The sequence below is a fragment of the Rhizobium sp. UBA1881 genome (assembly GCF_002338015.1).
In the GTDB taxonomy this organism is placed as follows: Bacteria; Pseudomonadota; Alphaproteobacteria; order Rhizobiales; family Rhizobiaceae; genus Rhizobium.
The window spans coordinates 1-51,380 of the sequence record NZ_DDHH01000121.1; the positions used below are offsets into that span (position 1 = coordinate 1).

Here is a 51,380-nt window from a genome sequence, read left to right on the forward strand (position 1 = left end):
ATATGGCGCGCATGGCGCGCCCAAAGGGTCCGGGATCCTTCATGCTGATGTCGAGCGCAATTGGCGGATTGCTTATGATGCTCGCGGACTGGATTGGCCGAAGCGTGGACTTTCCCTATGAAATCCCGGCGGGTGTTTTGGCGGCTTTTATCGGATGCCCTTATTTCATACTCCTGGTCTTCCGCCAGAAGGGCGAACAGGGATAGCCGAGCGTGTCACTCAAATGTCATGCGGCTTGGTATGTGAAGGTCAGATCCGTGTCGAAGGGTTGCGCTAGCTCACGAAGAGCTTGACGACGCGCGAAGTGATGGGCCGTGGTGCCAAGATGGCAGGTCCTGGATCTTGCTCCCGCTCGTCGTCTCCAGTGCGTGATACCCTGGCTGCGAGATGTGCCGAACGGGCGGACAATACGAGCTTGCCGCGGGTCATTAGAAGTAGAGACAATCTCCAGAAAGCATCAGCCCCCTACCGTGGACAAAAAATCGACGATAAGGGGCTGAGATATTTTACTGAGGGCAAGCCGCCACATATTGCTGACCGTTGCGATCACGATAATAGCATTTGCCAGGTTGACCGGCCACGTTGCCGATCACCGCACCGGCGACGCCACCAACCGCTGCGCCAACTGCCGCACCGCGGACGTTACCGGTCGCAACGCCGCCCACGACAGCACCTGTTGCTGCGCCGATACCGGCACCCTGTTGCGTTGGACTACATCCGGCCAAACCGGATGCAGCGAGGAGTAGAAGAGCTGGAATGCGTTTCATCTCGTTCCCTTTCCTATCGTCTTGCTGCCTCTGCGATCGTGTAACATAGCAGAATGGACGGCAAGATCTGCGAAAGCTCGGTGCCTCGTCAGGAAAGTCAAGGTTTGGTGGGGGGTGTCCAGTCCCCTTCGTCCTGTTTCCTCAAAACGCCGATCGCGCCTTGACTAAACAAACAAGTCGCGATTTATGGTAACTGTATAACATTACGATTCGATGTTCAATCGTTGCCGTCGACTGAATTGGAGGTCACAAAGACCGCTTCGGCAGCCGAGTTTTCACAGTTGGGAGACATTCATGTTCCGATCCAAAATCCCTCTACTTCTAGCCACAACCATTATCGCCGGGACCGTTGCGCCCCTGACGCTGCGTGCTGAGGAGGAGGGCCGCGCCACCTGGCGCCTTTTTATCGCCGACCACACGCAACCTACCGTGCGCGCCATCGATCTTGGTAGCGACAAGGAAATCGGTCGCTTCGAACTGGAGGGGTATGCGGCAATGTCGCTCAGCGATACCGGCCGTACCGTGTTCGCAATCCAGGGCGACCAGAATGTCGTCCACGCGATCGACACGGGCATTCACCTGTCCGACCATGGCGAACATCGCGACATCGAGATCAAGGGCCCGGAGCTGCTGGCGACGATTAAAGGCGAGAAGCCGGGCCACGTCGTCGCGCATGGAGACGACCTTGCCGTCTTTTTTGATCGCGGCGGCAGCTTCGACCTTCTCAAGGAAAGCGCGCTGCAGGAGGGCAAGGTCGATCCCAAGCCATACAACACCACGGCTCCTCATCACGGGGTTGCCGTTCCGATGGGCAAACATCTCCTCGTCTCCGTGCCAAACATGGATGCACCGGTCAGGGAGGGGGAATTGCCGCCACGCCTTGGTCTTCGCGTGCTCGACAGGGAGGGCAAGCAAGTCGGTGACGTGGAACAATGCACCGGCCTTCACGGTGAAGCGACCTCCGCCCGTCTTGTTGCCTTCGGTTGCGAGGAAGGTGTCCTTGTCGCGCGGCCTGGCGGCATGGATGGGCCGAAGTTCGAGATGCTGAACTACGGCGACACCTTGCCAAAGGGCAAGGTCTCGACGCTTCTTGGCGGGACCTCCATGCAGTTCTTTCTCGGCAATTACGGGGAGGACAAGGTGGTGCTGATCGACCCTGATGACAAGAAGCCCTATCGCCTTATCGACCTGCCGCTCCGCCGTATCGATTTTGCGCTGGACCCCGCCAGACCCCACACTGCCTATATCCTGACGGAGGACGGTAAGCTTCATCTGCTCGACGTTGTGGATGGCAGCATCAAGAGGTCGTTACCGGTTACCGAACCCTATAGCAAGGATGGCCATTGGCGCGACCCGCGGCCACGCCTTGCCGTTGCCGGCGACCATATCGCGGTGACCGACCCGCGCCGTGGTATGGTTCGCATGGTTGACGTCGAGACATTCAAGCAAGACCGAACCATTGATGTCGAAGGGCAGCCTTTCACGATTGTCGCGGTCGGAGGATCGGGCGCAGTGCACTAACTGCAAGGAAGCGCCGGCGCATGCCGGCGTGTCCTTCACATGTAGTGACCTTGGATCCAGGTTAGTCCGGTGGCAGCTGAGCGGACAACAAGTAACAAGGTTGCGCAGGAAGCGTCAGCCGCTGCTCCGTGTCACCTGGCGTGTCACCAGATCGAAGATGTCTCTCGCCCGTCACCGGTAAGTTTTGCGGCATGTTGGAGGCATAGGCATAAATCGTGGTGGCACCGACACCTCCGTTGGTTCTTGCAACTGAAAAGGAACCGATTTCAATGCGGCTATGAAACCAAGTTTAGTTTTTACCCTCGCCTTCACAGCAAACGCCGCGCCGCAGCTTCGAGCGGAGTTCAACTCACTGAAAATTCCGGCTCTTCACCTTCAGCGTGTCGATATGCAAATCGCGCACAAACATATCGCGCGCTTGAACGACCGGCTTCGGCGTATCGCGTAGATCCGGCCCTCCACCATGGGCAAACTCATCGCCCCTGCCCGTCGGTAACCTGAACTCGGTATCGCGATCGGCCAGCCCCGAAAGGTCGTTAGAAAGATCGAACAGCTGCTGCGCCACCAAGTGTACCACTTCCCCTTCCCTCTGGATCCGCCCATTGATCGCCATCATCGAGGATCCAAGCACGACGCGCCTGCGCTTTTCGAATAGCGTCGGCCAGACGACAATATTGGCCGGCCCGGTCTCGTCCTCGATGGTGATGAACATCACGCCTTTGGCCGACCCTGGTTTCTGGCGCACGAGGACGAGGCCAGCCGTATAGACCCACCGGCCATCGCGCGCGTTCATCGCTTCGCCGCAGGTGATGATGTTGCGCTGCTGCAGATCCTTGCGCAGGAAGGCAATTGGATGCTGGCGTAGTGTCAGGCCGGTATGGCTGTAGTCCTGGATAACGTTGTGGCCATCGGTCATCTGCCGAAGCTCCACGTCTGGCTCCTGCTGTTCGGCGATGGTTTGCATCTCGCGCTCAGCGGCCGCGGCAAACAGCGGCAGGGGTTCGTCGCGCAACGCTTTGACCGCCCAGAGCGCATCACGGCGCTCAAGCTTTAACGACGGCAGGAAGGCATCGGCCTGGGCGAGCTGAACGAGCGCTTCAGCGGGCACACCGGACCGGCGCCAGGTGTCATCGACCGACTGGAAATCCCGGTTCATACGACCGGCGACGATCCGAGCCGCATCTGCGACCGCCAAGCCCTTGACCCGCCGGAAACCCAGCCGGACGGCATGCCGATCGCTATTGCCGATCCTCTCCAAGGTACAATCCCACCGAGACCGGTTAATGCAGACGGGACGCACCTCGACGCCATGGGCTCGTGCGTCGCCGACTATCTGGGCCGGTGCGTAAAACCCCATGGGCTGACTGTTGATCAGCGCTGCGCAGAATGCTTCCGGGAAATGACGCTTGATATAGTTCGAGGCATAGGCAATCAGGGCGAAGGACGCCGCATGGCTTTCCGGAAAGCCGTAGGATCCGAAGCCTTCCAGCTGCGAGAATGTCTTCTCGGCGAACTCAGGGGTGTAGCCGTTCTTCACCATGCCGGACACGAGCTTGTCCTTGAAGCGCGACACCCCACCGGTGAACTTGAAGGTCGCCATTGATTTGCGCAGCTGGTCTGCCTCGCCGCCGGTGAACCCGGCGCAGACCATGGCGACCCGCATCGCAGATTCTTGAAACAGCGGCACACCAAGCGTCTTGCCAAGAACCGCCTCAAGCTCAGGCGTCGGGTACTCGACTGCCTCCTTGCCCTCGCGTCGACGCAGGTAGGGATGGACCATGTCACCCTGGATCGGGCCAGGCCGGACGATCGCGACCTGCACGACGAGATCATAGAAGGTCCGCGGCTTCAGTCGAGGCAGCATTGCCATCTGGGCACGGCTTTCGATCTGAAACGTTCCGAGGGTGTCTGCCTTGCGGATCATCGCATAGGTCGCAGGATCCTCCTGAGGGATCGTTGCGAGATCAATATCCTGATCCTTGTGCTCGCGAATGAGCTCGAAGGCCTTGGCCATGCAGGTGAGCATGCCGAGGGCCAGCACATCGACCTTCATGAACTTCAGCGCCTCGACATCATCCTTGTCCCATTCGATGATCTGTCGGTCTTTCATCGTCGCCGGCTCGATTGGCACCAGGTCGTCAAGCCGATCATGGGTCAGGACAAAGCCACCCGGGTGCTGGCCGAGATGGCGCGGCGCGCCCATCAGCTGCTGTGCCAGTTTCAGGGTCATGGCGAGACGCCGATCCTCCGGATTGAGATTGAGTTCGCGGACATTGCGATCGCAGACCTCTTCCGACCAGGACCACATGCCTGACGAAAGTGCTTTGATCACGTCTTCAGGCAGTCCGAGCGCCTTGCCGACATCGCGGATGGCGCCGCGGGCGCGGTAGCGCGTGACGGTAGCACAAAGTGCCGCCTTCTCCCGACCGTAGGTCCGGTAGATCCATTGAATGACCTCTTCACGGCGCTCGTGCTCGAAATCCACATCGATGTCAGGCGGCTCGTCGCGCTCCTGGCTAACGAAACGCTCGAACAGCAGGTCGTTGGTCGAAGGATCGATGCTGGTGATGCCGAGAATATAGCAGACCGCGCTGTTGGCGGCCGAACCGCGGCCCTGACACAAGATCCCCTGACTGCGGGCGTAACGGACGATAGAGAAGACGGTCAGGAAGTAGGGCGCATATTTCATGGTGCGGATGAGGTCGAGTTCGTGGCGCACGATCTTCAGGACATCCGGCGGCAGGCCTTCCGGGTAACGATCGGGCACGCATTCCCAGACATAGTGCTCGAGCGAAGACTGGGCATCCTTACCCGGCACGATTGCTTCCTCGGGATACTGATAGGTCAGCTCCTCCAGCGAGAACGTACAGCGCCGCACGATCTCCATCGTCCGCGCCAGCGCGTCCGGATAACGCGGAAACAGCCGCTGCATTTCCTCTGGTGGTTTCAGATAGCGATCGGCGTGGCGCTCGCGCTCGAAGCCGACGTCGTCGATCGTGGTCTTGTGACGGATGCAGGTGACGATATCCTGCAGCTGTCGCCGACCCGGTTCATGGAAAAGCACATCATTGGTGACGACGGTCTTCACCCTGAACCGCACGGCCATGTTGGAGATCTCATGGAGGCGCAGCTGGTCGTTCGGCCGCCGGCGCAGGCAGAGCGACACATAGGCACGATCGCCAAAGATCTCGGCCAGCTTGCGCAACTGCAGGGCACAGGTCTCGTCAGCGAGATCAGGCACCAGAATGCCGATCATCCCGTCGCAATAGGCGACGACGTCATCCCAATGAAGGATGCAATTGTTCTTGCCGCCCCGGCTCTTTCCAAGGGTGATCAGCCGCGTCAGCCGGGAATAGGCGGCGCGATCGGTCGGATAGACCAGCACAGACATGCCATCGCCAAGATCCAGCCGGCAGCCAACGACCAGTCGCAGGCCCGTGGCGCGAGACGCTTCGAGCGCACGAACGATACCGGCCAAGCTGTTGCGATCGACCACACCAATCGCTTCGATGCCCAGGTCCCTAGCGCGGGTGAAGAGCTCGTTGGCCGACGATGCTCCGCGCAGGAACGAGAAATGCGTCGTGACCTGGAGCTCGGCGTAGTTCATGCGAATATCCCGTGCATGAACCAGCGATGGTCACCGGTCTCAGGATCGACACCGTCACCTGCTCGAAACACCCAGAGGCGTTCGCCGGCTTCATCCTCGATGACGAAGTAGTCCCTGACCGCCTCCATCTCTGTGTCGCGCTGCCACCACTCTCCGAAGATGCGCTCCGGACCGTCGGCACGCTTGACCTTTCGCCGTCGGCCGCGCCAGACAATCGAGGCCGGCGGGTGATCAGGCATGAGGGCGATTGCCGTGATCAATTCCGGGCGCGGCAGAAGGCGGACTGGCCGGCGCCAATGACCGACCCATGCGACTTCGAACGGACCTGATGCGGCGGCAATGCGCTGAACCGAGCGTTCGGGGACATCGGAGGCAACCGGCGCCACACGATAGACCCGTTGTCCGCGATTGCCGTAAATGTCGATCAGCGGGGTGACATCCCTCACCTCGTCCTCGACCAGGGACGAGACCCTTTGCATGTCGTCAAGCGGTTCAGCCATGACGGCAACCAGCGTCAATTTCTCGATCCCGAAGCCGGGCTCGATCTTTTCCGTCCGGTCACGAAACAGCTTCGTGAGCCAGGCGACATCACGGGCGGGCTTGGCCGTTCCGGCGCGGATCGCCTGCCTGCTGCCGTCGACCTTCTCGACGATCAGGTCGGCGCGGCGCACGCCGAGACCGCGCTTCTGCAGCTCGCCAATCAGCTGTACGACCAGGCGGCCGACATATTTGTCGATGGTCTCGGCAGCCCCGATTGGCTCTGCGAAGGCTCTTGTGACCTCGATCAGCTCCGGCGTTCGGATCGGATCGATCGGCTCCGCGACGCGGCCGAACATCTGGTCGAGGCGCCTGGCGATTTCCGGTCCGAAACGCAGCGTCAGCGGCGCGCGTGGCGTATTGGCCAATTCGCCGACAGTCTGGAAGCCTAGTGTTCGGAGATCACCGAGGATCTTCTCCGGCAGGCGCAACAGCGTGATCGGCAGCTTTTCGACGGCAGCGACCGTCTTGCCAACAGGTACGATGACGGTCTCGCGGCTGATCGCCCGCGCGCAGGCGTGCGCCGCACCCCAGGTGTCGGCGATCGCCACGCGCGCTGTCAGCTTGCGCGCCAGGAACTGGTTGGAGATCTTCGTGACCATGGGCAGTTCACCACCCTGAAGATGATCGGCGCCTTCGGTGTCGAGCACGATACCATCCGTACCGTCGACGGCGACGATCGGGGAGTATTGGGTCAGTGCCCATAGCGTTATCCGTTCAAGTGCCGCCGCATCGACATCAGGCTCAGCATCAACAAGCATCAATCCTCGAAACAGCGCCTGTGCCTTGGCCGCCGGCATGCCAACGCGCAGGCCGGCTTTGCGCGCAGCCGCATCGACGGCCGATACCCAACGTTTCGAACCGCTCCTGGCGATCACCGCGATTGCCTGCTCAGCCGGAATGGACGGATCGTCGCGTCTGATCCGATCGGTCGGCAGATCCGGGAGATAGATCGATACGACCCTTGTCATCACATGCCCTTACGAGAAACTCAGCACATTCACCCGCTTTCACGCGCATCAATTCCAAAAACCACTGCGCCCGGCCGACACCAGGCACCGGAAGGTCTTGCGACGGCATGACGCTGACACGCCACCGCGTCGTCGAGGCGGTCGGCTGGCCGAAGTCGTTTGCCTCTGTCTGGCGTCGCCATCGCCGCACCGCGAGCGCCATCGTGCCCGTGCGTTCCGCGGCAAGCTGCAGCCGCCTGGAGCTGACCATCGGCAATCGGACGAGCTCGCCGACCACGGCGCCGAGGCCACCGAAGGCCAAGCCCTCCTCCATGTTGGCAAGCACGTCCTCTTCCTTGTCGGACTCGACGAAGATCACCCGGTCGGGATGAAGACCAACCTGCGCCAGGGCGGGGAAGAACAGGTCGGGCCGGGTCAGGCACCAAACGATCGGGCCCTTGGTTCGCGCGGCAATGCCGGCGACACACAATGCTGCTGCGGCGCCATCGACAGTCCCTGCCCCGCCGCCGGCGAACTCATGCAATGCGCCGTAGGCCAGCCCACCGCCCGGCAGGATCGCATCAACCTCGGGAACGCCGAAGGCAAGACAGCCGACCTTTTTGGCCGACACGCCTTCCATCGTCGCGATCCGCTCACGCAAGTCGGAGATCACATCCGACATCCCTTGGGCTCGGGCAGCAGTCATCGTTCACGGCTCCCTTCAAGGTCGTGTGGCTGATATTTTGGACCAGCATCATGCTGGACAAAATGCGGATGTTCTGTTTCTGTTCCTGCTGCGGCAAAGAGTCAAGCAACCGCAGGGGTGGGAATATTATCCTGATGATTGGAAATTCAGCGAATAGTTATCGGAATCAGGCAGCTAGCTACCTTGAGAATTTTTTCCGCTGTCGCCCGCTCAAATCACAATCTGCTTGGATAACGGGGATAAAGCTGAGATCGTCACAGTGTTCCTAAACTTTCCCTCCGCCACGCACATTCAGGGGGGGCCTGGGAACAACGGCATGGCGCTGAAGTTTTCCGATTCTACTGGAAAACGTGGCGCGGCGATCAGGTCGCTGTGGTCGCAAGTGGAAAAGATCGGCGACAAACACTCGCGGTCATGAACATGCGAGCGTCAACCTCTCGATATAGCTTCGTCTCTAAGTCATGCGGAGATAACACGACTTTACTCCGCATATTTGCGGAGAATAAGCTTGCTATTCTCCGCATCAAGCTCCAATCATAGAGTATGACATACATTTGGCAGTCTCCAAATTGGCCAGCTTTTGAATGGCAATCAGACGAGTTTACGACGTCTCTCGCGAACGTGCGCCTTGACCAAGGCCGCCTTATCGGGCGGGTAGAGAGCCTTGGCTTTCGAACCCGTGAAGCAACGTTCCTGCAAGCCCTGACGGACGACGTCGTAAAATCGTCGGCGATCGAGGGGGAACGGCTGGATGAGCAACAAGTCAGGTCCTCTTTGGCAAGACGACTTGGTATTGATATCGACGGCTTTGTGACGCCCAGCCGCTCGATTGAGGGGATCGTTCACATAACGCTCGATGCTACAATTGACTGTTTCAAACCTTTAACAGAGGAACGTCTTTTTCAGTGGCATGCCGCCCTATTTCCGACCGGTCGCAACGAATGGGGACATCGACTTCGGGTAGGCGACTGGCGTGACGATTCCGGCGGCCGCATGGAAATCGTGTCCGGAGCTTTTGGGCACGAGAAGGTGCATTATGTCGCACCGCCGGCCGAGCGCCTGGAGACCGAGATGGAGGCCTTCCTCGATTGGTTCAATGGATCACAGCAGATGGATCCGCTCCTCAAGGCAGCTATCGCTCATCTGTGGTTCGTCGCCATCCATCCGTTCGGCGATGGCAATGGCCGCATAACCCGTGCGATCGCCGACATGGTCCTTGCGCGCAGTGGCAGGGGCGCTCAACGGCTATATTCCATGTCCGCAGCTATCGAGAAATCGCGTGCCGGGTACTACGAGGCCCTGCAATCCGTAACAACCCACGAGGACCTCGACATCACGAAATGGATTCAATGGTTTCTCGATCGTCTAAGCAGTGCGGTGGGCGCCGCCTTGCTGACCCTCGACAATGTCATGCTGAAGACTGAGTTCTGGCAGAGCCATGTCGCTCGCGACCTCAATCCGCGACAGGCCAGGGTTCTCAATCGGTTGCTGGAGGGAAATTTCGAGGGGAAGCTCACATCGACCAAATGGGCGAAATTGACGAATGCATCCCAGGACACGGCATCGCGTGACATCGCGGACCTTTTGGCGAAAGGCATCCTTCGCAAAGGGGAAGCTGGCGGCCGCAGCACGGCCTACGAACTGGTTATAGGTGTCGCTTCAGACACTCAGTCGCAGTCTTGAGAACCGAAAAACCAAGGAGATATTACACCAGCTGTATTGTAGGCGGACCCGAAATCTTCCACCCCGGCTAAAGAATGCCGCGACGATCAATTGCCTGGTGCCGCAATCCGCACAAGTTCAGCCAGAATAGCGCGCAACTGCGGCCACGGCGCGTCTTGCAAACCCGAGCCAGGATCCTCCGTCTCCAACACGCAATGCAGCTTTGCTGCAATGCCGGCGAAAGACTTGGGTGCGGCCCTCCATAATGCCTCAGATAGCTCATCCTCTCAGTCAGCGTTTTCCGCTCCCGTCTCCTTGGCATTGGAATATCCGATGCGGACATCGACCGCGTCCCAATCGAGGTGCTGTGTCGCTAGTTCAGCCAATGCCAACCGTCGCTTATCCTCGCGCGGGTAGCGAACACCATCTTGGCCAGCAAATTAAATCTGCATCAACAGGCCGGACATCTGATTGCAAGCAATCGCGTTGTCCGTATACTCAGATCCTGACGAGGGAGGAGCCGTCCATCTGCAATCTATATCGCATGGAAGATAAGGACTGGGTCAGCAGATGGGCACAGGACATTGAGAGCCTGATCAATATAATGCCGGCCTACCAGATGAACCCGGACCAGACAGGGCCGATCGTTCGAAATTCCCCCGATGGTCGCAGGCAACTTGTCCATGCACGCTGGGGGCTGCCCTCGCCAATCTTCGTCCAGAAAAAGGCCGCGGAAACCCGTGCCGCAAAACTTAAAGCCAAGGGCCAGACCGTCGACATGGACGAGCTCATTCGCATGGAGCCAGACCGCGGCATCACCAATGTTCGCAAGCTCAATCTGCCCCATTGGAGGCGATGGTTCGGCGTCGAGCATCGATGCGTCGTGCCGGTCACCAGCTTCGCGGAGCCGGATCCTGCCAGCCAGGCAGATGGCGGCAAGGTGCCAAACGCCTGGTTTGCCCGCGATGAGGAAAAGTCGCTGATGTTTTTCGCCGGCATTCACGTGCCGGGCTGGAAGAGCGTCAGGAAGGTGAAGGACGGCTTGACCTTGGATGACCTCTACGGTTTCCTTACGACAGATCCGAACGCATTGGTGAAGCCGATCCACGACAAGGCCATGCCGGTGCTGCTGCTCACGCCGGAGGAGGCCGACGTTTGGATGCGGGCACCATGGGATGAGGCGATGCACCTGGCGCGGCCGCTGCCGGACGAGGTGCTGATTGTATCGTCTCGCGAGCCATACGGTTCATCGATCGTTGCAAAGGACGGCGAACCACTTCAGCAGGCGATGCTTTTGTGATCACAACAACCGTGGATGGCGCTCGAGTGCACCGGGTCGATTCTAGGGGTATCCATTCCCGGGAATGAGAGTACACTACTGATTATCGGCGTCAGGGATAACTGGTAGGCGCCGCTTGGGAGTTCATACTTGCTCTTGCCGATCGAACGGAGGAGCACGTGCATGTTGATTTCCCCCTTCCCTTTCCGACAACGAGATCGAAACAGTCACCTCCGCTGTGCGCGAGTGGTGCCATTTGAACCATTGCGACATCGATAGCTCAAAGGGTCGTCACGCGATCACGACCGCAGTCGAACTCGTTCAAGCTAAGCACCGCCAACCCTTTCTTGATTGCTTGGCCGAAGCACTCCGCTCGCCGTTCGAGAGCCAACTAAAGATTTCCGGCGAGGCGATCGATCACTCTGGAGTTGCGGCCCCACACCGATCTGAGGTTTGACTCTCCCACCAAATGTTCGTACTTTGTTCTTTTAAACAAAAAGGATATAGGTGTGAGCTGGCTCAAACTCGACCCTGCAAAATCGTCTATGCCGGAACATAAATTTTGTCTGGCGGCCCGAGATCATTTTCCGAGACTGTTTTGGCCCCACCGCGATAGTTTCGACTGGGACGTCGCCGCCTTCTACCGAAGCCGGGCCGGTCAGCCGATTAACTATTTTTTGCCCAGTACCCCCGATCTGCTGATGAGGTTCGGCGAATACCCCTACAAGCCATGCGATAGGCCGGAAGCTAGCGCTGTGAACTTGCAAGTCGGATCGTCGCTTGCCTGGGATGCCGCCCGAGTCGGACTGCCAGATGACACCCGCCCTTATCCAGGTGGTGACGAGGAGCTCGAGGACGTCGAGACGGGCTATTGGGCTGACCTTATAGGATCGGGCGGAACGGGCACGCCGACTGATGGCCATGACGCCTGAGAACGCACCGATGTATGTCATAGCCTCTGCGCCCATCAGAAAGATTATCCATGTCGACATGGACGCCTTCTATGCGTCGGTGGAACAGCGCGATAATCCAGAACTGCGCGGCAAGCCGCTGGCAGTCGGAGGCGCTGCAGCGCGTGGTGTGGTTGCGGCGGCCAGTTACGAGGCCAGAAAATTCGGGGTTCATTCGGCAATGCCTTCGGTCACGGCCGCTCGCAAATGCCCAGATCTGATCTTCGTGACGCCACGCTTTGATGTCTATCGCGCCGTCTCGCAGCAGATTCGCGAGATCTTTTCGGAATACACCCCTCTTATCGAGCCGCTGTCGCTCGACGAGGCCTATCTAGATGTCACAGAGAACATGAAGGATATGCCGATCGCCACCGAGATCGCGCTGGAGATCCGCACCAAGATCAAGGCAGTCACCGGACTGAATGCATCAGCCGGCATCTCATACAATAAGTTCCTCGCCAAAATGGCATCCGACCTCAACAAGCCCAACGGGCAGGCTGTCATCACGCCGAAGAACGGCCCCGCCTTTGTCGAAGCGCTGGCAGTGAAGAAATTCCACGGCGTGGGGCCGGCTACTGCCGAGAAAATGCACCGGCTCGGAATTCAGACCGGCGCCGATTTGAAGGCCCAGTCGCTGCAATTTTTGACGCAGCATTTTGGGAAAGCGGGTCCGTATTTTTATGGCATCGCGCGCGGTATCGACGAGCGCCGCGTCAAACCTGACAGGGTTCGCAAATCCGTTGGCGCCGAGGACACGTTCGCGCAGGACATTCACAGCTATGATCCGGCGCTCGAAGGCGTGCGGCCGCTGATTGCCAAGGTCTGGCGCTATTGCGAAGCCAATGCCATACGGGCGAAAACCGTCACTTTGAAAGTAAAGTACGCTGACTTCACGCAGATCACCCGAGCCCGGACGGGAGAGCGGCCATTCCTGTCGGCCGGCGAGATCGAGGAAACCATCGCCTCTTTACTCAAGCCTGTTTTCCCGCCGACGAAGGGCGTGCGCTTGTTAGGCGTTACCCTGTCCTCGCTCGAACAGGCAGATGTCATTCAGGCCGGCCAGCTGCAGTTGACGCTCTGACGTGCCGACGACTTTCTCAGTCCTTAGGGACGAGTGTGAGACCGCCACCTGGTGGCAGTGCGTCATTCTTCGCCAGCGATGCCACGTGTTCGCGAAAAAGCTGAGTTGCTCTGACCGCCTGTTCTGTAAGACCCGACATCGCTGTCGTAAGATCATGCATGCGCTCGGCCGCTTGCGCAGGATTGACGGTGCCGGCCTCCACCAAATGCTCGGTGATGGCGATAACGCCGAGCTGGGTCGCGACAAAGGTCGAGTGTATTTCCAAGACGAGCTGATGGGTCGCTTCGAGGGCCTTGGCGATTGATTCTGCGTCGTCATCGGTCATGCTGAAATGCTTTATGCCAGTCTTATCAACACTCGGGCTTGATCGTCGACTTCTGCCTCAAGCCGGCTGTCTCTGCAAACCACAGTTCTGTGTCAGCCTCAAAATCAGGCAGAAACTGTCGCAAAACTGAACACAAAAATCATCCATAAAAACTCGCGGATATTGGCAAGTGTAAGATCCGTGATACTTGGCGCTGAACAACACATCAAACTAAAAACTACATATATAAAGGTTACTATAAGTATAATGTACGTTGTATCGATCGATGACCAAGGGCAAGAACGCAACTTCTTGGCGACCCATATCAGTTTCTCAGGCCACCACTTCACCGCGACGATCAACGGTCGCTTGATGACGTTTAGCGTATCGGAAATAATCTCCGTGGCAGCAGTCGACGAGCCCGGCGAAGAAAATCAGCCGACGCTCTCGCCGAGCCAGCATTAAGCAAACGTTCTTCGTGCAGAGACATGCGCCGATCATACCGGATGGACATCTCTGCAAGATGCTCTCGTTTATCCCCCGCGTCCTTCCCTTCACAAATGTTGGGGTTGGCATCGAAACACATATTGCACTCTTGCCCTGAGACCGGAGCGCACCACTTCCCTGCCGGCCTACAGTCTTTCAGTGGAGATCTTCGAATGAAATGTTCTGTCCTGCTGGTAGCCGCAGCAAGCGCGCTCGGTTTCACGGCTCCAGTCTTGGCTCAAGATAGCGATTTCAATCTGACATATCATGTCGAGCGCACTCCGAAGGCAAAGTTGAGCATCGAAGCCTGCGGGAGCACAATCGAGAAATTGGCGAAAAACGCAGGATTTGCATTCGATTCACAGACCTTCCCCGGCCAACTTGTGGTCGTCCGAGGCGGGCTTGAAGGCCAAGGCGCCTTTATTGCGCAATGCATAGAGGTTGAAACTACGACGGTCAGCGTGGTTCAGGGGATCGACTATCAAGGACCAAAGGCAGCTCTCGGCCAGTTTGCGGACCAGGCCCACGCCGCGGTCAAATCGGCTGCGAACTAACTGACCGTAGACGATGCACACCAGTGTCGGTGGGTTGATTGGTCCTTATCGGGCCTGGACGTGGCAACAATTGGCTGCGAACAGTATCACGCGTTAGGACGCTGGCACGCCGCGTCAAGCCACGGAGCATCCGCAGACCAGATCTGCAATTCTTGGCAGCAGCAATGTCCCTCGACGTCAACGCAGCAATAGTACGAGGCTGAGCCCTCGCAGAGAGCGAGGCGGGAGTGTCGCAATGCCGACTAAAGCAAACCTAGTATCACGACATCCCGCAATTTTGCACTCGCCTAACATGCTTGGGCGACAATCGAGCTTGCTATTGCCTCTGCCTCGATGCCGATCTGCCTCAGCAATCCAGTCGTGGCGGGATTGAAGCCGCAGAAGTAAAGTTGATCGCCGTGCGGATGAAGATCACCCCTGTTAGGCCGAAGTGTTTCCGGGAACCTCCAAGTGATATCAGGAAGCAACGAACCAAGTGCCGGAGCATAGCCCGTCGCAAGCACGATCGTGTCGCAGTCAAACGACAGACCATTTTCAAACCGAACAGATGAACCGGCCAGGCTGGCAACGCCTGGGAACACTTTTATGTCACCTCTCCTGATTGCCGCAATGGTTCCGATGTCGATCAGCGGCGTGCGGCCACGCTCCACCATTGTGGTCAGCGGGCCCTTCGCGGCTCGTTGCAACCCGAATGAAGGCAGATCTCGGTATCGCAGCCAAAGCAGCGGTGCGTTCAATGCATCGACGATGCGTGGCGGCAGATGGCGTTCGGCAATTGCAATTGTCGCGCTTGGTATTCCTAATAAGTCCCGCGGGACGATGTTCACCGGACCACGCACGGATATGGCGACGTCGAGGCCGGCAGATGCACACTCCAAGGCGATCTCGCCGGCTGAATTCCCAAACCCGACGACCAGGACCTTACGCATGTTTAGCGCCGTCGCATTGCGGTAATCCGAGGAATGTATGATCGTTCCAGCGAACGACGTCTCCGTCGCCCAATCGCGAATGACTGGCTTGCGGGATAAACCAGTCGCGACAATGACAGCGCGAGCACCAAATTGTTCCCCCGTCCTCGGTGCCGATCACCCAGTTGCCCAGCCGCTGAATACGCGTGACCCTTTTGTGTTTGCGGATCTGAAGGCCCTGGGTGTGGGCATAGTTTTCCAGATATTCGATGATCTGTCGCCGAGACGGATACCGTGCGAAAGTGGCGGGCATTGGCTGCCCTGGCAAGGCGGAGTGGGCCTTTGAGGTATGGAGATGCAGCCTGTCGTAATGGCCATGCCATGACGCAGCAACATGATCAGTCGCCTCGAGAATAGTGGATTTGCGTCCACGAACCCGCAGCGCAGCTGCACAGGCAAGTCCCGCAGGCCCTGCTCCAACTATGACGATCTCGCCTGCCACCGCAGTCTCCTCATGCGCTTGCCAAGGTCATACCGAGCTACATTTTACACGAGATCGAGCGCGCAATCAGGAGCCCTCATGAAACCCGATCTATTTGCATTTCACGTCAGGATAACCGGAAGGGTTCAAGGTGTGAGCTATCGTGCCTGGACGCGCGATCGTGCAATCCAGCTGGGACTGAAAGGCTGGGTCAGGAACGAGAATGATGGATCCGTTTCCTCTCTTATCGTCGGAACATCCACATCGACGTCCGCAATGCTGGAGCTCTTCTGGGACGGGCCACCTGGCGCAAACGTCAGCGGTGTTGATCCGCAGGCGACCGCCGTGGATCGGACACCAAGTGCCTTCCTCATTGTCGCAACGCAATAGGAGGTTCGGCCGACCAGGGAGGCAGCACTGCTTGCTTGCAAGCTCCCTTCGGTCTATGACTTCGCCTTCAAAAGCTAAAATTGGGAGAAGTTCGTGGCGAACGGCACTGTAAAGTTTTTCAACCATGACAAGGGCTTCGGCTTCATCACACCGGATAACGGCGGCCCGGACGTCTTCGTCCACATCTCTGCAGTGCAGGGCGGATCGCTACGAGACGGCCAGAATGTCAGCTACGAGCTGGGTCAGGATCGTAAGACCGGAAAATCCAAGGCCGAAAACGTCCAGCCGGCCTGATCTCGATCGAGGACGCGGGCGATCCTTGAGATCCCCGCGCTCACATCGAAATGAAGATCGAGACCCCTGCATAGATATTTGCCAATTCGACGCACGCAACAGATGGTGCGTGGGATGCGCGCGAACGGTCGAGGAAATCAGAGGCTGGCGCAAGCTCACGGCATTCCGCCGAACTGCCCTTTGCAACGAGTTGAAGCACCGCATGAATCGGCTTCGCAGAAACGTTTGACCGCAACTCCGATTAGATCAGCATGGCTTGGCAACTCGCAACGGGCGGACGCGCACCGAGGCTCGGAGATGTCTGGTTTCTTTGAAGGTGCTAGTTGGTAGGCCGCAAGGCAAGAATGCCACTAACTCCTGCTCGTCAATGACTTTGAACCGGTGGCATTTCATTCGGCAATCGACAGCATCCCGATGGATCGAATGCCGCATCATCGTCCTGAGAACAGGCACTCGCGAAAACCAACCTAAAATCATGAAATCACCTGTCTGAGCGCAGAGGGTGGCAGTCATCTCTTCGCTCACTAGGAGCAAGCGGATCTGGCCATGGTAGGTTCGGTACAGGCTTCAACTTATGCTAGCGATGGATCTCAGCTCGCTGGCCGTTGTAGTCGGAAAGCCGAAGAATTCGAGATAGGCCGGAATTTGCTCGAACAGCATGTCGGTGCCGACCTGGAAGTCGCAGCCGCGGGCACGCGCCACTTCGAGAAACGGCGTGATCTCCTGCTTCATTACAACCTCGCCCACAAAGGTAGAAGACGAAAGCTGCGAGACATCGATCGGCAGCGGATCGTCGCTTTTCATGCCAAGCGGCGTTGCGTTCACCACAATGTCGAACCCTTGGGGATCGCGAGAACCGGCCGCCACCTCAACACCGGGGTAATACTGGCGAATTCGCGCCATCAGACCATGCATGGCCTCTGTGTTCGCATCGAAAACCGCGATCCTGCGGACGGCTGCTGCAGCAAGCGATGCAGCGATCGCCGAACCAACGCCGCCGGAACCGACGACGAGTACATTGGTGTCAGCAACCCGCCTGCCCTTGCGAAGTACGCCACGCACAAACCCTTCCCCATCGAACATGTCACCGATCAGCCGCCGATGTTCGTCAAGGCGGATGGCATTGCAGGCGCCGGCGACCTGGGCACGCGTCGACAGCTCATGAAGAAGGTCCATCGTGGTGACCTTGTGTGGCATGGTGATCAACGCACCATGGATGTTCGAAAGACGAAACACGAGCCTCAGGAAATCCGGAAAGTCCTCCGCTCGGCAGCCCATAGGCACGACGACGGCGTCGATGCCGTGTTTTTCGAAGTAAGGGTTGTAGATCAACGGCGACTTGAAGGTCTCCGTCGGATAGCCCAAATGGGCGATAATCCTGGTGGTGCCCGAAATCATGCTGATGAACTCTCAGTGACGCAGAATTTCACCAAGGAACTTGCGGGTGCGCTCATGCCTTGGATTGCTGAAAAATGTGGCGGGTGGTGCCTCTTCGACGATGGCGCCGCTCGCCATGAAGATGACGCGATCGGCGACCTGGCGGGCAAATCCCATCTCGTGAGTGACGCAGATCATCGTCATTCCCTCCTCCGCCAGTCCGATCATCGTATCGAGAACTTCCTTGACCATTTCTGGATCTAGCGCCGATGTCGGCTCGTCGAACAGCATCACCTTCGGCCGCATGCAAAGCGCCCGTGCAATTGCCACGCGCTGCTGCTGACCGCCAGAAAGCTGTGCCGGATATTTCTCGGCTTGTTCGAGGATCTTGACGCGGTCTAGCAGGGTGCGCGCGCGTTCTTCCGCTTCTGCCTTACCGAGGCCGAGTGCGCGCATCGGCGCCAGCATGCAGTTCTGCAGCACGGTCAGATGTGGAAAGAGATTGAACTGTTGAAACACCATGCCGACATCGCGTCTGATGGCGTCGATATCTCTGGAGCGATGCGCGAGCAACGTGCCGCCGACGCGGATCTCGCCTTTCTCATAGCTCTCCAGGTGATTGATGCAGCGGATCAGCGTAGATTTTCCGCTGCCCGATGGACCGCAGAGTACGATCCGCTCTCCCTGGCGGACATCCATGTTGATGTCGTGCAATGCCTGAAAGGCGCCGTACCATTTCTCGACCTGCGCCAGACGGATCATCGGCTCGGTGGTGGTGGACGTCGTCAACACATTGGTCATCGTTCAAATCTCCAGGACAAGCGTGTGTGCTCAGCGCCCCGACATCGCAAAGCGCCGCTCGAGGCGGGCACCGAGGATCGTCAGCGGGCAGCACATGATGAAGTAGAGGATGCCGACGATGCCAAAGACTGTCAGCGGTTCGAAGATCTGGTTAGAGATGATGTTGCCGGCGCGCGTCAGTTCGGTGAACCCGACAATGGCGGCGAGCGACGTTCCCTTGATAAGCTGCACCAGGAAGCCGATCGTCGCCGGCAGCGAGATGCGGATCGCCTGAGGCAGGATCACGTCCTTCATGCGCGAGACGTATTTGATGCTGAGCGCTTTGGCGGCCTCTGTCTGGCCACGCGGCACGGCCTCGATCGAGCCGCGCCAGATCTCGCCGAGATAGGCACTTGCATGCAATGTGAGACCGATTGCAACCGCGACCCACGCGTCGAGCTTCAGGCCCACTAGCGCCAATCCGTAGTATACGACGAAGAGCTGCATAAGGAGTGGCGTGCCCTGAAACAGGCCGATATAGGCGGCCGTTACCCGTTCCAGAGCCGGCAGACCGCAAGTCCGCAGCAGTGCGACGACGAGACCGCCGATCGAGCCGCAGATGAAGCCAACGACGGAAAGCACTACGGTCCATTTCAAGCCAATCAGCAGGAAGATGAATTCATCGCGACCCATGGGAGCCTCCTACTTGACCGGATAACTGAAATAGCGGGACGAAAAGAGCCCGAAAAGGCGCATCATCACCCAGGAGATCACGAGGTAGAAAACCGTGACGGTGAAATAGACCTCGAAGCTACGGAAGCTTTCAGATTCGATCCGTTGCGAGACAGAGGTCAGCTCGTAGGCCGAGATCGCCGAGGCGATGCTGGTCGACAGTGTCAAAAGTACGAACTGGCTGGTGAGCGATGGATAGATCGCGCGCAGCGCCGGCTTCAGCACGATGAAGCGGAAGACCTGCGCCTTGTGCAGGCCAAGCGCGAGGCCGGCCTCCTTCTGGCCTGCGGGGATGGACTGTACCCCGCCGCGAATGATCTCGATCGCGTAGGCGCCGCCGTTGATGCCGAGCGCGATGATAGCTGTCGGCGTCGGATCGAGCCTGACGCCGGCGAGCGGCAGGGCAAAATAGATGAAGAAGATCTGCACCAGGAACGGCGTATTGCGGATGATCTCGACGAAGCCGATCACCAGCCAGCGCACCGGTTTGAAGGGGGAATCGCGCAGCATGACGCCGCCGATGCCGATCACGATCGCAAGCAGCATGCCCGAGATTGCGAGCAGGAAGGTGCCGAGACAGGCAAGAAGGAGGCTTGGCAATCCATCGATGACGGGCGTGAAATCCAGCGTGTAGTTCATGGTCTTTTTTCTGGCCTTTCCTGTCAGGTCAGCGGCTGCGCGCGACCAGCTGCGTCATGGCCTGGATCGCAAGCTCGTAGCCATCCGCACCGAAACCGATCATGATCGACGTCGCGATCGGCGAGATCAGGGACTTGTGGTAGATACTCTCGCGGGCATGGACATTTGAGATATGCAGCTCGATCTTCGGCGGATCGAAGGTCTTCAGTGCATCGAGAAGCGCGATCGAGGTAAAGGTGAAGGCAGCCGGATTGATGATGATCCCACAAGCCTTCTCGCGCGCCTCATGAATGCTCTCGATCAGTGTTCCCTCGAAGTTCGTCTGGCGAAAATCCACCTCGAAGCCGAGGTCGCGCACCTTGGCCGCACAACGCTGCTCGATCTCAGCGAGCGTCGTCGAGCCATAGATGTGCGGCTCCCGTTGGCCGAGAAGATTGAGGTTCGGCCCGTTTAGTACAAAAATCGTCTTGCTCATCATCGCTCCCGCGTTCGGCGAGACACTCATCGCCGCGGCAAAAGCGGCGGCGGCCGTCTTCAAGACGCCGCCGTCGCACGTCAGGAAAGGCTTACTTTGCAGCGAAGGGAATGCCTTCAAGGCTTGCGGGGAACTCGGGCACGGGAACCTTCATCCACTTGTCGTAGACCTTCTTCAGCTCGCCATTTGCCTTGATCTTGTCGATAAAGGTATTGAGCGATGCGTTGATCTCCTTCTCGCCCAGGCGCGTGCAGGCGCCGTTGTAGAGTTTCTGGAACTCGAGCTTGTTCTCGAATTCGCCGGGACGCGCCTTCTCGACGCGATCCATGTAGAAGATGTTGCCGCCGAGCGCTTCGGCCTGCCCGGAAACCAAAGCCTGGACGCTCGCCGCATCGCCGTCGAAACGGCGAATGGTGGCCGAAGCGGGGGCATTCTTGGTCACCTGCGTATCTTGCGCGGCGCCCTTCGCCACGGAAATGGTCATATTGGCCATGTCGTCATTCGTCTTGATCGACTTATTTTTCGGGCCGATCAGCACGATGGCGTTGGCATTGTAGGGCTGACTAAACTGAACAGCCTTGGCGCGATCGGGCAGCATGGCCATCGTTGCGAAGAGAACGTCGACGCGGCCTGATGTCAGCGCCGGAATGCGGTTGTTGACCTCAAGCGGTACAAATTCGACTTCGACGCCGAGTTCCTTGGCGTAAAGCGCGCCCATATCGGCATCGAAGCCGTCCTGCTTGCCGGCGCTGGTAACGAAGCCCCATGGCGGATTATCGCCCTGGATGCCGACGATGAGCTTGCCGCGAGCTTTGATTTCTTCTGGGGTCACGGCTGCGGCCGGGTGAGCCAGCGCGATGCCGGTCAACAGAGCGGCCGCGCCAAGCATGGCACTGCGACGTGACAACATGGATTTCAACATTTTCTCCTCCTCCTGAATGGTCGTTGCGACCTTACAGCCTTCTTGCTCCTCCGACTGTGAGAGCAAAACTGCCTCACGCAGGTCGAAAAATCAACATAGTTTTTACAAAACGTATGAGACTTCTATTTTCAAACGTTGAATTGAACTTCTCACGACATTCGTCATAATGATGATCACGGCGATATTGGCCAAGGAGGATGAACGAGATGAAGACCTCGATAGCGACGGTTTCGATTAGTGGTGAGCTGCCGGAGAAGCTTGAAGCTATCGCGCGGGCGGGCTTCGATGGCGTAGAGATTTTCGAAATCGACTTCCTGGCCTTTGATGGCAGCCCCGCCGATGTTGGCAAGATGGCCCGCGATCTCGGCCTGAAGATCACGCTGTTCCAGCCATTCCGTGATTTCGAAGGCATGCCGGAACCGCTGCGCAGCCGCACATTCGACCGGGCCGAACGCAAGTTCGACATCATGCAGCAGCTCGGTACGGACCTCGTGCTCGTCTGCTCGAACGTCTCGTCTGCCTCACTCGGCGGTATTGATCGCGCCGCGGCAGACTTCCACGAACTGGGCGAACGCGCAGCAGCACGCGGACTGCGCGTCGGCTACGAGGCTCTGGCATGGGGCCGTCACATCAACGACCATCGCGATGCCTGGGAGATTGTGCGTCGCGCCAACCACGCCAATATCGGCCTGGTGCTGGACAGCTTCCACAGCCTCTCGCGCAAGATTGATATCAATTCCATCCGCTCCATCCCGAAGGAAAAGATCTTCATTGTCCAGTTGGCCGATGCGCCGCAGATCGACATGGACCTGCTCTACTGGTCGCGACACTTCCGCAACATGCCCGGCGAAGGCGACCTGCCGGTGACGGCGTTTACCTCGGCGATCGCCGCGACCGGCTATGACGGCTATTATTCGCTGGAAATTTTCAACGACCAGTTCCGTGGCGGTTCGACACGCGAGATCGCGGCCGATGGCCACCGTTCGCTAATCTATCTGGGCGATCAGGTGCGCCGTAGCCTCGGCAGCGACAACCCGATTGGAAAACCCATGCCGCCCCGCGCCATGGTGAAGGGCGTGGGCTTTGTCGAGTTTACGGCCGATGAAGGCGATGCGGCCGAACTGATCGGCATCCTCGAGGTATTGGGCTTCCACAAGACCGCGAAGCATCGCAGCAAGGAGGTCAGCATCTACGAACAGGGCAGCATCCGCATTCTTGTTAATGTCGACCAGGCGGGCTTCGCAAACGCGGCATACGCCGTCCACGGCACGTTGGCTTATGCCTTCGCGCTTGTCGTGGACGATGCATGGGAGGCCCACCGGCGCGCGGTGGCACTCAATGCCGAACCCTTCCGGCAACCTGTCGCCGAAGGCGAACTCGAGCTACCGGCAATCCGCGGCGTCGGCGGCGGCATCGTCTATCTGATCGACGAAACATCGCCGCTCGGCCGCTTCGCGGAAGTCGACTTCATTCACCTCGATGAACAGCAATCGGCCTCGAGCGCGGGTCTGCTGCGCATCGACCACATCGCGCAGACCGTCGCTTACGACGAGATGTTGACCTGGTTGTTGTTCTACACCTCGATCTTCGCGACCGAGAAGACGCCGATGGTCGATATCATCGATCCCGGTGGCGTCGTGCGCAGCCAGGTGGTCGAGAACGAGGAAGGATCGCTGCGGATCACCCTCAACGGTGCGGAAAACAGGCGGACGCTTGCCGGTCATTTCATCGCGGAAAAGTTCGGCTCGGGCATCCAGCATCTCGCCTTCAGCACCGACGATATCTTCGCCACCGCCGAGGCATTGCGAAAGGCAGGCTTCAAGCCGCTGCACATTTCACCGAACTATTATGGGGACGTGGAAGCGCGGTTCGGGCTGGATCCCGATCTCACCGAGCGGCTGAAGGAACACAACATTCTCTACGACCGCGATGAGCACGGCGAATATTTCCAGCTCTACAGCGGCACCTACGGTGAGGGCTTCTTCTTCGAGATCGTCGAGCGCAAGGGCTATCGCGGCTATGGCGCGGCAAATGCCATTTTCCGCATCGCGGCACTGAAGAAGCAGATGCGCCCGGAGGGCCTGCCGCGCGACAGCGATTAGGCAAGCCGATCAGGCGACGATGCCGCTCTTCAGGATATGCTCGACGCCACTATGCACATGCCGGCGGATCACCGCCTTGGCCTGTTGCGCATCGCGTCGAAGCGCGAAATCGTAGAGCGCCTGGTGATCTTCGACCACCGGCCTGCCGCGGAAACTCTGCGCCAGCATGTGATAGCGCAGGAAACGATCGAACACCGAGGACAGCGTCGCCATCAGCGTCGCGGAGTTGCACGCCGAGACGATCGCCTGGTGGAACTCCCAGTCATAGCGAACCCATTCGATGGTGCGTGAGGCATCGCCGGCGAGAAGCCGCCGTTCCGCAGCCGCGAGCTTGTGATGTGCCGCGACGATCGAGGCCTCCCACTCGAGATCGCCTGCGGCGAACGCGAGATCAAGCGCGTGGGTTTCGAGCACCACGCGGAGATCGGCAAGCTCAAGCAGTTCGCGACGCGAAGCCGGGCTGACCTCGAAACCTTTCTGTCCCTCGGCAACGACAAGATTTTCTGTCGTAAGGCGGCTAAGGATTTCCCGAAGCGGCGAGACGCTGATCGAATAGCGCTCGCGTGCCTGCTCCAGTTTGATCTTAGATCCGGGCGGCAAGATGCCGGAAATGATATCCTGGCGAATCTGCCGAAACACGACTTCGCTGACGGTTTCGGCCGTCTCCCCCGTTTTCTTCAGCATTGCGTTGCCTGGGCTCCAGTCGCGATGATTTGGTAAATCATACAGCAAAACGCCTTTCCTATGTCTTTCTTAAATATGGCAGACAACAGGATTTCAGCATCTGTGACAATGAGGTAACGTGCTGGGAGGTAATGTGCGGGCTACAGTTCGCATCCAGATATTAGAGCATCGTGATGTTGCAGCAGACAGTAAACGAGACCATCGCGGAGAGCAGCTACCGCCGCATCCGTGCCGACATCATCTTCGGCCGGCTCGCACCGGGCCAGAAACTGAAACTGGATGCCCTGAAGGAATCCTACGACACGTCGATCAGCACACTGCGCGAGATCCTCAACCGTCTTTCCTCGGAGGGGCTGGTACTGGCGGAGGGCCAGCGAGGGTTCCAGGTGTGCCCTGTCTCGGTCACCGACCTCAAGGAGATCGCCGCCTTGCGGCTGCTTCTGGAGACGCATGCGCTCGAGCAGTCCTTCGCGCAAGGCGACATGGAGTGGGAAGCGCGCCTCGTATCGGCCCACTATAAGCTCGCCAGCTTGGAGCGGCTGATGGCGACCGGTGATGCCAGCCGCGCCGAAGACTGGAAGCGATACGACTGGGAGTTTCACCAGGCGCTGATTTCGGCCTGTGGCTCGAAGCTTCTGATTGAGACGCACTCGGTCATCTTCGACAAGTATCTGCGCTATCAGATGGTCGCTCTATCCTATCGAGGCGACGTGGCGTCTCGGGAGCATCAGGCGCTCCTTGATGCCGCCCTTGGACGCAATGCCGATGCGGCCAAGCAAATCCTTGCCGCGCATATCGAAGGCGGTGTCGAGCATGCGTTGGCGCGCGGTCTGCTCAAGCAGAATAGCTGAGCCTCAGACCAGAATTCCGCTCAGCTCGGCCTTTATCCGCAGCAACGCCGGCAGATAACGTGATACCATGGTGTGCATCGGCTCCTCCGTTGCCGCCAGACCGACATTAAGCGCCGCCAGCGTCTGCCCGCGAGCGCCGACCAGCGGGACAGCAATCGACCTCAGGCCGATCTCGACCTCCTGGTCGATAAAGGCGTAGCCGGCGGCCTTCACGTCCTGAAGGATGCGTTGGAGTTCTGCCACATCTGTCTGCGTTTTCGGCGTGCGCTGTGCAAGTTGTCCGGCCGACAACAGTTCCAGCGCACGTTCCGACGGAAGTGCTGCCAAGAGAACACGTCCCATCGACGTGCAATAGGCGGGGAGCCGTGACCCTGGCATCAGAGCGATCGACATGACCCGGCGCTGGGAGGCGCGCGCCACGTAGACGATCTCGGCATCATCGAGAATTGAGACCGAGGTGCTTTGCCCGACCTCTTCCGACAGCAGGTCGAGCCATGGCTGGACGATGCGTGGCAGCGGCATTGACGCCAGGCATCCGGTGCCAAGCCGCAAGACGCGTGGCGTAACCGTGAAATACTTGCCGTCATAGGCGCAGTAGCCAAGTTCGGCCAAGGTCAGAAGGCATCGCCGTGTCGTGGCGCGGTCATACCCGGATATGTCGGCGGCCTCTGAGATGCTGAGACGCGGGTGCTCGGCGGTGAACGCCTCGACCACCTTCAGCCCCTTGGCGAGGCCACCCATGATGTCACGCTCCTTCACCTGCATGTGCCGTCTCCAATGTGCGATATTCGAACAAATATTACATACCGCACAAACTCGATTGCCGTCCACATCTCGCTCCCCTACAAATGACGCGCTGCCGGTGACAGGCGGCGATGGAGGCTCAATGGACAAGACAGTGCGAAGCGCGGCCGAGGCGGTTGATGGGATTGGCGATGGAGCGGTCGTGATGATCGGCGGTTTCGGTGGCTCGGGTGCCCCCATCGAATTGATCCACGCCCTCATCGACAAGGGGCCACGGAACCTGACCGTCATCAACAACAATGCCGGAAATGGACGGATCGGTATCGCGGCGATGATTGATGCGGGCATGGTCCGCAAGATGATCTGCTCCTTCCCCCGCTCTTCCGATCCCCGCGCCTTCACAGACCGATATCTAGCCGGTGAGATCGAGCTGGAGCTTGTTCCGCAGGGTACACTTGCCGAGCGGATCCGCGCCGGCGGCGCCGGCATCCCGGCATTCTACACGCCAACAGGCTATGGCACTGAACTCGCGCAAGGCAAGGTCATCGCCGAGTTCGACGGTCGACCCTATGTGCAGGAGCGCTGGCTGAAGGCTGATTTCGCGATCGTTAAGGCGCGTGTCGGCGACACGCACGGCAACCTCACCTATCGCAAGGCCGGACGTAACTTCAATCCGCTGATGTGCATGGCGGCCGCGCAGACAATTGTTCAGGTTTCGAGCCTTGTGGCCCCCGGCGGCATCGATCCCGAGCAAGTCGTAACGCCCGGCATCTTCGTCGATCGCGTCGTCGAGATTGCCGATCCCAGACAGGAAGAAGAGTTGATCCGCGAGGGAGCAACACGCCCATGAGCAACGACAACAAGCTTTCGAACGCGCAGATCGCATGGCGGGCAGCACAGGACATTGCTGACGGCGCCTATGTCAATCTGGGCATCGGCTTTCCCGAGATGGTGGCGCGCTACCAGCCGCCCGGTCGGCAGGCGATTTTTCATACCGAGAACGGTATTCTCGATTTCGGGGAGGCGCCGCTGGCGGGCGAAGAGGACTGGGATCTGATCAACGCGGGCAAGCGCGCCGTAACCCTGAAGCCTGGCGCCGCTTTCTTTCACCACGCCGACAGTTTCGCGATGGTGCGTGGCGGTCATCTTGATGTCGCAATCCTCGGTGCCTACCAGGTTGCTGAGACGGGTGACCTCGCCAACTGGCGCGTGGGTTCGAAGGGCGTACCCGCCGTGGGCGGCGCGATGGACCTCGTGCATGGCGCCCGACAGGTTTTCGTCATCACCGAACACGTGACCAAGAATGGCGAGCCGAAACTCGTCGAAAAATGCACCTTCCCGCTGACCGGCGTCGGCTGCATCACCCGCGTCTATACCAGTCACGCGGTGATCGACATCACGAATGGCCGTTTCGTTCTCCGGGAAAAGCTGCCGGATCTGGCGCTCGAGGATCTGCAAGCTATGACTGGCGCACGACTTCATATAGACGGGCCAGTCGTGGATTTGATCGTACCGAAGCTTTCGGGAGGTGACGCATGACCGAAGCCTATATCTGCGACTATATCCGCACGCCGATCGGCCGCTTCGGCGGCGTGCTCGCCTCCGTCAGAGCCGACGATCTAGGCGCGGTCCCTCTGCGAGAGCTGATTGCACGCAACGCCTCGGTGGATTGGGAAGCGGTGGACGATGTCATCTTCGGCTGCGCCAACCAGGCCGGCGAAGACAATCGCAACGTTGCCCGGATGTCCCTCCTTCTTGCCGGCCTGCCGGCAAGCGTACCGGGCACGACGATTAACCGGCTTTGCGGATCGGGGATGGACGCGATCATTGCGGCTGCGCGGTCAATCAAGGCTGGCGAGGCTGAACTGATGATCGCTGGCGGGGTTGAAAGCATGTCGCGCGCGCCCTTTGTCATGCCCAAAGCGGATACGGCTTTTTCACGCCATGCCGAAATTCACGACACGACCATTGGCTGGCGCTTCGTCAACCCTCTCATGACGGAGCTTTATGGCGTCGATTCCATGCCCGAAACCGGCGAGAACGTCGCTGAAGACTATCGTGTCAGCCGGCAGGATCAGGATGCCTTCGCGCTGAGGTCCCAGGACAAGGCGGCGGCGGCGCAGCAAAACGGCAGACTTGCGAGGGAAATCGTCGCGGTTTCGATCCCGCAGCGCAAGGGCGAGCCTGTCGTCTTCGATCGGGACGAGCATCCTCGCGCCACCACGCTCGAGGCGCTGGCCAAGCTCGCGACACCATTCAAGCGCGAGGGCGGAACCGTCACCGCGGGCAATGCATCGGGCGTCAACGACGGCGCCGCAGCGCTGATCATCGCTTCGGAAACAGCCACCAAGAAATACGGCCTGACACCGATCGCCCGCATTCTCGGTGGGGCATCAGCCGGTGTGCCCCCTCGCGTCATGGGCATCGGCCCGGTGCCGGCTTCGCAAAAGCTGATGGCTCGGCTGTCGATGACCCAGCAACAATTCGACGTCATCGAACTCAACGAGGCTTTTGCCAGCCAGGGCCTGGCGGTGTTGCGCCAACTCGGCATCGCCGACGACGACCCGCGCGTCAACCGCAACGGCGGCGCCATTGCACTCGGCCACCCGCTCGGCATGTCGGGCGCGCGCATCACAGGCACGGCGGCCTTGGAGATGGCAGCAGGCGGGGGGCGCTTCGGCCTTGCAACCATGTGCGTCGGCGTCGGCCAGGGAATTGCGATCGCGTTGGAGCGCGTATGACGCGCCATCGCGTTATGGGAAGAGGACGCTGGGAGGCCACATGCGTACCAAAATCGCCATCATCGGCTCGGGGCCGGCAGGGTTGTTGCTCGGCCAGCTACTGACCGAAGCCGGCATCGACAACATCATACTCGATCGTGTGGCAAAAGATTACATTTTGCGCCGTGTGCGGGCGGGTGTGCTGGAGGAAGGCACCGTCGGCCTTATGGACAGGGCGAAATCGGGCGCCCGCATGCATGCCGAAGGGCTGCTCCATGATGGCTTTTCTCTCGCCTTCGATGGCCGCGACCATCGCATTGATCTCGTTGACTTGAGCGGTGGAAAGCGCGTGATGGTTTATGGCCAGACGGAGCTGACCCGCGACCTGATGGCACACCGCGAGGCAAGCGGCGCGCCGTCCATCTACGAGGCGGCCAATGTCACGCCGTACGATTTCGACAGCGATACTCCCTACGTAACCTATGACAAGGATGGGCTTACTCATCGCATCGACTGCGATTTCATTGCCGGATGCGACGGTTTCCACGGCGTGAGCCGCAAGGCGGTGCAAGAGCGGTCAATCCGCACCTTCGAAAAGATCTATCCCTTCGGCTGGCTCGGCATTCTGGCCGATGTCGCACCTGTCAGTCACGAGCTTGTCTACGCCAACCATCCGCGCGGCTTTGCGCTCTGTTCGATGCGCTCGCAGACGCGCAGCCGCTATTACATCCAGGCTCCGCTCGATGAAAAAATCGAAGACTGGAGCGACGAGCGCTTCTGGGACGAGCTTCGCCGCCGCCTGCCCGCACACCATGCCGAAGCGCTGCAGACCGCCCCGTCCTTCGAAAAGTCGATTGCCCCGCTTCGCTCCTTCGTGGCCGAGCCCATGCGTTTTGGCAGGCTGTTTCTCGCTGGCGACGCGGCCCATATCGTCCCACCGACAGGCGCCAAGGGCCTGAACCTTGCGGCCAGCGACGTGCACTACCTGTTCTCAGGCCTTTCGGAATATTACGTGGAGCGTTCGCGCGCCGGGATCGACGCCTATTCGCAACGGGCGCTGTCGCGTGTCTGGAAGGCAGTCCGCTTCTCCTGGTGGATGACGACCATGTTGCATCGTTTCCCTGATACTGACGACTTCGGCCAGAAGATCCAGGAAGCGGAACTCGACTATCTCACGCATTCCAATGCCGCAGCGACGGTACTGGCCGAAAACTACGTAGGATTGCCGTTTTAAGCGTCCAGCTTTGAGCTGGGTACGCCGGAAGCCACCTCCATGGCCGCCTCACGAATGGTCTGCATCAGGATCGAAAGCGGCAGCGACGGGACAGCGTCGTTGCGCATGGTCAGCCCCACGGGACCCTTGGTTTCGCTTGTGTCGATCGGCAGCACCGCCAACGCGCCATCCTCGATGTCGCTGGCAACGACACCGGCGGAGATGATCCAGATGGCATCGCTTGCGCGCACGAAGGCGCGGCCAAAGCTGTCAGAAACCGTTTCGATCTGGTTTGGAAGGCTAGGTACACCGTTGGCGATCAGCAGCCCCTCGACGAATGGGCGGATGATCGAGGCACGGGTCGGCATAAGGACCGTGTAGTCACTGAGTGCATTGAAGTGCGACTGCCTGGCCTTCATCAGTGGATGGCCGGCTCGCACAGCGAAGACCACCTGTTCCGAGTAAAGATGCTCGAAAGAAAATCCGGTCATCTTTTCCGGCCCGGCGAGACGCCCCACCACAAGGTCGAGATCGCCGACGCGAAGCTGCTCAAGAAGCACGGCATTCTCGCCGGTGACGATCTTCAGGCGGCTCCAGGTGTTCTCCTTCAAAAACAGTTGCATCGCCCGTGGCATGATCCTCGTCGATACCGTCGGCAAGGCCCCGATGCGGATCGGAGGCGCGTCGCCGATCCGCTCTTGCGTGACCGAATCAAGCCCCTGCCGCAGCGCCGTCAGCGCCGCGCCGGCGTGTTTCAGGAAGACCTCGCCGTATCGCGTGATCTTGATGCCGCGGCCGTCGCGCTCGAAGACTTCGACGCCCAGCACGCCTTCAAGCTCTCGGATTGTCTTGGTCACGGCGGGTTGGCTGACATGCAGCAGCTCTGCCGCTTTCATCACGCTTTTCTGGCGCGCGACCTCGACAAAGGTTTGCAGATGGCGGAACTTTATACGGCTGTCGATCATCTCTTACATAACTCTGAAGTTATAGGATCGCCACGAAATATCATTTTACCTAACCAGATTAAACATTCAATTTCCTGTCAGGAGGAGTTTTCAGTGCAGTTTGCCCGCGTCAACGACATCGCGATCCACTACCAGGTTATCGGCGGACCGGCCGACAAGCCGGTTCTTGTCTTTGCGAATTCGCTTGGCACCGATTTCCGCATCTGGCGCGACGTGATTGTCCGGCTGGCAGGCGATTTCGCCATTCTGCTCTACGACAAGCGCGGCCACGGCCTCTCAGATGTCGGCCAGACGCCCTACACGATCGAGGACCACGCATCGGACCTGATCGGCCTCATAGAAACGCTTGAGATCAAGAAGGCCATCATTTGCGGCCTCTCGGTCGGCGGGTTGATTGCCCAGTCGCTTTACCGGCAGCGGCCTGATCTCGTCAGCGCTCTCATCCTCTGCGACACCGCCCACAAGATCGGCACCGCCGACACCTGGAACGCGCGCATCTCGGCCATCGCACAAAATGGCATCGACAGCATGTGCGATGCCATCATGGAGCGCTGGTTCACACCGGCTTTCCGCCGCCCCGAAAACACGGCCTACAACGGCTACTGCAACATGCTCGTCCGCCAGCCGGTGGCCGGCTACGTCGCGACGTGCGCCGCCGTGCGTGACGCCGATTTTACCGAAGTGGCGAAGACCATTGCAGTACCGACAATCTGCATCGTTGGCGATCAGGACGGCTCGACGCCGCCCGACCTTGTCAAATCGCTGGCGCAATTGATTCCCAACGCCCGCTACGAGATCATCCGTGACGCCGGCCATATTCCCTGCGTCGAACAGCCCGAGGCGCTGACGGCGGTGATCCGCGCATTCATCGATTTCGCATTAGATGGAAAAACTCATGAGTGACACTCCGCTTGCCTCCGAGCGCTACAGGCAAGGCATGGCGACCCGCCGCGCCGTTTTGGGCGATAACCATGTCGATCGTGCAGAAGCCGCCTCGACGGCATTCGACAAACCGTTTCAGGACCTCATTACCGAGGCCGCCTGGGGCCACGTCTGGTCGCGCCCGGGACTGACCAAGCGCGAGCGCTCGATCGTCACGATCGCGCTGCTCGCGGCACTTGGGCAGGACGACGAGGTGGCCATGCACGTGCGCGCTACCGCCAATACCGGGGCCAGCCGAGACGATATCTGCGAGGCGCTGCTGCACGTCGCCATCTATGCCGGCGTCCCAGCCGCCAATCACGCGATCAAGATCGCCAAGCAGGCCTTCGAACAGATGGACGCCGAAAAGGCGGCTTGAGAGGAAGTCATGTCCGAAATACCGAACCGCAAGCCCGAGACGGGCGCCTTCTTCGCCCGAGATCTCAGCTGGCATCCGCCAGCCTATGCGCCCGGCTACAAGACGTCCGTCCTACGCTCGCCGAAGCGCGCGCTTCTCTCGCTCGATGGCACGATCTCGGAGATCACGGGGCCTGTCTTCGGCCACACGATGATCGGCGAACTCGACAACGACCTGCTTCACAACTTCGCGAAGCCTGGCGAGAGCGCCATCGGCGAACGCATCATCGTCCATGGTCAAGTGCTCGATGAACGTGGACGGCCTCAGGCCGGTGTGCTGGTCGAGTTCTGGCAAGCGAATGCCGGCGGGCGATACCGCCACAAGAAGGAAAGCTACCTGGCGGCGATCGATCCGAATTTCGGCGGCTGCGGGCGCGCAATTACCGATGAGGACGGCCGCTATTGCTTCCGCACGGTGAGGCCCGGCGCCTATCCATGGCCGAACGGCGTCAACGACTGGCGCCCGGCGCATATCCACTTTTCGATATTCGGCCACGGTTTCTCGCAGCGCCTGATCACCCAAATGTACTTCGAGGGCGACCCGATGATCTGGAAGTGTCCGATCGTCGGCACCATCCCCGACAAGGCCGCCATCGAACAGCTGATCGCGCCGATGGATTGGGGCAACACCATCCCCATGGACAGCCGAGCCTACAGGTTCGACATCGTGCTGCGCGGGCGGCGTTCGACGATGTTCGAAAACAAGCTGGAGGGCAACTGATGGCCCAGGAATTGCGCTATCTCAAGGAAACGCCGTCGCAGACGGCTGGCCCTTACGTCCATATCGGCTTGACCCCGAACTTCTGCGACATCGGGGGCGTGTACGAACGCGATCTCGGCGTCGCGATGGTCAACGACAAGACAACAGGCGAGCGGATCACCGTCACCGGCCGTATTTTCGATGGGGCGGGCGCGCTGGTGCGCGATGCCGTCATCGAGATCTGGCAGGCTGACAGCGCCGGGATCTACAATAGCCCGTCGGAAATGCGCGGCGCCGCCGATCCGAATTTTACCGGCTGGGGCCGATGCCCCACCCGTGCCGAGGATGGCGTCTTCAGCTTCGATACCGTGAAGCCGGGGAAGGTCCCCTTCAAGGACGGGCGCAGGCAAGCGCCGCATATCAACTTCTGGATTGTCGCGCGCGGCATCAATATAGGCCTGCAGACACGCATGTACTTCCCTGAGGAAACCGAGGCGAACGGCGCCGACCCGCTGCTTCAGCGCATCGAACACAGGGATCGCATCGCAACGCTTATTGCCGCACGCGATGGTTCTACCTATACGTTCGACATCCGGCTGCAGGGAGAAAACGAGACCGTTTTTCTCGACATCTGACGACGGTGGGGAACGGGTCATTCCGCATCCACTGATGACCACGAACGATGAGACGACACATGGGCGCGACTGCCTTCGACCATCCATTTCTTTCCGGCCTTGTCGGCGACGAGGAGACATCGGCCTGGTTCACGGCCGAAGCCGATATTCGCGCGATGCTGCATTTCGAGGCGGCACTTGCGCGCGCCGAGGCAATCCATGGCGTCATCCCTGAGCCTGCCGCGCAGACGATTTGCGCCGCCTGCGCCGCCTTCAGCACTGACCTTCCCGCTCTTCGCGCCGCTACTGCCCGCGACGGCGTCGCCGTTCCCGAACTCGTTCGCCAGCTGCGCGCCGCCATCGGCGACGCGTCCCCTCACGTCCATGTCGGCGCCACCAGCCAAGATGTCATCGATAGCAGCCTGATGTTGAGGCTGAAGCCCATCGCATTCGTTCTCGCAGCCCGTCTGGCGGCACTTGAACTGCGTTTCGCGGAGCTCCATCAAGCCTTCGGCGACAGGCCGCTGATGGGCCGGACCCGCATGCAGGCGGCAATTCCCATCACTGTCGCCGACCGGCTGCGCGCATGGCACGCGCCTCTGCGCGGCTACCGCGAGACACTGACTGCGCTGCGCTTTCCCCTGCAGTTCGGAGGGGCGGCCGGTACGCTCGATAAACTCGGCGAAAAGGCAGCAACGGTGCGGAGCTCGCTGGCACAAGAGCTTGGTCTCGTCGATATCCAGCAATGGCAGAGCCAACGCGCCGTCATCGCGGAATTTGCCGGTCTGCTCACGCTGATTTCGGGCAGCCTCGGCAAGTTCGGCCAGGACGTCGCGCTGATGGCGCAGGCCGGAGACGAGATCGGCCTGACGGGTGGCGGTGCGTCATCCGCCATGGCGCACAAGCTGAACCCTGTCGCGGCCGAGACGCTGGTAGCACTGGCGCGCTTCAACGCGACACAGATATCCGCGATCCACCATTCGATGGTGCATGAACAGGAGCGCTCCGGTGCGGCCTGGACGCTCGAATGGCTGGTCCTGCCACAGATGGCAATTTCCACGGGTGCCGCGCTGCGGCTGGCGCACGAACTTGCGGGCAATCTAAGCCGCCTGGGATCCGCTGATCCATAACCCACAGGACATGACTTGAGGCCTTTATTTCATTTTACATTACCGTTTTGCATGACAAACTGGCCTGAAAACCAAGGCGTTGGAGTCGCCTAAAAGGGAGAGAGAAAGAATGAGGAAGCTGCTTCTGGCCGCTGCGGCGGCCCTGCTCATGGGTTCGGGCGCTTATGCCGACACGATCAAGGTCGGCGTAGTGGGGCCGTTCTCCGGTCCGTTCGCCTTGCAGGGCAAGAATTTCAAGGCCGGGATCGACGCCTACATGGCGACCAACGGAAACAAGGTCGGCGATAACACGGTCGAGATCATCTATCGCGACCTCCCGGCCGCCGACCCCGCGCAGTCGAAGTCGCTCGCCCAGGAGCTGGTGGTCAAGGAAAAGGTCCAGTATCTGGCTGGCTTCTATTTCACCCCTGATGCGATGGCCGTCACGCCGATCCTGAAGCAGGCCAATACGCCGCTGGTGGTCATGAACGCTGCGACCTCTGCTATCGTCACAAAGAGCCCGCTGGTCGTGCGCACCTCGTTTACCACTTGGCAGACATCGACACCGATGGCGCAGGTTGCCTTTGACAAGGGCGTCAAAAAGATCATCTCGGTAGTCAGCGACTACGGACCAGGCGTCGACGCCGAAAACGCCTTCAAGGCGGGCTTTGAGAAGGCGGGCGGCGAAGTCGTCGAGGCGATCCGCATGCCGCTTGCGACCAACGATTTCAGCCCGATCATGCAGCGCATCAAGGATTCCGGCGCCCAGGGCGTCTTCGCCTTCCTGCCGTCAGGCCCGACGACGCTCGGTTTCGTCAAGGCCTATAACGAGAACGGGCTGAAGGGCGCCAATATCCAGCTCTTCGCCCCCGGCGACCTGACGCAGGAATCCGATCTGCCGGCGCTCGGCGATGCGGCACTCGGCATGCTCACCACCTTCCACTACGCTGTCTCGCACGATTCCCCTGAGAACAAGGCTTTCGTCGAGGCGGCCAACAAGGCGATCGGTAACCCGGCGGAACTCACCTTCCCTGCTGTCGGCGCCTATGACGGCATGCATGTCATCTACAAGATGATCGAAGCGACCGGCGGCAAGCAGGATGCGCAAAAAGCTGTCGACGCGGTCAAGGGCCTTACCTGGACCAGCCCGCGCGGTCCTGTTTCCATCGATCCCGAGAGCCGCCACATCACGCAGAACATCTATCTGCGCGAGGTTGCCAAGGGTGACGACGGCAAGTTCATCAACAAGGAAATCCAGACCTTCGAGAAGCAGGGCGATCCGGGCCTTGCTGCTATGAAGTGAGCAACGCAGCCGGCGGGCCTTTGCGTCCGTAGCCCCCTCACCATACCCTCTCCCCGCTGGGGAGAGGAGAACGAGTGGCTAACTCAGAAATCCCTTCTCCCCTGGGGAGAAGGTGCGGGCAGGCGGATGGGGCCCGCGGGCGCCTCGCTATCTTGATCGCCGCCTGCCAATAACAAGGACCATACCGAACCCATGCAAACTGTCTTCAGCATAGCCGTCGACGCGCTCGCCTATGGCATGGTGCTGTTCGTGATCTCGATCGGCCTTTCGGTGACCATGGGCCTGATGCGGGTCGTCAACCTCGCGCACGGCGCCTTTGCGATGATCGGTGGCTATATTGCCTCCTATGCGGTGCGCGACCTTGGGCTTGGTTATGGCATCGGCGTCATCGCCGCCGTGGTCGGCACGATCATCATTGCCATTCCGATGGAGCGTTTCCTTTATCGCCGCATCTACGGGGCGCCTGAGTTGACGCAGGTGCTGATGACGATCGGCATCACCTTTTGCATCATCGGCATCGCCAACTATGCGATGGGGCCGACGCTGAAAACCATTCCGCTGCCTGAAGCCCTACAGGGCTCCGCCAATCTGGGCTTCCGCACCATCCCGGTTCACCGGCTCTTCGCGATCGTTTGCGGCCTTGGCGTCGCCGTAGCACTTTGGTTCACGATCGAACGCACGAGCTTCGGGGTGAAGTTACGCGCGTCCGTGGACAACGCCGCGATGGCGGCGGCACTTGGGGTAAAGACTGAAATCATATACGCGCTGAGTTTTGCTGTCGCCGTCGGCCTCGCCGCCTTCGGGGGTGTTGTCGGAGCAGAGCTGCTGCCAGTCGAGCCTTACTACGCGCTGCGCTATATGGTCACCTTCCTGGTCGTCGTCTCGGTCGGCGGCGCCGGTTCAATCCCCGGCGCATTGATTGCCTGTCTGGTGCTTGGCGGCATCGATACGACCGGTCGCTATTTGATGCCCGAGTTTGGCGAATTCTTCTTCTACCTCGCCGTCATCGCCATCATCTGCATCTTCCCGCGTGGCTTCGCCGGAAGAACAAAATAGGATGACGCTCGCGATGAACACCAACTCCACCGCCGCCGCTTCCCGACGCCACCGCTCCTTGGGTCGCGATCTCGCGGGTATCGCCGCGATCATAGTGCTTGCCAGCATCGGCTACGTACTGTTTCCCGACAACCTAGCGCTTTTGACCCGCTTCATCGCCATTGCGCTACTGGTGCTGTCGCTCGACCTTGTAACCGGATATTGCGGCATTGCCACGCTTGGCCATGCCGCCCTGTTTGGCAGTGGCGCCTATGCCGCCGGGATTGTCTCCGCCCATTACGGCGTCACCGATCCGTTGCTGATGACGCTGGCAGGGATCTTGGGCGGCGCGGTCGCGGGGCTGATCTGCGGCGCTGTCATTTTGCGCGCTCATGGGCTGCCTCAGTTGGTGCTTTCGATCGCGCTGATTAACCTCTTCCACGAGTTGGCCAACAAGGCCTCCTCCTGGACGGGCGGCAGCGACGGGCTCGCCGGCATTTCCGCCGATCCTCTGCTCGGCTATTTCGAGTTCGATCTCTATGGCCACACCGCCTATGTATTCGGCGTCGTGCTGCTACTTGTCGTTTTCATGTTGCTGCGCCTGCTGGTGCGCTCTCCCTTCGGCATGCTCTGCCGTGGCATCAAGGAAGACCCGCTGCGCATCAAGGCGATGGGCGCATCGCCGAAGGTCGCACTGATGAAGATGTATGTGATATCGGGTGCGGTAGCCGGGGTCGGCGGCGCCCTTACCGCAATTTCGACGCAGGTCGTCGGCCTCGACAGCCTTTCGTTCACTCTCTCGGCTGAAAGCCTCGTCATGCTCGTGCTCGGCGGCACTGGCTCGCTGTTTGGAGCACTTTCTGGAACGGTCATCTTCATACTGTTTGAGGATTACGTGTCGGCCGCCAACCCTTTCCACTGGCTGACTATGGTGGGCGCGCTTTTGATCCTCGTCGTTCTTTTCGCACCGAGGGGTATCTATGGCACAGCCGCCGGCCTGCTATCGCGACGTTCGGAGGCAGTTGAATGAACGCCGTCTTCGAAGTCTCCAATTTGAAGAAATCCTTCGGCGGCCTGGCCGTTACCAACGACGTCTCGATCTCGATGTATCCAGGTGATCGCGTCGCACTGATCGGACCGAACGGCGCCGGCAAGACCACCTTCGTCAATCTGGTCACCGGCAATCTGGCGCCCGATTCCGGTGATGTCCGCCTGGGCGGGGAGACCGTGACCCGGGTGGATGCGGCCGGCCGCGTCAAGCGCGGGCTGGTCCGCTCGTTCCAGGTCACCCGGCTTTTCCAGGACATGACGCCCGCCGAGCACGTCGCGCTCGCCATCCTGCAGCGAGACGGACGGACGGGCCGCATGTTCGGCAACTTCCTGTCGATGCCTGGTGTCATGGATGAGGTGACCGGCATGCTGCACACGCTGGGCCTCGAGAACCTGATGCACCGCAAGGTCAACGAGATCGCCTACGGCCAGCAACGCCTGCTGGAGATCGCCGTCGCCATGGCGCTTAAGCCTAAGGTTCTCCTGCTCGACGAACCAGCCGTCGGCGTGCCACAGAGCGACACCGGTCGTATCGAACAGGCGTTGGCAGACCTGCCTGCCGATCTTGCCGTGCTAATGATCGAGCACGACATGGACCTTGTCTTTCGCTTCGCCAAGCGTGTGATTGTGCTCGCCGCCGGCGCCATCATTTTCGATGGCTCGCCTGCCGATGTCACCAGGGACGCCCGCGTGCGCGAAGCCTATCTCGGGAGCTATGCCAATGCCAGCCACGTCGCTTGAGGTCGAAAACCTGTCGGCGGGTTATGGTCCGACGCGCGTCCTTGAACATGTTTCCTTCTCGGTTTCAGCCGGCGCGCGGCTCGCGGTGCTTGGCCGTAACGGCATGGGCAAGACCACGTTGCTCGCCACCCTTGCCGGGCAGACTAAACGCTACGACGGTCGTATCAAGCTAGGCTCTGCCGATGTCACGGCCATACCGAGTGCGGCGCGAGCGCACCAAGGGCTGGGTTACGTGCCGCAGGCACGCTGCATCTTTCCAACGCTGACGGTCGAGGAAAACCTCTTTGTAGGCCTGAAGGGGCGGCCGAAGACGGCGCTCGAAGAATCGTATCATATGTTTCCACGCCTGAAGGAACGCCGCCGCAATCTCGGCAACCAGCTTTCCGGCGGCGAGCAGCAGATGCTGGCGATCGGCCGCGCGCTGATGAGCCAGCCGCGTCTGCTGCTGCTGGATGAGCCTTCGCTGGGACTGGCACCGATTATTATCCAGCAGATCTTCGACACCATCGAACAGCTGCGCAAAGAGGGGATGACTATCTTCCTGGTGGAGCAGAACGCCAATCAGGCGCTGAAGCTGGCGGATCGCGGCTATGTGCTGGAAAACGGCCATGTGGTGCTGGAAGATACCGGGGAAGCCTTGCTCTCCAACGAAGCCGTCCGCAGCGCCTATTTAGGCGCCTAGGGCTGGCTGGCTTGCCAGATTGCGGTTGGGCAGCGCTCGTCATCCTCGCGTACTGCATGTACGCTCCGGTGACTGTGCCCTGGCCGTCCGTAATCTGGCTGCGTCGCCAATGGCCCGCGGCTGTAGTCTGTTAAAAAGGTCAGCTAAACCCTTTCATCTTGCCGTCATACGGCTGTCATTTATCTGTTATTAATCCGTCATTTCCCCGTGTCATGTTACACCGCGAACAAAAAATGCGTGATATCGCGCGTACCTACCTGCACAGGAAAATTCTATGTCCGTGTTTACTTTTCGTCGTAGCCTGATGAGTGCGGTTCTGGGCCTGGCTATCAGCGGCAATGCGCTGGCCGCCACTGAGATTCCTTTCTGGCATTCTATGGAGGGCGAGTTAGGCAAAGAAGTCGACTCTCTGGCGCAACGTTTTAACCAGGCGCATCCCGACTATAAAATTGTTCCAACCTACAAAGGTAACTACGAGCAGAGCCTCGCGGCAGGCATCGCAGCGGTACGTTCCGGCAAAGCGCCAGCCATTTTGCAGGTTTACGAAGTTGGCACCGCAACCATGATGGCCTCGAAGGCGATCGTGCCGGTGCATCAGGTTTTCCAGGACGCGGGCATCCCCTTTGACGAAAAACAGTTCGTGCCGACCGTGGCGGGCTACTACAGCGATGCCAGCGGCCATCTGATTTCTCAGCCGTTCAACAGCTCCACGCCGGTGCTCTACTACAACAAGGACGCCTTTAAAAAAGCGGGCCTGAACCCCGACCAGCCGCCGAAAACCTGGCAGGAGCTGGCGAAAGATGCCGACGCGCTGCGTAAAGCGGGCCTGACCTGCGGCTACGCCAGCGGCTGGCAGGGCTGGATCCAGATCGAAAACTTCAGCGCCTGGCACGCCTTGCCGGTCGCCAGCAAAAACAACGGCTTCGACGGCACCGATGCGGTGCTGGAATTTAACAAGCCGGTGCAGGTACGCCATATCCAGATGCTGGAGGATATGAACAAGAAAGGCGACTTCACCTACTTTGGCCGTAAAGACGAGTCCACCGCCAAGTTCTATAACGGCGACTGCGGTATTACTACCGCCTCCTCTGGTTCGCTGGCGGATATCAAGCACTACGCCAAATTCAACTACGGCGTCGGCATGATGCCGTATGACGAAACCGTGCCGAACGCGCCGCAGAACGCCATTATCGGCGGGGCCAGCCTGTGGGTGATGAAGGGCAAAAACGCCGATACCTATAAGGGCGTCGCGGAGTTTATGCAGTTCCTCGCGCAGCCGGAAATCGCTGCCGAATGGCACCAGAAAACCGGCTACCTGCCGATCACCACCGCGGCTTACGAGCTGAGCAAGCAGCAGGGCTTCTATGACAAGAACCCTGGCGCGGATATCGCGACGCGTCAGATGCTGAACAAAGATCCGCTGCCGTTCACTAAAGGCATGCGTCTGGGCAATATGCCGCAGATCCGCACCGTGGTCGACGAGGAGCTGGAAGGCGTCTGGACCGGCAAACAGTCGCCGCAGGCAGCGCTGGATAACGCGGTGAAACGCGGCAACGAGCTGCTGCGCCGCTTTGAACAGCAAGTGAAGTAATTCCGTTCGGTAAAAGGGTCGGCGCGCGCCGACCCTGTTCTCTTTCTCAGACAGAGTACGCTATGTCTTCATCTCGCCCGGTGTTCCGCACCAGTCTGTTGCCCTATCTGCTGGTGCTGCCGCAGCTGCTGATTACCGCTATCTTTTTCCTCTGGCCCGCGGGCGAAGCCCTGTGGTATTCGCTGCAGAGCCTTGACCCGTTCGGCATCTCCAGCACCTTTGTCGGCTTCGAAAACTTCAGGCGTCTGTTTCAGGACAGCTACTACCTCGACGCCTTCTGGACCACTATCGTCTTCAGCACCCTGGTGACGGTATGCGGCATGGTGCTGTCGCTGCTGCTGGCGGCGCTGGTGGATTACGTTATTCGGCTGCGCAAACTCTACCAGACGCTGCTGCTGCTGCCTTACGCGGTGGCGCCCGTGGTCGCGGCGGTGCTGTGGATGTTTCTGTTCAATCCCGGCCTCGGCCTGATTAGCCATCTCCTTAACCAGCTTGGCTACAACTGGAACTATGCCCAGAACAGCGGCCAGGCGATGTTCCTGATCGTGGTGGCCTCGATCTGGCAGCAGATGAGCTACAACTTTTTATTCTTTTTCGCGGCGCTGCAGTCGATTCCGAAATCGCTGGTGGAAGCCGCGGCGATCGACGGCGCCGGTCCGGTGCGGCGCTTCTTCAATCTGTCGCTGCCGCTAATTACGCCGGTCAGCTTTTTCCTACTGGTGGTGAACCTGATCTACGCCTTCTTCGACACCTTCCCGGTTATTGACGCCGCGACCGGCGGCGGTCCGGTGCAGGCGACCACTACGCTTATCTACAAAATTTATCGTGAAGGTTTTACCGGGCTGGATCTCTCCTCTTCGGCGGCCCAGTCGGTAGTGCTGATGCTGCTGGTTATCGGCCTGACCGTTATTCAGTTCCGCTTCGTTGAGCGTAAGGTACAGTACCAATGATTGAAAACCGTCGCGGGCTGGATATCTTCAGCCACACGCTGCTGGTGCTGGGCGTGCTCACTATTCTGTTTCCGCTCTACGTCGCCTTTGTCGCCGCCACGCTGGATAACGAAGCGGTCTATCAGGTGCCGATGACGCTCATCCCGGGAACCCATCTGTGGGAGAACATCTCGCGCATCTGGACGCAGGGCGTTAACGGCAGCGGCCCGGCTTTTAGCCTGATGCTGCTTAACAGCCTGATCATGGCGTTCGGCATCACCGTCGGCAAGATCACGGTGTCGATGCTCTCCGCTTTTGCACTGGTCTGGTTCCGCTTTCCGCTGCGCACGCTCTTTTTCTGGCTCATCTTTATCACGCTGATGCTGCCGGTCGAGGTGCGTATCTTTCCGACGGTACAGGTGATTTCCAACCTCAATATGCTCGACAGCTACAGCGGCCTGACGCTGCCGCTGATGGCGTCGGCCACGGCGACCTTCCTGTTCCGCCAGTTCTTTATGTCGCTGCCGGACGAGCTAATCGAGGCGGCGCGCATCGACGGTGCCAGCGCGATGCGCTTCTTCTGGGATATCGTGCTGCCGCTGTCGAAAACTAACCTCGCGGCGCTTTTCGTTATCACCTTTATTTACGGCTGGAACCAGTATCTCTGGCCGCTGCTGATCGTCAACGACGCCTCGCTCAGCACCGCGGTAGCGGGGATCAAAAGCATGATCTCTACCAGCGGATCGCCGACGCAGTGGAACGAAGTCATGGCGGCAATGTTATTAACCCTGATCCCACCGGTGGTGGTGGTGCTGGTCATGCAGCGCGCGTTCGTGCGTGGCCTGGTCGAGAGTGAGAAATAAGCATGGCAGGCGTAACCCTTCAGGCGGTAACCAAGTCTTACGACGGCAAGAATCAAATCATTCAGCCGCTTAACGTCACCGTCAATGACGGCGAATTTATGGTGATGGTCGGTCCCTCCGGCTGCGGCAAATCGACGCTGCTGCGCATGGTGGCGGGGCTGGAGCGCGTCACCTCCGGCGATATCTATATCGACGACAAGCGCGTCACCCAGATGGAGCCGAAAGATCGCGGCATCGCCATGGTGTTCCAGAACTACGCGCTCTATCCGCATATGACGGTAGAAGAGAACATGGCCTACGGGCTGAAGATCCGCGGGATGAGCAAAGAGCATATCCGCCTGCGCGTGCTGGAGGCGGCGCGCAGTCTGGAGCTGGATCAGCTGCTGAGCCGCCGTCCGCGCGAGCTTTCCGGCGGACAGCGCCAGCGCGTGGCGATGGGACGCGCTATCGTGCGCGAGCCGTCGGTGTTTCTTTTCGACGAGCCGCTCTCCAACCTGGACGCGCGCCTGCGCGTGCAGATGCGGCTTGAGCTTCAGCAGCTGCATCGCCGTCTGCAAACCACCAGCCTCTATGTGACGCACGATCAGGTCGAGGCGATGACGCTGGCGCAGCGCGTGATGGTACTGAACAAAGGTTTTGTCGAGCAGATCGGCACGCCGGTAGACATTTATGAGCGTCCCGCCAGCCAGTTCGTCGCCTCGTTTATCGGCGCGCCGGCGATGAATCTGCTGGTCGGCCAGATTGGCAGCGACGGTACGCGCTTCAATATCGATAACTCGCACTCTCTGCCGCTCGGCGATAGCAAAGCGAAGTGGGCTAATCGCGCCGTCACGCTCGGCATTCGTCCAGAGCATGTGCAGGTCAGCCCGCATGAGCGCGATGGCATTCCGCTGCGCGTAGAGACGCTGGAGCTGCTCGGCGCGGACAATCTGGCGCACGGGCGCATCGGCGAGACGCCGCTGGTGGTGCGTCTGCCGCACAGCGAGCGGCCGCAGGCGGGCAGCACGCTGTGGCTGCATCTGCCGTCGGATGCGTTACACTATTTCGATTCAACTACCGGAAAGCGTCTGGAATGAACACACACAGCTGGCCCTATCCTCATATCGTCGCCCATCGCGGCGGCGGCAAACTGGCCCCGGAAAATACCCTGGCGGCGATCGACGTCGGCGCGGAGCTGGGTCATACCATGATCGAGTTCGACGCTAAGCTGTCGCAGGATAAGCAGATTTTCCTGCTGCACGACGATACGCTCGATCGCACCAGCAACGGCTGGGGCGTAGCGGGCGATCTGCCGTGGGAAAAACTGGCGCAGCTCGACGCGGGCGGCTGGTTCGGCAAGGCGTTTGACGGGGAACCGCTGGCGCTGCTTCCCGACGTCGCGGCGCGCTGTCGGCAGCATGCCATGATGGCGAATATTGAAATTAAACCCACTACCGGCAGCGAAGCGGAAACCGGCCGCGCCATCGCCCATGCGGCGAAGCGTTTGTGGCAGGGGATGACTGCGCCGCTGCTGTCGTCGTTCTCTTATGAGGCGCTGGAGGCGGCAATGCAGGCGGAGCCCGACTTGCCGCGTGGCCTGCTGCTGGATGAGTGGGATGAGGAGTGGCAAACAAAAACCGCGGCGCTCGCCTGTGTCTCAATTCACCTTAACCATAAGCTGCTCGACGCAGAGCGCGTCTCGGCGCTGAAGGCCGCCGGTCTGCATATTCTGGTCTACACGGTGAACGATCCTGACCGGGCGCGTACGCTGCTGGAATGGGGCGTTGACGCCATCTGCACCGATCGCATCGACATCATCGGCCCCGACTTCCGTTAATTACGGTTCTGCTGCTGTCCCGGCTGCGCATTAATCACGCGCTGCTGGGCGCTGCTCCGCTGCTCCGCTGCTCCTGTAGTTTCCGCTGTATCTGCTGCGTCTGTTGCTGCTGATCCTGCTGCAGTTTGCCCTGCTGTTGCTGCTGCTGGATTTGCATCTGCGTCTGCATACGCTGCTGGCTCGGGTTGTAGCCCGGCTGATTAGGTTGATTAGTATTGTTCAGCATATTAGCCATACCGCTAAGCGGCAGCAGTGCGGCAAAAACGATTAACCATTTTTTCATGTAACTTCCTCCGTCAGGCGGCCTTAACGGCATCTGATCTGCCATGGCCGCAGCTATAAGTTTAGCAACCTCACAAACTTCTCTCCCAGGAACGCACCGAATTTGACTTAGATGTTATTTTTTAGTTGTTCTTGTAAAGACTTGCCTGCGTGATAACAAATGTAAATAACTGAAAAGGGTAGAGGGATGATGATGATGCGAGGAAATATACGCCAGCTTGGCTGGGCTGTGATGATGAGTTTAACGGTAGTCAGCGTCGCCGATGCCGCGCCTGCCAGCGCGCCGCCCGTCTCCTATGGCGTCGAGGATGATACCTTTCATCCGGTCAGAGCGCAGCACGGCATGGTCGCCTCGGTTGATGCGCTGGCGACGCAGGTGGGCGTGGATATCCTGCGGCAGGGCGGCAATGCGGTGGACGCCGCCGTCGCTGTCGGCTTCGCGCTGGCGGTTACCCACCCGCAGGCGGGTAATCTCGGCGGCGGCGGCTTTATGCTGCTGCGCACCGCTTCCGGTCGCGCCACCTCTATCGATTTCCGTGAAATGGCGCCGGCCCGCGCCTCACGCGATATGTTCCTCGACAAGCAGGGCAACGCCGACAGCAAGCTGTCGCTGACGTCGCACCTCGCTTCCGGCACGCCGGGCAGCGTAGCGGGCTTTGCGCTGGCGGCGCAAAAATATGGCACGCTGCCGCTCAGCACGCTGCTGGCCCCGGCGATTAAGCTGGCGCGCGACGGCTATATCGTCAACGACGCGCTGGCGGACGATCTGAAAACCTACGGCAAAGAGGTGCTGCTCGCTCACCCCAACAGTAAAGCGATCTTCTTTAAACCTGACGGCACCCCGTGGCAGACAGGCGATCGTCTGGTGCAAAAAAACCTCGCCCACAGTCTGCAGCTGATTGCGCAGCAGGGGCCGGACGCTTTTTATAAGGGCGAAATCGCTGACGAGATCGCCGGTGAGATGGCGCAGCACGGCGGGTTGATCGGCAAAGCGGATCTGGCGGCCTACCGCGCCGTCGAGCGTAAGCCCGTCAGCGGCACTTATCGCGGCTATGAGGTCTTTTCTATGCCGCCGCCCTCATCGGGCGGGATCCATATCGTGCAGATCCTTAATATCCTGGAAAATTTCGATCTGGCGAAAATGGGCTTTGGTAGCGCCGACGCGATGCAGGTTATCGCCGAAGCGGAGAAGTACGCCTATGCTGACCGCTCGGAGTACCTCGGCGATCCCGATTTTGTAAAGGTGCCCTGGCAGGCGCTGACCAGCAAAGCCTACGCAAAGTCGATCGCGCAGCAGATTGACGTGGCGAAAGCGCGTCCGTCGAGCGAGATCAAGCCCGGCAAGCTGGAGCCTTATGAGAGCAACCAGACCACGCACTTCTCGGTGGTAGACAAGCAGGGCACGGCAGTAGCGGTAACTTACACCCTTAACACCAATTTCGGCAGCGGCATCGTGGCGGGCAACAGCGGCATTCTGCTGAATAATGAGATGGATGACTTCTCCGCGAAGCCGGGTACGCCGAACGTTTACGGCTTAGTTGGTGGCGAAGCGAACGCGGTGCAGCCTGCCAAGCGTCCGCTCTCTTCGATGTCGCCGACCATTGTGGCGAAAGGGGGTAAAACCTGGCTGGTCACCGGCAGTCCGGGGGGCAGCCGCATTATTACCACCGTGCTGCAAATGGTGGTGAACAGTGTCGATTTCGGGATGAACGTCGCGGAAGCGATCAGTGCGCCGCGCTTCCATCATCAGTGGCTGCCGGATCAGCTGCGCGTTGAGAAAGGGTTCAGCCCCGATACGCTGCGTTTGCTGGAGAATAAGGGTCAGCATGTGAAGGTGCTGCCTGCGATGGGCAGTACGCAGAGCATTATGATTGGGCCGGACGGCACGCTGTACGGTGCATCGGACCCGCGTACCCCGGGAGATTTGAGCGCCGGGTATTAAGCCAGAGAAACAGACGGGGCCAGCGGTCTGGCCCCGTTTTCTATTTCAGCCGCGCCATATAGTGCGTATCGATCATTTCGCCCTGCCGCATAGCAAATCCCTTCGCCGTCCCCTCGATTTCAAAACCGAAATGGCGATACAAAGCGATGGCGGCAGGGTTGTCGGCAAACACCGTCAGCTCCATGCGCGTGACCTGTAGCCAGTTATCACAGAGATCCACCGCCGCGCCGAGCAGCGCTTTGCCGACGCCGCGGTTGCGATAATCCTGATCGACCCCCATGCCCAGGGTGGCGCAGTGACGGCGACGCGCCGTGGCGATGACGTCCAGCGTCAGCTGTCCGACAACTTTTCCTTCAATGCAGGCGACCAGCGGATGTCTCGTCGGAGAAAGATGGTTTAGCCGCTCCTGCCATTTTTGCAGCGAAGGTAGCGGGAGCTGTAGCGTATTCGCCATGGTGTCCGGCTGACTGTAGATATGCAGCAGGGCGGCAGCATCATCAGGCGCTACGTGTCGAACAACAATCTCGCTCATCTTCTTGCTCCTTGTGTGGGCGGAAAACCCTTCAAACATCAAGGAAACCTTATTAATAATCAACAGAAAAGATCATAAAAGGCTTTACAGACGCGAATGATAATGATTATTATTGCGATGTGTTCTCGGGACGTCGCCAGACAAACCGGAAAGCACGACATTGCTCACATTGCTTCCAGTATTTTTTAGCCAGCCGGGTGCTGGCTTTTTTTTATCCCGCTTTCCTGTTAGCTCATTCAGCAGCGCTCACCATCCTCTCCACGCTTGTTCACTATTTTTGAACAGAGGCGTGAAGTTTTTCAGCTATCAATAGGTTCGGCTCAGGTTCAGACTGTTTTAAAACATTGAGGAGAACTGAACATGATCTACTTACGCAAAGCAGAAGAACGCGGTCACGCTAACCACGGCTGGCTTGATAGCTGGCACACTTTCTCTTTCGCCAGCTATCACGATGCGAATTTTATGGGTTTCTCGGCGCTGCGCGTCATTAACGAAGATATCGTTGCTGCCGGGCAGGGCTTCGGCACTCACCCCCATAAAGATATGGAGATCCTGACCTACGTGCTTTCCGGCACCGTAGAGCATCAGGACAGCATGGGGAATAAAGAGCAGATCCCGGCAGGGGAATTTCAGATCATGAGTGCGGGTACCGGCGTGCGTCACTCTGAGTACAACGCCAGCAGCAACGACCCGCTGCACCTTTATCAGATCTGGATTATTCCAGAGCGCACAGGCATTGAGCCGCGTTACGCTCAGCGCCGTTTTCCCGACGTAAAAGGCCGCCAGTTTGTGCTGACGCCGGACGCGCGCGAAGGCTCGCTGAAGGTCTATCAGGATATGACACTGTCGCGCTGGGTATTCAGCGCGGGCGAAAAAGATGCCGTCGAGATTGAAACGGGACGCCGCGTCTGGATTCAGGTCGTCAAAGGCGATATCCGCGTCAACGGCGAAACCGCCGGCGTCAGCGACGCTTTTGCCATCTGGGATGAAGCCAGCCTGATGATTGAGGCCAGCAGCGACGCGGAAGTGCTGCTGTTCGATCTGCCGCCGGTCTAAGCGGTGACGGGGCGCGCACTGTCGCGCCCTGCTTACAAATCTGCGGTCGAATAGTGATAGACTCGTCGTAATTGTGACCCTGGGCGCTTACGATGAAGAAAAAAAGACCGGTATTACAGGACGTTGCCGATCGTGTCGGCGTAACGAAAATGACCGTCAGCCGCTACCTGCGCAATCCTGAGCAGGTTTCTGCGCCGCTGCGCGACAAGATCGCCGTCGCGCTTGATGAGCTGGGCTACATACCCAATCGCGCGCCGGATATGCTCTCTAACGCCACCAGCCGCGCCATCGGCGTGCTGCTGCCTTCGCTGACCAATCAGGTTTTCTCCGACGTTCTGCGCGGCATCGAAGCGGTGACGGATGAAGCAGGCTACCAGACGCTGGTCGCCCATTTCGGCTACAGTCCGCAAAAAGAGGAGCTACAGCTGCGTTCGCTGCTGGGCTGGAACATCGACGGCGTGATCCTGACCGAGCGCACCCATACGCCTGCCACGCTGCGCATGCTGGAAGTGGCCGGTATTCCGGTGATTGAGATGATGGACAGCGTATCGCCCTGCCTTGATATGGCGGTGGGATTCGATAACGTCGAAGCGGCGCGTCAGATGACTCACGCCATACTGAGCAAAGGACATCGCCATACGGTCTATTTGGGGGCGCGTCTCGATGAGCGTACCCTGCAGAAACAGCAGGGCTATGAGAAAGCGATGCGCGAAGCGGGGCTGGAACCGCGTAGCGTGATGATGGAAGAGGCCTCCTCTTTCAGCGCGGGCGGTATGTTGCTGTGCGAGGCGCAGCGTCGCTATCCGCAAACCGACAGCCTGTTCTGCACCAACGACGACCTGGCCGTCGGCGCCATGTTCGAATGCCAGCGCCAGGGATTAAAAGTGCCGACGCAAATGGCGATCGCCGGATTTCACGGCCATGATATTAGTCAGGTGGTGACGCCGAAGCTGGCCACCGTCCTGACGCCGCGCGAACGCATGGGACGTGAAGCGGCCGCCATGCTGCTGGCGCGCATCAGCGGTGATTTCAGCGTCTCCGCGCCGCTGGATATTGGTTTTGCTATTAGCGAAGGCGGCAGCATCTGAATCTGGCGTTTTTATGAGTCAGCTCACACTTTCGTGCTTTTCCGGCTAAACAGGGTTGCCAGTCCGTAATGTGCTCAACACAATGGCAACCACTATTGTTATCGGTAACATTGGCGAATTTACCTGCCGGAGCAGAAAAATGACCACTCAATCCTCGTCTCATCATGTCTTTATTTTGATGGGCGTTTCAGGCAGCGGTAAATCCGTTGTCGCTAATCAGGTTTCTCACCAGCTCAATACCGCTTTTCTCGACGGCGATTTTCTCCATCCGCGCGCCAATATTTTAAAAATGGCCGAAGGTCATCCGCTGGACGACAACGATCGACAGCCGTGGCTGCAGGCGCTCAATGACGCTGCGTTCGCCATGCAGCGTACGCAGGCAATCTCCATTATCGTCTGCTCCGCGCTGAAAAAGCGTTACCGCGACATCCTGCGCCAGGGCAATGACAATCTGCGCTTTATCTACCTCAAGGGCGATTTCGATACTATCGAGTCACGCCTGAAGGCGCGTAAGGGCCACTTCTTTAAACCCCAAATGCTGGTGACGCAGTTCGCCACGCTGGAAGAGCCGGGCGCTGACGAGCCGGACGTGCTGACGGTGGATATCAATCATTCCGTTGACGAGGTTGTTGCGGCTACGGTTGCGGCTATCGGGAAAGCCATCAACAAGGGTTAGTCATGAGTACCGCAACGCTGGTGTTAACTGCAGCAGGCTCTGTCCTGCTGCTGCTTTTTTTAGTGATGAAAGCGCGTATGCACGCCTTTGTCGCGCTGATGCTGGTTTCGATTGGTGCGGGTCTCTGTTCCGGCATGCCGCTGGACAAGATCGCGGACACCATGCAGAAGGGCATGGGCGGCACGCTGGGCTTTCTGGCTATTGTTGTCGCGCTGGGCGCGATGTTCGGCAAAATCCTGCATGAGACAGGCGCGGTCGATCAGATCGCTATCCGCATGCTGAAAACCTTCGGCGAAAGCCGCGCACACTATGCGATGGGCATCGCGGGTCTTATCTGCGCGCTGCCGCTCTTCTTTGAAGTGGCGGTTGTGCTGTTGATCAGTATCGCCTTTGCGGTGGCGCGCCGTACCCATGACAACCTGGTGAAGCTGGTGATCCCGCTGTTCGCCGGCGTGGCGGCGTCGGCGGCCTTTCTGCTGCCGGGCCCCGCGCCGATGCTGCTGGCTTCGCAGATGCACGCCGATTTCGGCTGGATGATTTTGCTGGGGCTCTGCGCCGCGATCCCCGGCATGCTGATCGCCGGTCCGCTGTTTGGCTCGCTGATTGCGCGCCGCGTGACCTTTAGCGCGCCGCCGGAAGATCACCAGCCGGACGTTGACGCGGCGAAGCTGCCGTCGTTCGGCTTCAGCCTGGCATTGATCCTGTTCCCGCTCATGCTGGTAGGATTAAAGACCATCGGCGCACGCTTCACCGAGCAAGGCTCTACGCTGTATGAATGGCTGGAGTTTATCGGCCATCCTTTTACGGCGATTCTGCTCGCCTGTCTGGTGGCGATTTACGGTCTGGCTTACCGTCAGGGCATGGATAAAGAGAAAGTGATGCAGGTGTGCGGCAGCGCGCTGCAACCCGCGGGCATTATTTTGCTGGTCATCGGCGCAGGCGGCGTGTTCAAGCAGGTGCTGGTAGATTCCGGCGTCGGCCCGGTGCTGGGCCATGCGCTGACCGGCGCGGGGCTGCCTGTTGCGCTGGCCTGCTTTATCCTTTCTGGCGCGGTGCGCGTGATTCAGGGCTCAGCGACGGTTGCCTGCCTCACGACGGTCGGGCTGGTGATGCCGGTTATCGAACCGCTGCACTACAGCGGCGCGCAGCTGGCGGCGCTCTCAATCTGCATTGGCGGCGGCTCCATTATTATCAGCCATGTTAATGACGCGGGTTTCTGGCTGTTCGGCCGCTTTACCGGCGCGACCGAAGGGGAAACGCTGAAGACCTGGACGCTGATGGAGACGATTCTCGGCACCGTCGGCGCGATTGTCGGCATGATTGCCTTTCAACTGCTGTCGTAAATCCTGAGC

At 59.5% G+C, this 51,380-nt stretch carries 54 protein-coding genes; 36 read left to right on the forward strand and 18 right to left on the reverse strand.

Translation table 11 applies throughout. The features are described from left to right. Nucleotides 1–206, forward strand: a 206-nt coding sequence (locus tag B3605_RS14900; protein WP_296434771.1) for an iron chelate uptake ABC transporter family permease subunit, incomplete at its 5' end; no start/stop codon positions are given. 300 nt (nucleotides 207–506) lie between these two features. On the opposite strand, the gene B3605_RS14905 is transcribed toward B3605_RS14900, so the two are convergent. After that, a complete protein-coding gene (locus B3605_RS14905; protein WP_112820797.1) occupies nucleotides 507–767 on the reverse strand; it encodes a YMGG-like glycine zipper-containing protein in 261 nt (86 codons plus the stop codon). A 294-nt stretch (nucleotides 768–1,061) separates the two neighbouring features. On the opposite strand from B3605_RS14905, the gene aztD reads away from it, so the two are divergent. Beyond that, nucleotides 1,062–2,288 (forward strand): zinc metallochaperone AztD, encoded by a 1,227-nt coding sequence (gene aztD, locus B3605_RS14910; RefSeq protein WP_296434773.1) that lies wholly within the window; start codon nucleotides 1,062–1,064, stop codon nucleotides 2,286–2,288. 349 nt (nucleotides 2,289–2,637) lie between these two features. Here aztD and B3605_RS14915 read toward each other — a convergent pair whose 3' ends face one another. From B3605_RS14915 to B3605_RS14925, 3 genes are read right to left on the reverse strand one after another with little or no spacing between them, the layout of a single operon-like run. Beyond that, a complete protein-coding gene (locus B3605_RS14915; RefSeq protein ID WP_296434775.1) occupies nucleotides 2,638–5,895 on the reverse strand; it encodes an error-prone DNA polymerase in 3,258 nt (1,085 codons plus the stop codon). Beyond that, the gene (locus tag B3605_RS14920; protein ID WP_296434777.1) at nucleotides 5,892–7,403 is read right to left on the reverse strand and encodes a Y-family DNA polymerase; all 1,512 of its coding nucleotides are present in this window, start codon (nucleotides 7,401–7,403) and stop codon (nucleotides 5,892–5,894) included. Before B3605_RS14920 ends, B3605_RS14915 begins: the two co-directional genes overlap by 4 nt. Beyond that, nucleotides 7,324–8,088: an ImuA family protein gene (locus tag B3605_RS14925; RefSeq protein ID WP_296434778.1), complete on the reverse strand. Its 765-nt coding sequence runs from the start codon at nucleotides 8,086–8,088 to the stop codon at nucleotides 7,324–7,326. Before B3605_RS14925 ends, B3605_RS14920 begins: the two co-directional genes overlap by 80 nt. A 543-nt stretch (nucleotides 8,089–8,631) precedes the next feature. Between B3605_RS14925 and B3605_RS14930 the strand changes: the two genes are divergently transcribed. The 4 genes from B3605_RS14930 (at nucleotide 8,632) to dinB (ending at nucleotide 13,060) form a co-directional block, all read left to right on the forward strand. Next, the gene (locus B3605_RS14930) at nucleotides 8,632–9,771 is read left to right on the forward strand and encodes a Fic family protein (protein WP_296434779.1); all 1,140 of its coding nucleotides are present in this window, start codon (nucleotides 8,632–8,634) and stop codon (nucleotides 9,769–9,771) included. 505 nt (nucleotides 9,772–10,276) lie between these two features. Beyond that, nucleotides 10,277–11,050 carry an SOS response-associated peptidase gene (locus tag B3605_RS14935; protein ID WP_296434842.1) on the forward strand — a complete coding sequence of 258 codons (774 nt, stop codon included), beginning with the start codon at nucleotides 10,277–10,279 and terminating at the stop codon, nucleotides 11,048–11,050. A gap of 734 nt (nucleotides 11,051–11,784) precedes the next feature. After that, nucleotides 11,785–11,961, forward strand: coding sequence for a hypothetical protein (locus B3605_RS14940; protein ID WP_296434780.1), 177 nt, complete (start codon nucleotides 11,785–11,787; stop codon nucleotides 11,959–11,961). Further along, a complete protein-coding gene (gene dinB / locus B3605_RS14945; protein WP_414706963.1) occupies nucleotides 11,945–13,060 on the forward strand; it encodes a DNA polymerase IV in 1,116 nt (371 codons plus the stop codon). The genes B3605_RS14940 and dinB overlap by 17 nt, the downstream gene beginning before the upstream one ends. A 16-nt stretch (nucleotides 13,061–13,076) precedes the next feature. Here the strand turns inward: dinB and B3605_RS14950 are convergent, their stop codons facing one another. Next, nucleotides 13,077–13,385 (reverse strand): hypothetical protein, encoded by a 309-nt coding sequence (locus B3605_RS14950; protein WP_296434781.1) that lies wholly within the window; start codon nucleotides 13,383–13,385, stop codon nucleotides 13,077–13,079. Nucleotides 13,386–14,023: 638 nt separating this feature from the next. Here B3605_RS14950 and B3605_RS14955 point away from each other — a divergent pair. Next, nucleotides 14,024–14,404: a DUF6180 family protein gene (locus B3605_RS14955; RefSeq protein ID WP_296434783.1), complete on the forward strand. Its 381-nt coding sequence runs from the start codon at nucleotides 14,024–14,026 to the stop codon at nucleotides 14,402–14,404. Nucleotides 14,405–14,691: 287 nt separating this feature from the next. On the opposite strand, the gene B3605_RS14960 is transcribed toward B3605_RS14955, so the two are convergent. Both B3605_RS14960 and B3605_RS14965 read right to left on the reverse strand, forming a co-directional pair. Beyond that, entirely contained in the window at nucleotides 14,692–15,414 is a 723-nt protein-coding gene (locus tag B3605_RS14960; RefSeq protein WP_296434846.1) for a hypothetical protein, read from the reverse strand. Next, a complete protein-coding gene (locus B3605_RS14965) occupies nucleotides 15,326–15,814 on the reverse strand; it encodes an NAD(P)-binding domain-containing protein (RefSeq protein WP_296434785.1) in 489 nt (162 codons plus the stop codon). The genes B3605_RS14960 and B3605_RS14965 overlap by 89 nt, the downstream gene beginning before the upstream one ends. A 78-nt stretch (nucleotides 15,815–15,892) precedes the next feature. Between B3605_RS14965 and B3605_RS14970 the strand changes: the two genes are divergently transcribed. From B3605_RS14970 to B3605_RS14980, 3 genes are all read left to right on the forward strand, one after another. Then, nucleotides 15,893–16,183 (forward strand): acylphosphatase, encoded by a 291-nt coding sequence (locus B3605_RS14970; protein WP_296434787.1) that lies wholly within the window; start codon nucleotides 15,893–15,895, stop codon nucleotides 16,181–16,183. Between the two features lie 93 nt (nucleotides 16,184–16,276). Then, nucleotides 16,277–16,477 (forward strand): cold-shock protein, encoded by a 201-nt coding sequence (locus tag B3605_RS14975; protein ID WP_112943077.1) that lies wholly within the window; start codon nucleotides 16,277–16,279, stop codon nucleotides 16,475–16,477. Then, nucleotides 16,407–16,706, forward strand: coding sequence for a DUF1289 domain-containing protein (locus B3605_RS14980; RefSeq protein WP_296434790.1), 300 nt, complete (start codon nucleotides 16,407–16,409; stop codon nucleotides 16,704–16,706). The genes B3605_RS14975 and B3605_RS14980 overlap by 71 nt, the downstream gene beginning before the upstream one ends. A gap of 338 nt (nucleotides 16,707–17,044) precedes the next feature. On the opposite strand, the gene B3605_RS14985 is transcribed toward B3605_RS14980, so the two are convergent. The 6 genes from B3605_RS14985 to B3605_RS15010 form a co-directional block, all read right to left on the reverse strand. Next, nucleotides 17,045–17,875, reverse strand: a complete 831-nt coding sequence (locus tag B3605_RS14985; protein ID WP_296434792.1) for a shikimate dehydrogenase family protein — start codon at nucleotides 17,873–17,875, stop codon at nucleotides 17,045–17,047. A 12-nt stretch (nucleotides 17,876–17,887) separates the two neighbouring features. Continuing rightward, entirely contained in the window at nucleotides 17,888–18,616 is a 729-nt protein-coding gene (locus B3605_RS14990) for an amino acid ABC transporter ATP-binding protein (protein ID WP_112943178.1), read from the reverse strand. A gap of 69 nt (nucleotides 18,617–18,685) precedes the next feature. Continuing rightward, nucleotides 18,686–19,327, reverse strand: coding sequence for an amino acid ABC transporter permease (locus B3605_RS14995; RefSeq protein WP_296434794.1), 642 nt, complete (start codon nucleotides 19,325–19,327; stop codon nucleotides 18,686–18,688). Nucleotides 19,328–19,336: 9 nt separating this feature from the next. Continuing rightward, a complete protein-coding gene (locus tag B3605_RS15000; RefSeq protein ID WP_112973660.1) occupies nucleotides 19,337–20,005 on the reverse strand; it encodes an amino acid ABC transporter permease in 669 nt (222 codons plus the stop codon). Nucleotides 20,006–20,033: 28 nt separating this feature from the next. Then, nucleotides 20,034–20,480 carry a type II 3-dehydroquinate dehydratase gene (gene aroQ, locus B3605_RS15005; RefSeq protein ID WP_112943179.1) on the reverse strand — a complete coding sequence of 149 codons (447 nt, stop codon included), beginning with the start codon at nucleotides 20,478–20,480 and terminating at the stop codon, nucleotides 20,034–20,036. Nucleotides 20,481–20,571: 91 nt separating this feature from the next. After that, a complete protein-coding gene (locus tag B3605_RS15010) occupies nucleotides 20,572–21,402 on the reverse strand; it encodes a transporter substrate-binding domain-containing protein (RefSeq protein ID WP_112943082.1) in 831 nt (276 codons plus the stop codon). Between the two features lie 206 nt (nucleotides 21,403–21,608). Here B3605_RS15010 and B3605_RS15015 point away from each other — a divergent pair, with 206 nt between their 5' ends. Continuing rightward, nucleotides 21,609–23,504, forward strand: a complete 1,896-nt coding sequence (locus tag B3605_RS15015; RefSeq protein WP_296434798.1) for a bifunctional sugar phosphate isomerase/epimerase/4-hydroxyphenylpyruvate dioxygenase family protein — start codon at nucleotides 21,609–21,611, stop codon at nucleotides 23,502–23,504. A 9-nt stretch (nucleotides 23,505–23,513) separates the two neighbouring features. Here the strand turns inward: B3605_RS15015 and B3605_RS15020 are convergent, their stop codons facing one another. Next, entirely contained in the window at nucleotides 23,514–24,188 is a 675-nt protein-coding gene (locus B3605_RS15020) for a GntR family transcriptional regulator (protein WP_112973661.1), read from the reverse strand. 173 nt (nucleotides 24,189–24,361) lie between these two features. Between B3605_RS15020 and B3605_RS15025 the strand changes: the two genes are divergently transcribed. Further along, the gene (locus B3605_RS15025; protein ID WP_112973662.1) at nucleotides 24,362–25,039 is read left to right on the forward strand and encodes a GntR family transcriptional regulator; all 678 of its coding nucleotides are present in this window, start codon (nucleotides 24,362–24,364) and stop codon (nucleotides 25,037–25,039) included. Between the two features lie 3 nt (nucleotides 25,040–25,042). Here the strand turns inward: B3605_RS15025 and B3605_RS15030 are convergent, their stop codons facing one another. Next, complete coding sequence (locus B3605_RS15030; RefSeq protein ID WP_112943086.1) at nucleotides 25,043–25,804, reverse strand: IclR family transcriptional regulator domain-containing protein; 762 nt, start codon at nucleotides 25,802–25,804, stop codon at nucleotides 25,043–25,045. A gap of 121 nt (nucleotides 25,805–25,925) precedes the next feature. Between B3605_RS15030 and B3605_RS15035 the strand changes: the two genes are divergently transcribed. From B3605_RS15035 to pobA, 4 genes are read left to right on the forward strand one after another with little or no spacing between them, the layout of a single operon-like run. Next, nucleotides 25,926–26,633 (forward strand): 3-oxoacid CoA-transferase subunit A, encoded by a 708-nt coding sequence (locus B3605_RS15035; protein WP_296434851.1) that lies wholly within the window; start codon nucleotides 25,926–25,928, stop codon nucleotides 26,631–26,633. After that, nucleotides 26,630–27,322: a CoA transferase subunit B gene (locus tag B3605_RS15040; protein ID WP_296434801.1), complete on the forward strand. Its 693-nt coding sequence runs from the start codon at nucleotides 26,630–26,632 to the stop codon at nucleotides 27,320–27,322. Before B3605_RS15035 ends, B3605_RS15040 begins: the two co-directional genes overlap by 4 nt. Then, nucleotides 27,319–28,524 (forward strand): 3-oxoadipyl-CoA thiolase, encoded by a 1,206-nt coding sequence (gene pcaF / locus B3605_RS15045; RefSeq protein WP_296434802.1) that lies wholly within the window; start codon nucleotides 27,319–27,321, stop codon nucleotides 28,522–28,524. The genes B3605_RS15040 and pcaF overlap by 4 nt, the downstream gene beginning before the upstream one ends. 40 nt (nucleotides 28,525–28,564) lie before the next feature. Then, nucleotides 28,565–29,737, forward strand: a complete 1,173-nt coding sequence (pobA, locus tag B3605_RS15050) for a 4-hydroxybenzoate 3-monooxygenase (protein ID WP_296434805.1) — start codon at nucleotides 28,565–28,567, stop codon at nucleotides 29,735–29,737. Here the strand turns inward: pobA and pcaQ are convergent. Next, nucleotides 29,734–30,681, reverse strand: a complete 948-nt coding sequence (gene pcaQ, locus B3605_RS15055) for a pca operon transcription factor PcaQ (RefSeq protein WP_296434807.1) — start codon at nucleotides 30,679–30,681, stop codon at nucleotides 29,734–29,736. The genes pobA and pcaQ overlap by 4 nt on opposite strands. 93 nt (nucleotides 30,682–30,774) lie before the next feature. Here pcaQ and pcaD point away from each other — a divergent pair, with 93 nt between their 5' ends. From pcaD to ugpQ, 15 genes are all read left to right on the forward strand, one after another. Beyond that, complete coding sequence (gene pcaD / locus B3605_RS15060; protein WP_296434809.1) at nucleotides 30,775–31,584, forward strand: 3-oxoadipate enol-lactonase; 810 nt, start codon at nucleotides 30,775–30,777, stop codon at nucleotides 31,582–31,584. Next, nucleotides 31,577–31,981 carry a 4-carboxymuconolactone decarboxylase gene (pcaC, locus tag B3605_RS15065; protein WP_112943093.1) on the forward strand — a complete coding sequence of 135 codons (405 nt, stop codon included), beginning with the start codon at nucleotides 31,577–31,579 and terminating at the stop codon, nucleotides 31,979–31,981. The genes pcaD and pcaC overlap by 8 nt, the downstream gene beginning before the upstream one ends. Before the next feature lie 9 nt (nucleotides 31,982–31,990). Continuing rightward, entirely contained in the window at nucleotides 31,991–32,740 is a 750-nt protein-coding gene (pcaH, locus tag B3605_RS15070) for a protocatechuate 3,4-dioxygenase subunit beta (protein ID WP_112943094.1), read from the forward strand. Next, nucleotides 32,740–33,354 (forward strand): protocatechuate 3,4-dioxygenase subunit alpha, encoded by a 615-nt coding sequence (pcaG, locus tag B3605_RS15075; RefSeq protein ID WP_296434812.1) that lies wholly within the window; start codon nucleotides 32,740–32,742, stop codon nucleotides 33,352–33,354. The genes pcaH and pcaG overlap by 1 nt, the downstream gene beginning before the upstream one ends. A gap of 59 nt (nucleotides 33,355–33,413) precedes the next feature. After that, nucleotides 33,414–34,463, forward strand: coding sequence for a 3-carboxy-cis,cis-muconate cycloisomerase (locus B3605_RS15080; protein WP_296434813.1), 1,050 nt, complete (start codon nucleotides 33,414–33,416; stop codon nucleotides 34,461–34,463). Nucleotides 34,464–34,572: 109 nt separating this feature from the next. After that, nucleotides 34,573–35,745 carry an ABC transporter substrate-binding protein gene (locus B3605_RS15085; protein ID WP_112973671.1) on the forward strand — a complete coding sequence of 391 codons (1,173 nt, stop codon included), beginning with the start codon at nucleotides 34,573–34,575 and terminating at the stop codon, nucleotides 35,743–35,745. A gap of 192 nt (nucleotides 35,746–35,937) precedes the next feature. Continuing rightward, nucleotides 35,938–36,801, forward strand: coding sequence for a branched-chain amino acid ABC transporter permease (locus B3605_RS15090; protein WP_296434816.1), 864 nt, complete (start codon nucleotides 35,938–35,940; stop codon nucleotides 36,799–36,801). Between the two features lies 1 nt (nucleotide 36,802). After that, on the forward strand, nucleotides 36,803–37,810 hold the full coding sequence (locus tag B3605_RS15095; RefSeq protein ID WP_296434818.1) for a branched-chain amino acid ABC transporter permease: 1,008 nt from the start codon (nucleotides 36,803–36,805) through the stop codon (nucleotides 37,808–37,810). Continuing rightward, nucleotides 37,807–38,571 carry an ABC transporter ATP-binding protein gene (locus B3605_RS15100; RefSeq protein ID WP_296434819.1) on the forward strand — a complete coding sequence of 255 codons (765 nt, stop codon included), beginning with the start codon at nucleotides 37,807–37,809 and terminating at the stop codon, nucleotides 38,569–38,571. Before B3605_RS15095 ends, B3605_RS15100 begins: the two co-directional genes overlap by 4 nt. Continuing rightward, the gene (locus B3605_RS15105) at nucleotides 38,552–39,253 is read left to right on the forward strand and encodes an ABC transporter ATP-binding protein (protein WP_296434821.1); all 702 of its coding nucleotides are present in this window, start codon (nucleotides 38,552–38,554) and stop codon (nucleotides 39,251–39,253) included. The genes B3605_RS15100 and B3605_RS15105 overlap by 20 nt, the downstream gene beginning before the upstream one ends. A gap of 274 nt (nucleotides 39,254–39,527) precedes the next feature. After that, nucleotides 39,528–40,844, forward strand: a complete 1,317-nt coding sequence (gene ugpB, locus B3605_RS15110; RefSeq protein ID WP_120457207.1) for a sn-glycerol-3-phosphate ABC transporter substrate-binding protein UgpB — start codon at nucleotides 39,528–39,530, stop codon at nucleotides 40,842–40,844. A 62-nt stretch (nucleotides 40,845–40,906) separates the two neighbouring features. After that, the gene (gene ugpA / locus B3605_RS15115; protein ID WP_120457209.1) at nucleotides 40,907–41,794 is read left to right on the forward strand and encodes a sn-glycerol-3-phosphate ABC transporter permease UgpA; all 888 of its coding nucleotides are present in this window, start codon (nucleotides 40,907–40,909) and stop codon (nucleotides 41,792–41,794) included. Beyond that, nucleotides 41,791–42,636 carry a sn-glycerol-3-phosphate ABC transporter permease UgpE gene (gene ugpE / locus B3605_RS15120; protein WP_271152568.1) on the forward strand — a complete coding sequence of 282 codons (846 nt, stop codon included), beginning with the start codon at nucleotides 41,791–41,793 and terminating at the stop codon, nucleotides 42,634–42,636. Before ugpA ends, ugpE begins: the two co-directional genes overlap by 4 nt. A 2-nt stretch (nucleotides 42,637–42,638) precedes the next feature. Further along, nucleotides 42,639–43,712, forward strand: a complete 1,074-nt coding sequence (locus B3605_RS15125; RefSeq protein WP_126689818.1) for a sn-glycerol-3-phosphate import ATP-binding protein UgpC — start codon at nucleotides 42,639–42,641, stop codon at nucleotides 43,710–43,712. Next, complete coding sequence (ugpQ, locus tag B3605_RS15130; RefSeq protein ID WP_296434833.1) at nucleotides 43,709–44,452, forward strand: glycerophosphodiester phosphodiesterase; 744 nt, start codon at nucleotides 43,709–43,711, stop codon at nucleotides 44,450–44,452. Before B3605_RS15125 ends, ugpQ begins: the two co-directional genes overlap by 4 nt. A gap of 34 nt (nucleotides 44,453–44,486) precedes the next feature. Here the strand turns inward: ugpQ and B3605_RS15135 are convergent, their stop codons facing one another. Then, a complete protein-coding gene (locus B3605_RS15135) occupies nucleotides 44,487–44,735 on the reverse strand; it encodes a DUF2756 domain-containing protein (protein ID WP_296434835.1) in 249 nt (82 codons plus the stop codon). A 186-nt stretch (nucleotides 44,736–44,921) separates the two neighbouring features. Between B3605_RS15135 and ggt the strand changes: the two genes are divergently transcribed. Next, nucleotides 44,922–46,676, forward strand: a complete 1,755-nt coding sequence (gene ggt / locus B3605_RS15140) for a gamma-glutamyltransferase (RefSeq protein ID WP_349677258.1) — start codon at nucleotides 44,922–44,924, stop codon at nucleotides 46,674–46,676. Between the two features lie 40 nt (nucleotides 46,677–46,716). On the opposite strand, the gene B3605_RS15145 is transcribed toward ggt, so the two are convergent. Beyond that, complete coding sequence (locus B3605_RS15145) at nucleotides 46,717–47,208, reverse strand: GNAT family N-acetyltransferase (RefSeq protein WP_296434837.1); 492 nt, start codon at nucleotides 47,206–47,208, stop codon at nucleotides 46,717–46,719. A 360-nt stretch (nucleotides 47,209–47,568) separates the two neighbouring features. On the opposite strand from B3605_RS15145, the gene B3605_RS15150 reads away from it, so the two are divergent. From B3605_RS15150 to gntU, 4 genes are all read left to right on the forward strand, one after another. After that, entirely contained in the window at nucleotides 47,569–48,264 is a 696-nt protein-coding gene (locus tag B3605_RS15150) for a pirin family protein (RefSeq protein ID WP_296434838.1), read from the forward strand. 92 nt (nucleotides 48,265–48,356) lie between these two features. Next, nucleotides 48,357–49,352 (forward strand): gluconate operon transcriptional repressor GntR, encoded by a 996-nt coding sequence (gene gntR, locus B3605_RS15155; protein ID WP_120457222.1) that lies wholly within the window; start codon nucleotides 48,357–48,359, stop codon nucleotides 49,350–49,352. A gap of 139 nt (nucleotides 49,353–49,491) precedes the next feature. Further along, complete coding sequence (gene gntK / locus B3605_RS15160; RefSeq protein WP_120457224.1) at nucleotides 49,492–50,028, forward strand: gluconokinase; 537 nt, start codon at nucleotides 49,492–49,494, stop codon at nucleotides 50,026–50,028. Nucleotides 50,029–50,030: 2 nt separating this feature from the next. Next, nucleotides 50,031–51,371, forward strand: coding sequence for a gluconate transporter (gene gntU / locus B3605_RS15165; RefSeq protein WP_120457226.1), 1,341 nt, complete (start codon nucleotides 50,031–50,033; stop codon nucleotides 51,369–51,371). Nucleotides 51,372–51,380 lie beyond the last annotated feature (9 nt).

Bases quoted from the DNA above. Each gene is read 5' to 3' on its own strand.
- gntK (WP_120457224.1), top strand. From the start codon at position 49,492: ATGACCACTCAATCCTCGTCTCATCATGTCTTTATTTTGATGGGCGTT.
- B3605_RS14930 (WP_296434779.1), top strand. From the start codon at position 8,632: ATGACATACATTTGGCAGTCTCCAAATTGGCCAGCTTTTGAATGGCAA.
- B3605_RS15000 (WP_112973660.1), bottom strand. From the start codon at position 20,005: ATGAACTACACGCTGGATTTCACGCCCGTCATCGATGGATTGCCAAGC.
- B3605_RS15010 (WP_112943082.1), bottom strand. From the start codon at position 21,402: ATGTTGAAATCCATGTTGTCACGTCGCAGTGCCATGCTTGGCGCGGCC.
- B3605_RS15030 (WP_112943086.1), bottom strand. From the start codon at position 25,804: ATGCAGGTGAAGGAGCGTGACATCATGGGTGGCCTCGCCAAGGGGCTG.
- aztD (WP_296434773.1), top strand. From the start codon at position 1,062: ATGTTCCGATCCAAAATCCCTCTACTTCTAGCCACAACCATTATCGCC.
- ugpA (WP_120457209.1), top strand. From the start codon at position 40,907: ATGTCTTCATCTCGCCCGGTGTTCCGCACCAGTCTGTTGCCCTATCTG.
- ugpE (WP_271152568.1), top strand. From the start codon at position 41,791: ATGATTGAAAACCGTCGCGGGCTGGATATCTTCAGCCACACGCTGCTG.
- B3605_RS15080 (WP_296434813.1), top strand. From the start codon at position 33,414: ATGGGCGCGACTGCCTTCGACCATCCATTTCTTTCCGGCCTTGTCGGC.
- pcaQ (WP_296434807.1), bottom strand. From the start codon at position 30,681: ATGATCGACAGCCGTATAAAGTTCCGCCATCTGCAAACCTTTGTCGAG.
- pcaH (WP_112943094.1), top strand. From the start codon at position 31,991: ATGTCCGAAATACCGAACCGCAAGCCCGAGACGGGCGCCTTCTTCGCC.
- B3605_RS15105 (WP_296434821.1), top strand. From the start codon at position 38,552: ATGCCAGCCACGTCGCTTGAGGTCGAAAACCTGTCGGCGGGTTATGGT.
- B3605_RS14915 (WP_296434775.1), bottom strand. From the start codon at position 5,895: ATGAACTACGCCGAGCTCCAGGTCACGACGCATTTCTCGTTCCTGCGC.
- dinB (WP_414706963.1), top strand. From the start codon at position 11,945: ATGGCCATGACGCCTGAGAACGCACCGATGTATGTCATAGCCTCTGCG.
- B3605_RS14970 (WP_296434787.1), top strand. From the start codon at position 15,893: ATGAAACCCGATCTATTTGCATTTCACGTCAGGATAACCGGAAGGGTT.
- gntR (WP_120457222.1), top strand. From the start codon at position 48,357: ATGAAGAAAAAAAGACCGGTATTACAGGACGTTGCCGATCGTGTCGGC.
- B3605_RS14905 (WP_112820797.1), bottom strand. From the start codon at position 767: ATGAAACGCATTCCAGCTCTTCTACTCCTCGCTGCATCCGGTTTGGCC.
- B3605_RS15145 (WP_296434837.1), bottom strand. From the start codon at position 47,208: ATGAGCGAGATTGTTGTTCGACACGTAGCGCCTGATGATGCTGCCGCC.
- pobA (WP_296434805.1), top strand. From the start codon at position 28,565: ATGCGTACCAAAATCGCCATCATCGGCTCGGGGCCGGCAGGGTTGTTG.
- B3605_RS15090 (WP_296434816.1), top strand. From the start codon at position 35,938: ATGCAAACTGTCTTCAGCATAGCCGTCGACGCGCTCGCCTATGGCATG.
- gntU (WP_120457226.1), top strand. From the start codon at position 50,031: ATGAGTACCGCAACGCTGGTGTTAACTGCAGCAGGCTCTGTCCTGCTG.
- B3605_RS14925 (WP_296434778.1), bottom strand. From the start codon at position 8,088: ATGACTGCTGCCCGAGCCCAAGGGATGTCGGATGTGATCTCCGACTTG.
- B3605_RS15020 (WP_112973661.1), bottom strand. From the start codon at position 24,188: ATGCTGAAGAAAACGGGGGAGACGGCCGAAACCGTCAGCGAAGTCGTG.
- B3605_RS15135 (WP_296434835.1), bottom strand. From the start codon at position 44,735: ATGAAAAAATGGTTAATCGTTTTTGCCGCACTGCTGCCGCTTAGCGGT.
- pcaC (WP_112943093.1), top strand. From the start codon at position 31,577: ATGAGTGACACTCCGCTTGCCTCCGAGCGCTACAGGCAAGGCATGGCG.
- B3605_RS15085 (WP_112973671.1), top strand. From the start codon at position 34,573: ATGAGGAAGCTGCTTCTGGCCGCTGCGGCGGCCCTGCTCATGGGTTCG.
- ggt (WP_349677258.1), top strand. From the start codon at position 44,922: ATGATGATGATGCGAGGAAATATACGCCAGCTTGGCTGGGCTGTGATG.
- B3605_RS15125 (WP_126689818.1), top strand. From the start codon at position 42,639: ATGGCAGGCGTAACCCTTCAGGCGGTAACCAAGTCTTACGACGGCAAG.
- B3605_RS14920 (WP_296434777.1), bottom strand. From the start codon at position 7,403: ATGACAAGGGTCGTATCGATCTATCTCCCGGATCTGCCGACCGATCGG.
- B3605_RS15015 (WP_296434798.1), top strand. From the start codon at position 21,609: ATGAAGACCTCGATAGCGACGGTTTCGATTAGTGGTGAGCTGCCGGAG.
- B3605_RS15100 (WP_296434819.1), top strand. From the start codon at position 37,807: ATGAACGCCGTCTTCGAAGTCTCCAATTTGAAGAAATCCTTCGGCGGC.
- B3605_RS14955 (WP_296434783.1), top strand. From the start codon at position 14,024: ATGAAATGTTCTGTCCTGCTGGTAGCCGCAGCAAGCGCGCTCGGTTTC.
- ugpQ (WP_296434833.1), top strand. From the start codon at position 43,709: ATGAACACACACAGCTGGCCCTATCCTCATATCGTCGCCCATCGCGGC.
- ugpB (WP_120457207.1), top strand. From the start codon at position 39,528: ATGTCCGTGTTTACTTTTCGTCGTAGCCTGATGAGTGCGGTTCTGGGC.
- pcaF (WP_296434802.1), top strand. From the start codon at position 27,319: ATGACCGAAGCCTATATCTGCGACTATATCCGCACGCCGATCGGCCGC.
- B3605_RS15150 (WP_296434838.1), top strand. From the start codon at position 47,569: ATGATCTACTTACGCAAAGCAGAAGAACGCGGTCACGCTAACCACGGC.
- B3605_RS14950 (WP_296434781.1), bottom strand. From the start codon at position 13,385: ATGACCGATGACGACGCAGAATCAATCGCCAAGGCCCTCGAAGCGACC.
- B3605_RS15095 (WP_296434818.1), top strand. From the start codon at position 36,803: ATGACGCTCGCGATGAACACCAACTCCACCGCCGCCGCTTCCCGACGC.
- B3605_RS15035 (WP_296434851.1), top strand. From the start codon at position 25,926: ATGGACAAGACAGTGCGAAGCGCGGCCGAGGCGGTTGATGGGATTGGC.
- B3605_RS14990 (WP_112943178.1), bottom strand. From the start codon at position 18,616: ATGATCCGTCTGGCGCAGGTCGAGAAATGGTACGGCGCCTTTCAGGCA.
- B3605_RS14995 (WP_296434794.1), bottom strand. From the start codon at position 19,327: ATGGGTCGCGATGAATTCATCTTCCTGCTGATTGGCTTGAAATGGACC.
- B3605_RS15040 (WP_296434801.1), top strand. From the start codon at position 26,630: ATGAGCAACGACAACAAGCTTTCGAACGCGCAGATCGCATGGCGGGCA.
- B3605_RS14980 (WP_296434790.1), top strand. From the start codon at position 16,407: ATGTCAGCTACGAGCTGGGTCAGGATCGTAAGACCGGAAAATCCAAGG.
- B3605_RS15025 (WP_112973662.1), top strand. From the start codon at position 24,362: ATGTTGCAGCAGACAGTAAACGAGACCATCGCGGAGAGCAGCTACCGC.
- B3605_RS14985 (WP_296434792.1), bottom strand. From the start codon at position 17,875: ATGATTTCGGGCACCACCAGGATTATCGCCCATTTGGGCTATCCGACG.
- aroQ (WP_112943179.1), bottom strand. From the start codon at position 20,480: ATGAGCAAGACGATTTTTGTACTAAACGGGCCGAACCTCAATCTTCTC.
- pcaG (WP_296434812.1), top strand. From the start codon at position 32,740: ATGGCCCAGGAATTGCGCTATCTCAAGGAAACGCCGTCGCAGACGGCT.